We start from the raw sequence: 54,201 nt of genomic DNA, 5'->3' as shown, positions 1-54,201 counted from the left end.
CACGCCGCAATCCCGCCGCCCCAACCGACGCTGCCCCGATGCGAGGGGCTTTTCGGGGCGCCCTGCAAAGGCTATATCGCGCGCCATGAGCACGAACCCTCCGAACCTGCGTCCCGATCTCGCGCCCCGCGCGCGCATCACGGATGCCCCCCGCCCCGGTCAGCCGCTGATCGGGATGGTCTCGCTTGGCTGTCCGAAAGCGCTGGTCGACAGCGAACGCATCCTGACGCGACTGCGCGCCGAGGGCTACGCGATCTCGCCCGATTACGCGGGCGCGGATGCTGTCATCGTGAACACCTGCGGTTTTCTCGACAGCGCCAAGGCGGAAAGCCTCGAGGCCATTGGCGAGGCGTTGAACGAGAACGGTCGGGTCATCGTAACTGGCTGCCTCGGTGCCGAGCCCGAATATATCACCGGCGCGCACCCGTCCGTGCTCGCAGTGACCGGGCCGCATCAATACGAGCAGGTTCTCGACGCGGTCCATGCGGCCGTGCCACCCGATCCCGATCCCTTCGTCGACCTCCTGCCCGCCGCGGGCGTGAAGCTGACGCCGCGCCATTACAGCTACCTCAAGATTTCCGAGGGCTGTAACCACAAGTGCAAGTTCTGCATCATCCCTGACATGCGCGGCCGCCTCGTCAGTCGTCCGGCCCATGCGATCGTCCGCGAGGCCGAGAAGCTGGTCGGTGCGGGCGTGCGCGAATTGCTGGTGATCTCGCAGGACACCTCCGCTTACGGCGTCGATATCAAACATGCCGAAGAGCGGGGCCACCGCGCGCATATCACCGATCTCGCCCGCGATCTGGGGTCGCTCGGCGCATGGGTGCGGCTGCATTACGTCTATCCCTACCCGCATGTGCGCAATCTGATCCCGCTGATGGCGGAAGCACAGGAGAACGGTGGCGGCGTGCTGCCTTACCTCGACATCCCGTTCCAGCACGCCCATCCGGACGTGCTCAAACGGATGGCGCGGCCCGCGGCCTCGGCCAAGACGCTCGACGAGATCGCGGCATGGCGCGCGGCTTGCCCGGATATCACGCTGCGCTCGACCTTCATCGTCGGCTATCCCGGCGAGACCGAGGAGGAGTTCCAGTACCTGCTCGACTGGATGGACGAGGCGAAGCTCGATCGCGTCGGCTGCTTCCAGTACGAGAATGTCGAGGGCGCGCGCTCGAACAGCCTTCCAGATCATGTGCCCGACGAGGTCAAGCAGAATCGCTGGAACCGCTTCATGGAGAAGGCGCAGGCGATTTCCGAGGCGAAGCTGCAGGCCAAGGTGGGCTCCGTGCAGCAGGTGATCGTGGATGCGGTCGATGCGGAAGGCGCGACCTGCCGCACCAAGGCGGATGCTCCCGAGATCGACGGCAACCTCTTCATCGATGAGGATTTCGAGAATCTCAGCCCCGGTGATATCGTGACGGTCGAGGTCGACGAGGCCTCGGAATACGATCTCTGGGGACGACTCGTTTGATCCGCATTTTCGCCCTGTCCGCCTTGCTTCTCGGCCTGCTCCCGCTCGCGGCGCAGGCTGGCGAGTGCGCCATCGATGCCGCGCAGGGGCGAGAGATCGCGCTGGCAACCTCGCAACAGCGACAGGCGCAGGGCCTCAACGCGCTCGCGATGGACCCGCAATTGACACAGGCAGCCGCGGCACAGGGCTGCGACATGGCCCGGCGCGGCTTCTTTGCCCACACGGGCTCCGACGGGTCGACCCCACTCACGCGCGCGGAGCGCGCGGGTTTTCACGCCTGCCTGATCGCCGAGAATGTTGCGATGGGCCAGCGCGATCCGGGCGAGACCTTCGACGCCTGGATGAAGTCGTCCGGCCATCGCCGCAACATCCTGCTACGCGGCGTGACGCGGATCGGCGTGGCGGTCGTCCCCAAGCGCGACGACAAGGGCCCGTGGTACGTGATGGTGCTCGCCAAGCCCTGCTGAGGCACTCAGGTTATCCCTTCGGTGTCGATATGGATGACCTCGCCGCAATGCTTGCAATGGACCGCATCGGCATCGTGCAGTTTCAACCCGCAGGTCGGGCATTCGTGACGCACCTTCGTTGGCCGGAACAGAACCTGAGCGAGCCGCAGGAACAGCGTCACCCCGAAGATCATGATCGCGACCGAGATCATCCGCCCCCATTCGCCCTTGGGGGTGATGTCGCCGAAGCCCGTCGTCGTCAGCGTGGTGACGGTGAAATAGAGCGCGTCGGCGTAATTTTTGATCTCCGGGTTGATCCGCACCTGCGTCGAATAGATCAGCCCGGTCATGACGAAGAGGAAAACCAGAAGGTTGATCGCCGCGACGATGATCTCTTCGTGGTGCCGGAATAGAGAGAAATCCGCCCGCAGCCGCGCGAGCAATTGGTAGGTGTGCAACAGCCGCAGCGTCCGCAGGATTCGCAGAAAGCCCAACCCCTGCCCCGCGATCGGCGCAAGGAAGGAGCCGATCGCGATCAGGTCCGCCCAGGTCGGCGCGCGGGTCCAGAACCGCACCTTCTCGCCCGAGATCGCGTAACGGGCGAGGAAATCCGCCACGATCACGACGCCGATCACGGCATCGATCGCGCCTATGGTGCTGGAATGCGGAAAGAACGAGGTCACGATGACGAAGACGATCGTCAAGAGGTCGAAAATCAGAAGCCCATAGCGGAAGACATGCGCCCGGTGGCTCTCGCCCTCGTAATAATGCCTTAGCGTTTCGAGCATGTTCTCTCCCATAGGTCCCGCTCAGGGATACAGGCTTTGACCGCCCTGTCAAAGCGCATGAAAAAGGCGGCCCCGAAGGACCGCCCCTTTCGTCAAGTCAGGCGATGTCAGGTCAGGAAGCCTTCGGCGCGAAGTGCATCGTCGTGGGTTGCGACGAAGCGCCTTGGGTCACGATGAAATGGGCGTCGCCATAGTTGCCGCGCTGCACGTCATGCTGGATGCGCTGAAGCTGGGCAACGGTGTAGTTGTCGGGGTTGAGCCCAAGCTGCGAAGCCATCTGGGTCTTGCCCGGCGTGGTCCTGCCGAGGCCGGGACCGCCCGGTTGCCGGTCCGCGTGGCTGCGGTAGTAGGCCAGCTTGGCAGTATCGCCCTTGCGCGCTGCGTGGAGCATTTTCTGCAACTCTCCCACCGAATATTGCGTGGGATCGACATTGTTGAGACCGGCGAAGGTTTGCAGCTCTGCGGCAACTTGCGCTCTGCCCTGATTGGTCGCGTTGACGACCATCGATGACCCTTGGGTTTGCGGCGTCATCGAAGGCGCGATGACACCCAGGTCCGAATTATTGTCAGGCCCGTTATAGGTCGCGGCGGCCGAAGCGAGTCCGGCGGAGCCTGCCGTGAGGGCGAGCGCTGCGATAGCAGTAGTCAGAAGATTGCGGGTCATGATGAAATCCTTTCATCAGCAGGTTGATTTTCCGCGGCACCGTCTGGCGCCGATGACCCCGACTTATGAACCCAATCATCGCACAAAAGGCCGTTTCGGCCCGCTCCCATGTTTACTCAAACACATATACACAGGGAACTCTCGCCCGTTCCAGACGCCGTGAAGTATCTGGAATACATGTGAAAACCAATTTTATCGAAAGAAAATGACAGGTTCGCACAAATAGAAACGGCCCCCGCGAGGGAGCCGTTTTCGGTCAGAACACTGCGTCGACCTTACGCGTCACGGCCCATCACGGGCTGCGGCGCCACGTCGACCGGCTGACGGTTGGTGTGGTTGATGACGTATTTCGCCTCGTCGCGATTGCCGTTGCGCAGCGCGTTCTGGATGCGGAACAGCTCGGCGGTGGTGTATTCGGCCGGGTTCAGACCGAGTTGGGCCGCGATCTGGGCCTTGCCGGGGGTCACTTCGCCAACAGCCGAGCCTTTGCTGGCCGACGAGCTTTGCGACATCGAGGGCGCGATGGAGCCGTAGCCGTCACCGCCGGCAGCAGCCAGCGACGTGCTCAGGGCGAGGGCGAGGACGGAAGTCGTGATAAGCGTTTTCATGGTTACTCTCCTATACGAATACGCATGTTGTTCTTCTCACCGAGAGCGAAGCGACAGGGGGAAGCGTCTGTGCCCTCGGCGATGACGCTGATCTAGGATCGTTCGCATTCGCAGGAAACTGGCGATTTCAAACACAGTTCTGCGCATCTGCGCACCTTGAAAATTGACAGTTCCGCGACAGAAGCGGCAGGCTCGCCCGTAGGCTCCCGCCACGCCCCCTTTCCCTATCTCGGCTTTCCGCATAGAAGGCGCCCAAACCCCTTATTCCATACGAGGTCGACTATGGCGTCCTATCAATATGTCTATCACATGGATGGTGTCTCGAAGACCTATCCGGGTGGCAAGAAATGCTTCGAAAACATCCGCCTGAATTTCCTTCCCGGCGTGAAGATCGGCGTCGTGGGCGTAAACGGCGCGGGTAAGTCCACGCTGCTGCGCATCATGGCCGGCATCGACAAGGATTTCTCGGGCGAGGCCTGGGCCGCGAAAGGCGCGAAAGTCGGTTACCTTCCGCAGGAGCCCGATCTGGACCCGGCGCTGAACGTGCGCGGCAACGTCATGGAAGGCGTGGCCGCCAAGAAGGCCAAGCTGGAGCGCTTCAACGAGCTGGCAATGAACTACTCGGACGAGACCGCCGAGGAGATGGCCCAGCTGCAGGACGAGATCGACTCGGAGAACCTGTGGGATCTCGACAGCCAGGTCGACGTCGCGATGGAGGCCCTGCGCTGCCCGCCGGACGACGCCGACGTCGAAACCCTCTCGGGCGGTGAGCGCCGCCGGGTCGCGCTGTGCAAGCTGCTGCTCGAAGCGCCCGACATGCTGCTCTTGGACGAACCGACCAACCACCTCGACGCGGAAACCATCGCGTGGCTGCAAAAGCACCTGATCGAATACAAGGGCACGATCCTCTGCGTCACGCACGACCGTTACTTCCTCGACGACATCACCTCGTGGATCCTCGAACTCGAGCGCGGCCGCGGCATCCCCTATGAGGGCAACTACTCCGCATGGCTGGAGCAGAAAGCCAAGCGCCTCGAGCAGGAAGCCCGCGAGGACAAGGCCAAGCAGAAAGTCCTCGAGAAGGAACTTCAGTGGATCCGCGCCGGCGCGAAAGCCCGTCAGGCGAAGTCCAAAGCGCGTATCTCGGCCTATGAAAAGATGGCGGACCAGTCCGAGCGCGAGCGCGTCGGCAAGGCCCAGATCATCATCCCGAACGGCCCGCGTCTTGGCGGTAAGGTGATCGAAGTCGAGGGCATCTCGAAACACTACGGCGACAAGCAACTGATCGAGGATCTCTCCTTCTCGATCCCGCCGGGCGCCATCGTCGGCGTGATCGGCCCGAACGGCGCCGGTAAATCCACGCTGTTCCGCATGATCACCGGTCAGGACAAGCCCGACACCGGCGAGATCACCCTCGGCGAGACCGTCAAGCTCGCCTATGTCGACCAGTCGCGCGACGCGCTGGATGCGAACAAGACCGTCTGGGAGGAAATCTCCGGCGGGGCCGAACTCATCGAACTGGGCGACGCGCAGGTCAACAGCCGTGCCTATTGCGGCGCGTTCAACTTCAAGGGCGGCGACCAGCAGAAGAAGGTGGGTCTCCTCTCGGGTGGTGAGCGCAACCGCGTCCACATGGCCAAGCTGCTGAAAGAGGGCGGCAACGTGCTGCTGCTCGACGAACCGACCAACGATCTGGACGTCGAAACCCTGCAGGCGCTGGAAGCCGCGATCGAAGACTTCGCCGGCAACGCGATCATCATCTCGCACGACCGCTTCTTCCTCGACCGCCTCTGCACCCACATCCTCGCCTTCGAGGGCGACGCCCATGTGGAATTCTTCGAGGGCAACTTCGAGGATTACGAAGAAGACAAGATCCGTCGCCTCGGCCCCGATGCGGTCGAGCCGAAGCGGGTGAAGTATAAGAAGTTCAGCCGGTAAGTTCCGACACACACTTCGAACGAAAAGCGAAAGCGCAGAGCATAACCATGCTCTGCGCTTTTCTCTGTTGCTTAAACGCAGTGTTTCTAGGCCACGGCACCTCGCCCCTCGCGCGCCACCTTCCCCAGCTCCCTATTGCCATCTATAGTGTCTGGTAAGGGACAAGACACAAGACAAAGCGGGGATGGGACTTGGCGCATATCATCGTGATGGGCAACGAAAAGGGTGGGTCGGGGAAGTCCACCACCTCGATGCATGTGGCGACCGCCTTGTCGCGGATGGGATGGAAAGTCGGGGCGCTCGATCTCGATCTGCGGCAGCGCAGCTTCGGGCGCTATATCGAGAACCGGCTGGCCTATATGGATCGCGAGGGGCTCGACCTGCCCTGCCCCGATTATCGCGAACTGCCCGAGGTGGACGCCTCGACGCTGGGTCCGGGGGAGAACCCCTATGACCATCGTCTGTCTACCGCCGTGGCCGAGATGGAGCCGTCCTGCGACTTCATCCTAATCGACTGCCCCGGCTCGCATACGCGGCTGTCTCAGGTCGCGCATTCCCTGGCCGATACGCTGGTCACGCCGCTCAATGACAGTTTCATCGATTTCGACCTGCTGGCGCGGATCGATCCGGTGACGTCGAAGGTGATCGGCCCCTCGATCTATTCCGAGATGGTCTGGTCGGCGCGGCAGCTGCGCGCGAAGGCGGGTCTGAAGCCGATCGACTGGATCGTGCTGCGCAACCGCGTGGGCGCCCAGCAGATGCACAACAAGCGCAAGGTGGGCGCGGCGCTCGAACAGCTCTCGAAGCGCATCGGGTTCCGCGTCTCGCCCGGCTTCTCCGAACGGGTGATCTTCCGCGAGCTGTTCCCGCGCGGGCTGACGCTTCTGGACCTGAAGGACCTCGGCGTCGAGAGCCTCAACATCTCCAACGTGGCGGCCCGTCAGGAAGTGCGCGACCTGATGAAGGAGCTGGACCTGCCTGGCGTCGCGGTCGACTTCTGAGGCCCGCTCCCGGCGCGAAAAGCGGAAAAAACAAACGCCCGCTGGGAATGACCCTCGGGCGTTTCGTCACTGGCACTGGTCTTGCACTAAGGCGCGCGGCTCTTACTGAGGCTTCGGCATCTCGGCGAAGGGCGAGACGCGGCTGCGGCGGGGCGCGGGCATCGCGCCAAGGGCCTTCATCCTCACTTCGATACGGTCCTCCCGACGCTTGAAGAAGCTGAAAAGGGCAATCAGGCGGCTCATTCCGTGTCTCCTTTGCATCGACGCCGTTCTGGCGTCACCCTTTCAGATTTCCGCTCAATTGAGGCGCTTACGTGGCGGGCTGTGGATATGTCGGTGGCGTTGTCGGGACGCTTTCACGGCCTATTACGCGGCGGCAAAGCTGTCGCAATTTGCGACCGGGTCGCGCGCGCGCCGGCGACCGAGCCAGCCAAGCCCCACGAAAAGCCCCAGCCCAGCCAGCATCATCCAGACCGAGGCGGGCAGCGGCACCGTCGCGGGCGTCTCGACCATCATCGCGATCTCGTCCAGCGAGGCGTTCATATAGTAGTAATTCGTCTCGACATCGAACTGGATTCCCAGCGTCGAGCCCACCCCGGCCTGCAGGTAGCTGGTCAGGTCGTAGCTCAGCGCCGTCGCACCCTGTGTCGTCGCATCGCCCGGCTGCGTCGCGAAAATCTGCGAGATCACCGCCCCCGCGTTGTCGATCAGGCTCACGCGGAACTGCTGGTTCGGGTCATCGTAGCCCAGCAGGTAATGGTTCACGATCTGATAGGTGAAGTTGAAGCTGGCGCTGATCACCTGATCGGGCACCGCGAAGAATTGCGTCAACGTCGATACACCGTAGCCGGTCTGCTCGTTCATCACGTCGTAATTGCCCGAAATCGGATCGACGCGCCGCGTCGGCCCGCGCGGGTTGAACCGCCCGTTATTGATCTGGAAGTCATCGGCGAAGGCGGTGCTCGATGTGCTCCAGCCCGAGAGGTTACCGGTCTCGAAATCACCGTTCGTGATCAGGTCCACGGTCACCGCCTGCGCGGCGGAACTGTACAGAACGCTCGCCACAAAGAGGGCAAGGGCGCGTTTCACGAAACGGGCAATGGTAATCCGGAACATCGTTACACTCGATCTCAATGGTGCCGATCCGTCCTTGCGAATGCGGCTTCTTTAACTTTCTTTAACCATTGAAATCGGAACCTACTTGGGCCGGTCGGGGGCAATTTCGCGATGCACCGCCACGATGTCTCCATAATCGAAGCGCCGCCCCTGAGGGCGGCGCAATGCGTGGCAGCGATCTGAAGGGGCGCTTACTGTGCCCAGTCCCACGGCACGGTAAACTCGCCCAGCTTATGGGCCAGCGCGTCCTGATCGCAGTCGCCAGTGGTCGCGACATGCGCCACCAGACCGCGTTTCTTGTCCTCTGTGACCGAGATCACATGCGCCTTGATGCCGGCGTTTTCCAGCTCGCCATTGAGCACCCGCATGATCGCCTTCTTGCGTAGGTCGGGCTTGAAGATCTTGCCCACCGCCGTCTTCGGCAACTCGTCCATCACCTCCAGGTATTTGGGGATCGCGGCGCGCTCGTGTATATTCGCTTTCGCGTGCTCCATCAGCTCCTCGTTGGTCACTTCGGCATCCGCCACCAACTCGACATAGGCGCAGGGCAGCTCGCCCGCGAAACTGTCCGGCTGGCCGATCGCGCCCGCGAAAGCGACGGCCGGGTGGCTCAGCAGCGCGTCCTCGATCTCTGCCGGGTCGAGATTGTGCCCGCCCCGGATGATCAGATCCTTCGCGCGGCCCGTGATCCAGAGATAGCCGTCCTCGTCGATGCGGCCCAGATCGCCAGTACGCAGGAAACGCTCCTCGGCGAACAGATCGTGGTTCTTGTCCGGCTCGGTATAGGTCGAGCCCTCGAAGACGCCCGGATTGGCGACGCAGATCTCGCCGACCTCGTCACGTCCGCATTCGTCGAACGTGCCGTTGCGCTTCTTGAGGATGCGCACATGGGTGTAGGGCATCGGAATCCCGACGGAGCCCACCTTCTTCATCCCGTCCACCGGATTGACAGACACCAGGCAAGTCGCTTCGGTGAGGCCGTAGCCTTCCGCGATCTCGACCCCGGTCGCCGCCTTGAAGCGGTTATAAAGTTCGATCGGTAGCGGCGCAGAGCCCGAGAGCGCGGTCCGCAGCGAGGAGATATCGGCATCGACCTTGCGCTGCACCATCGCCGAGACCGCAGTGGGCACGGTGATGAGGAAGGTCACCTGCCAGCGCTCGATCAGCTTCCAGAAATTGTCGAACACCCCCTCCCCACGATAGCCCGCAGGGGTCGGGAAAATGACATGCGCGCCCGAGGCGATGGCCGACATCAGGATCGGATAGGCCGCGAAGACATGGAACAGCGGCAGCGGGCACATCATCACGTCGTCCTGCTTGAACAGGAGCCGACCACCGAGCCAGCCATTGTAGATCATGCCGGAATATTTGTGCTGCGCGACCTTGGGCATGCCGGTGGTGCCGCCAGTGTGGAAATAGGCCGCGACGCGATCCTCGTTGGGGTTGTCAAACATCAGCCTGTCACCGGGCATCTTCGCGGCTTCGCCGTTGAAGCTCATCACCTTCGCGTTGTGCTTCACCTCGGTCTTGGGACGCACGAAGGGCACGATCCAGCTTTTCGGCGGCGAGAGGTAGCGGTTGAGATCGACTTCGAGCACAGCCTCGACATTCGGCGCAAGCCGCACGGCTTCAGCCGCCTTCTGCGCCACGTCCGTCTTCGGGAACGCCTTCAGGGTGACGAGAACCTTCGCCTTGGTTTCGCGCAGGATCGCGCCGATCTGCTCGGGCTCGAGAAGTGGGTTGATCGGGTTCACGATCCCGGCCGTGGCCCCCGCAAGCAGCACCGTCGCGGTCTCCAGCGAATTCGGAAGCAGATAGGCCACCGTGTCGGTCGGCCCGACGCCCAGATGGCGCAGCAGGTTCGCGGCCTGCGTGACCTTGCCGTGCAGTTGCGACCATGTCAGCGTCTCCGCCTTGTCGGTCGGGCCGGACATGATCTGGAATGACAGGGCCGGACGATCGCCATGGGCCTTGGCGGTCTCGCTGAGAAAACCGTAAAGCGTTTCGGGGCGGTTGCGCGCCTCCCAGGGTTTCTCGGCCTCGACCGCATCACGGTCGGCAACTGTCGCGAATTTCTGCATTATTCTCCTCCCGGGGCCGCCGCGATCCTCCACTGACGGGCCACGCGCAGGATGCGGCAAAAGCGCCCGCCACGGCAAGAGTTACGCCGCCGCCAAAACGTCACGTCACGCAAAATCTGACGTGGGGAAACAAGCGTCCGGGTTCAAGGTGGAAAGGCGCGAACGCCTCTCACGCTCCTTCGGTGAATTGCAGCTTCGCCAGTTCCGCATAGAGACCACCCTCGGCCACGAGACTGTCATGCGTGCCTTGCGCGACGATCTTGCCTTCCTCGAAGACGACGATCCGATCGGCCTTTTTCACGGTGGCCAGACGGTGCGCCACGATCACCGTGGTGCGCGTCTTGGCCAGCTGATCGACCGCCGCCTGCACTTCGCGTTCCGAGGCTGCATCGAGCGCCGAGGTCGCCTCGTCCAGAAGCAGGATCGGTGCGTCGCGCAGGATCGCGCGAGCAATCGCGATACGCTGCTTCTGCCCGCCCGAAAGCATCACGCCGCGCTCGCCGACATAGGTGTCGAACCCGTCGGGTAGAGCCTCGAGGAAGTCATAGGCATGGGCCGCGCGCGCAGCCTCCTCGACCTCGCGGTCGGTCGCATCGGGACGCCCAAAGCGAATATTGTCGCGCGCCGAAGCCGCGAAGACGACCGGATCCTGCGGCACAAGCGCGATCGCCTGACGGAAATCATGCCGCGCCATGTCGCGCAGGTCATAGCCGTCGATCATGACTTTGCCGGTTTCGGGATCCCAGAACCGCTGGATCAACTGCACGACGGTCGTCTTGCCCGCGCCCGAGGGCCCGACCAGCGCGACCGTCTCGCCCGGCGCGATGTCGAGATCGACATGGTCGAGCGCGGAGGCCTGCGGCCGCGACGGGTAGTGGAAGCTCACATCCTCAAACCGGATCGCACCGGTCGCCGGCATCGGCAGCGGCACCGGATGCTCGGGGTCTTTCACCGAGTCCTCGCTTTGCAGCAGCTCCACCAGACGCTCGGTCGCGCCGGCCGCCCGCTGCAATTCGGACCAGATTTCCGACAGCGCTCCGACGGAACCCGCGACCATCACCGCGTAGATCACGAATTGCACCAGTTCGCCCACGCTCATCTCGCCCGCGCGCACGTCGCGCGCGCCGATCCAGAGCACGCCCACGACGCCGGCGAAGACAAGGAAAATCACGATCACGGTCATCACCGCCCGCGTGCCGATCCGTTTCTTGGCGGAGAGGTAGGCTTTCTCGGTGACGTCGGAGAATTTCTCGCGGGTGATCGCCTCATGGGTGAAGGCCTGCACGGTCTGCGCCGCCAAAAGCGACTCCGAGGCCGAGCCCGAGGAATTCGCGATCCAGTCCTGGTTCTCGCGGCCCAGCACCCGCAGGCGGCGGCCCAGAACCACGATCGGAACAACGACCACCGGCACGACCAGCAGCACCAGCCCGGTCAGCTTGGCCGAGGTGAAGAGCAGCATGATCAACCCGCCGATCAGGATCAGCACGTTGCGCAGCGCGACCGAGACGGACGAGCCGATCACCGAGAGGATCAGCGTGGTGTCGGTGGTGATGCGCGAGATGATTTCGCCGGTCAGGATGCGCTCGAAGAAGGCGGGGCTCATCGAGATCACCCGGTCGAACACCGCCTTGCGGATATCGGCCACGACCCGTTCGCCGAAGCGCGTCACGAGGTAGTAGCGCAGCCCCGTCCCGATCGCGAGCAGACCCGCGATGACCAGCGCGGCGAAGAAATACTGATCCAGCAGCGCCGCGCCCTTCTGGAATCCGTCCACCACGCGGCGCACCGCGAGCGGCAGGATCAGCGAGATCGTGGCGGTGGCGATCAGCGCCAAGAGCGCCCCGAAGGCCAGCCCCTTGTAAGGTGCGATGAAGGGGCCGAGCCCCTTGAGCGCGCCGATCTTCTTCGTCTTGGGCCGGTCATCGGCCGGTCCCGTCGGTCTGCGAGCCATGAATTCCCCCTTGCTTGACGACGGGTTTAGGCGGCGGGGGCATTGCGGGCAAGCCTCGATTGGCAAAGCCTGCGGCACGCGCATGCCCGGACGGCCTCACGATAGCTCACATTTTCGCAGGAAGGCTACGGGCGGCCGGACTCGAACCGGCACGGGCAATGCCCAAGGGATTTTAAGTCCCGTGTGTCTACCATTCCACCACGCCCGCAGCGCGCTCTGGCTAGCGCGGGCGCGGCGGCTTGGCAAGGCCGCTGGGCGCTCAACGCCCCTCGAATTTCGGCGCGCGCTTCTCGAGGAACGCCGTCACGCCTTCGCGGAAATCGTGGCTCTGACCGAGGCTACCCTGCAGCTCCGCTTCCAGTTCCAGCTGGGTCGACAGATCATTGCTGTAACCTTCGCGCAGCGAGCGCTTCACCGCGCGATAGGCCGCCGTCGGACCATTGGCCAGATGCGCCGCCCGGGTGCGCCAGTGGTGGTCGAAATCGACCTCGGGGATGGCCTCCCAGATCATGCCCCAATCGGCCGCCTGCCGCGCCGTGATCTTGTCGGCAAACAGAGCCATGCCCATTGCGCGGGCAAAGCCCACCTGACGCGGCAGCCAATAGGTGCCGCCCGCATCAGGCATCAGCCCGATCCGCGTGAAGGCCTGAATGAAGCTCGCCGCTTCCGAGGCGATCACCACGTCCGCGGCCAGCGCAATATTCGCACCCGCCCCTGCCGCAGGCCCGTTCACCGCGGAGACCACCGGCAGCGGGCTCTCGTAGATCGCCTTGAGCATCGGCTCGTACTCGTCGCGCAGCACCCGCTCCAGATCGAGCCCGGCCGCCGAGACGCCATCGCCCAGATCCTGCCCCGAGCAGAAGGCGCGGCCCGCGCCGGTCAGCACGATCACCCGTGCCTCATCCTCGGCGCGTTTCACCGCCTCGAGGATTTCCGCGCGCATCTGCGCGTTAAGCGCGTTCATCACATCGGGCCGGTTGAGCGTGATCACCGCGACCTGCTCTTCGACCTCGTAACGGATAACCTTGAACACCATCTGGAAAACGCGCCTCCCTCTTTGTCGCGCGCCCACGATAACGCGGGTCACGCGAAGGGAAAGCGGAACGGGGCGTCACACGCGCAACGCCCACACCGATTTATTCAGAAGATCTCGAACAGGCCCGCAGCCCCCTGCCCGCCGCCGATGCACATCGACACGACGCCGTAGCGCGCACCGCGGCGCTTGCCTTCCAGCAGGATATGGCCCGCCATGCGCGCGCCCGACATGCCATAGGGATGGCCGATCGAGATCGCGCCGCCATTGACGTTGAGCTTATCGTCGGGAATGCCCAGCCGGTCGCGGCAATAGAGAAGCTGCGAAGCGAAGGCCTCGTTGATCTCCCACAGGTCGATATCGTCGATGGAGAGCCCCGCACGCTCCAGCAGGCGCGGAATCGCGAAGACCGGACCGATGCCCATCTCGTCAGGCGCACAGCCCGCAACCGCCATGCCCCGGAACGCGCCCAGCGGCTCCAGCCCACGCCGCGCGGCTTCGTCGGCGGACATCACGACGCAGGCAGACGCGCCGTCGGAGAGCTGGCTCGCATTGCCTGCGGTCACGCACTTGTCGGGGCCCAGCACCGGCTTGAGCCCTTGAAGCCCCTCCAGCGTGGTCTGCGGACGGTTGCATTCGTCGCGTTCCAGCCGCACCGACTGCTCCGAGACGTCGCCCGTGGCCTTGTCCTTCACCAGCTTCACCGCCTCGACCGGCACGATCTCGGCGTCGAAGCGACCGGCCTTCTGCGCGGCGGCGGTGCGCGTCTGGCTTTGCAGCGCATAGGCATCCTGCGCCTCGCGGGTTACGCCATAGCGTTCGGCCACGACCTCCGCCGTCTCGATCATCGACATGTAATAGGCGTCGGGCACGCCGGGGCTGCGGTAGCGATAGCCGTTCCAATGCTCGTTCTGCACCAGCGAGATCGAGTCGAGCCCGCCCGCAAGCGCCACGTCCATCTCGCCCGTCATCACGCCATGAGCCGCCGCCGCGATCGCGTTGAGGCCCGAGGCGCATTGCCGGTCCAGCGTGACGCCCGCCACGGAGTCGGGCAGGCCCGACGCCTGCGCGATATGGCGCGCCACGTTGACGCCGGTGGAGCCCTGCGTGAGGGCCGAGCCGAAGATCGCATCGGCGATCTCGCCGCCCTCAAGGCCTGCACGGGAGACGGCCGCGCGCACGGCATGGGCGGCCAGCGCCGGACCTTCGAGATTGTTGAACGCGCCGCGATAGGCCTTGCCGATGGGCGTGCGGGCGGTGGAGACGATGACAGCGTCGCGCATGGGTATCCTCAGATGGTTTCGAGCCCGCACCAGTCCGCGATGAACAGGGCGGTGCTCTGGGTGATGCGACGGATGCTTTCCAGCTCGACGCGCTCGTTGAAGCCGTGGATCGCCTCGGCGCGCGGCCCGTAGACCAGCGCGGGCGTGTCGGCATAGAGCCCGAAGAAACGGGCATCGGTGGTCGCGGTGATCGCCACGCGGTCGAGATCGCTCTCGTTGACGCTGCGATGCGCCCCTTCGAGAGCACCAATCGCAGCCGTCGCCGTGGCGGAGTGGTCGTCGGAAAGCGCATAGCCCTCGGCCATGAAGCCGTGCCAGACGATCTCGGGCAGCGAGTTCTTCAGGAAAGCGTTATTGCGCGCGGCGTCCATGATGGTCTCGGTGATCTCGGCACGCGCGGCGGCGATATCCTGCCCCGGATAGATCGCGATGCGCATGTCGAAGATGCACCAGGCCGGGACGGAGGACGCCCAGTCACCGCCCTGGATCTTGCCGATATTGAGGTTGATCGGATGATGGACGTGGGCGAAATCCCCGTGCCGACACCCCGGCGCGTTCCAGCGCTCCTCCAGCCCGTGCAGCGCCTCGATCAGCGGGATTGCGGCCTCGATCGCATTGGCGCCGGTGCCAGCATAGGCCACATGTGTGGGCAGCCCCTTCAGGTGCACCTGCGCCCAGACCACGCCGAGCTGCGCGTCGACCAGCTTTTCCTCGAACGGTTCGGGGATCAGCGCGGCGTCGGCGCGGTAACCGCGCTCAAGGCAGGCCAGCGCGCCGTTGCCGGTGCACTCCTCTTCCACGACGGATTGGAAGAACACATCCGCCCCGGGGGCGAAACCCGCCTTGCGCAGCGCATCGAGCGCGAAGAGGTTCGACACCAACCCCGCCTTCATGTCCCCCGCGCCGCGCCCATAGAGCCAGCCATCGGCGACATGCGGCTCGAACGGCGGCGCGTCCCACATGTCCAGAGGCCCCGCAGGCACCACGTCGATATGGCCGTTGAGGATCAGCGAGCGCCCCTTCCGCGATTGGCTGCGATGGGTGCCCACCACATTCACCGCGTCCTCGTAATCGCCCATCACCGGCGAGAAACCCGGCATGTCGCGGATTTTCTCGACGTCGATCTGCCAGCGATCCACCTCGTAGCCGCGCTCATCGAGGGCAGCGGCCATGAAGTCCTGCGCGCTCTGCTCCTGCCCACGGGTGGACGGGTGCGCGGTCAGCTCGGAGAGAAACGCGGTCTCGTCATCGAATGCGGCGTCGACCGCCGAGAGGATGCGGGTTTTAAGCTCGGTATCCATGTCATGCCTCAGAATCTGGGAATGTCGCCTTGCGGCAGCGCGAGGGGCGCGCCGGTCGCCTCGCGGATCTCCGCCTCGGAAATGCCCGCGGCCAGTTCGACCAGCGCGAAGCCTTGATCGGTCACGTCCACCACCGCCAAGTCGGTGTAGATCCGCGCCACCCGTCCCTTCGCGGTGAGCGGCAGAGAGCAGGTCTCGAGCAGCTTCGGATTGCCCTTGCGGTCGCAATGCGTGGTCATCACGACGACACGGCGCGCTTTCTGCGCCAGCTCGATCGCGCCGCCCGCGCCGGGGGAGAACTTGCCCGGGATCTTCCAGTTCGCCAGATCGCCGTTCTGCGCGACCTCGAAGGCACCGAGCAGCGTCAGGTCGAGCCGTCCCGAGCGCACCAGCGCGAAGCTCACTGCACTGTCGAAAAAGGCCGAGCCGGGGATCGTCGAGACATAGGCCCCGCCCGCGTCGATCAGGTTCCGGTCGGCGCGTTCCGGCGACAGCGTCGGCCCGATCCCGGTCAGCCCGTTTTCCGAATGCAGGCAGACGGGGAAGTCGGAAGGCAGGTGGTTGACCACCTTGGTGGGCAAGCCGATGCCAAGGTTCACGACCATGCCGGGCGCGATTTCGCGCGCGGCGCGGGCCACCATGCGAGCTCTAGCGTCTGACAATGCCATACTCCTCGGAAATCGCGTCGAGTTTCACGACGTGGTCGACGAAGGCGCCGGGGCTTTCGACCGCGTCCGGATCGAGCCCGCCCAGCGGTAGCAGCTCTTCGGTCTCCGCGATCACGCGGCTCGCGGCCATCGCCATGAGCGGGTTGAAATTGCGGGCGGTCGCGGCATAGGCGAGATTGCCGAAGCAATCGGCGCGCGCGGCATGAACCAGCGCCACGTCGCCCCGCAGAGCGGACTCGACCAGCATCGGACGACCGTTCATCTCGACGATCTGCTTGCCCTGCGCCAATTCCGTATCGATGCCGATATCGGTGAGGATGGCACCGAGTCCGGCACCTCCGGCCCGGATACGTTCGGCGAGGATGCCTTGCGCGCAGAACTCGACCTCCATCCGGCCCTCGTTCATCGCCGCGATGGCGTTGGCGTTAAGGCCGAGATGGGTGACGATCAGCTTGCGCACCTGTCCACCCGCGATCAGGTGGTCGATGCCCATGCCCGCCTCGTTGGCATCGTTCTTGACCAGAACAAGGTCGCGCTGCCCCTGACGCGCCAACTCGCGCAGGAGCGCGAAGGGGGTACCGGGCACACCGAAGCCGCCCACCAGCACCGTGGCGCCGTCGGGGATCTGCGCCACCACCTCTTCCATCGCGATGGATTTGTCGGGCAGCTTCATGCGCTGACCTCCTCGACCACCGGCAGGTCGTGATTGGCGGCAAAGGCTTCGAGCGCGTCGGTGAGGATCGCGATGATCTCGTCGATCTGCGCCTCGGTCACGATCAGCGGCGGGCATACGAGGAAATGGTCGCCCTCATAGCCGCTTCGCGTGCGACGCGAATAGATGATGAGGCCGCGCTCATAGGCCAGCTCGACGAGCTCGACATGCGCGTTCCACTCTTTCGGCAGAACCTTCATCGTCTCGCGGTCCGAGACCAGTTCGAACGCCAGCAGCAGGCCCTTGCCGCGCACGTCGCCGATGAAGGGGTAGCGATCCATGAGCGCGGTCAGCCGCGCCTTGAGAACATCGCCCATCCGCGCGGCGTTGCCGATCAGATCCTGCTCTTCCATCTCGTCAAGCACCGCGAGACCCGCCGCGCAGGCCAGAGGGTTGCCCGCATAGGTGAAGCCGTGCAGGAAGCCGCCCGCGTCGAGGAGCGTCTCGACAATGTCGTGACGTGCGACCACGGCACCCAGAGGCGCGTAGCCCGCGCCGAAGCCTTTCGACATCGCGACGATATCGGGGGTGATCCCCCAATGCTCGGCGGCGAGGAACTTGCCGGTGCGCCCTGCCCCGGTCATCACCTCGTCATAGATCAGCAGGATGCCGTATTCTTCGCAGATCTCGGCCACGCGGGTATAGTAGCTGTCAGGCGCCACCAGCGCGCCGGTCGAAGCCCCGCCCACTGGCTCCATCAAAAAGGCGAGTACCGTCTCGGGGCCCTCGGCCTCGATCTTCTCGCGCAGCATCTCGGCATATTTGATGCCGCGCTCTTCCTCGGTAAGGTTGTCGCGATCGAGATAGCAGGTCGGTGCCGGAACCTTCGGCATCTCCGTGAACATCGGCGCGAACTTCCCGGTGAAGATCGGGCTGCCCGTGACGCCGAGCGAGCCCATCGTCGCGCCGTGGTAGGATGGCAGCCGCGAGATCACCTTGTAGCGGCTCTCCTCGCCCTGCGTGACCGCGTATTGCCGTGCGAGCTTGATCGCGGTTTCGACCGCCTCGGAGCCGCCGGACACGAAGAACACCTTGTCGAGCCCTTCCGGCATCCGCGCGGCGACGCGTGCGGCGAGATCCTCGGACGGGTGCGTGCGGAAATGCAGCCGGTAGCCGAAGGTCGAACGGTCCATCTGCGCCTTCATCTTCTCCAGCACGCGCGGGTTGGAATGGCCGATATTCGAGACCATCGCCCCCGAAGAGCCGTCGATATAGCGTTTTCCGTTCTCGTCGTAGTGGTAGATCCCCTCGGAGCGTTCGAGGAAAGGCCGCGGCTGGCGCGACTGATAGAACAGGTGAGACTTTTCAGTCGTCATTTTGCACCTTCGAGATGTTTGCGCAGGAAATTCCGAGTCCGTTCCTGGGTCGGGTTCTTGAAGACCTGCTCGGGCGGGCCCTCCTCGACCACGACGCCCTTGTCCATGAACAGCACGCGGTCGCAGACGGAGGCGGCGAAATCCATCTCGTGGGTGACGATGATCATGGTCATGTGCTCTTGGGCGAGCTTCTTCATGACCAGGTTCACCTCTTCCACCAGCTCGGGATCGAGCGCCGAGGTGGCTTCGTCGAACAGCATCAGCTTCGGCCGCATCGCCAGCGCGCGGGCGATCGCCACACGCTGCTTCTGACCGCCCGAAAGCTGCGCAGGGTAATAGTCGATCCGCTCCAGCATGCCGACGTGATCGAGCTGCTCCTCGGCGAGCTTGTCGGCCTCCTTGTCGGAGATCTTCTTGAGCAGCTTCGGCGCCATCGTGACGTTGTCCCGAACGCTCAGATGCGGGAACAGGTTGAAGTGCTGGAACACCATGCCGATGTCCTGGCGCATCTTGTTTATGTGCTTCTCGTACTGGTTATGCGGCAGGGACTTGTTCACCTGCACCCCGTCGAGCCAGACCTCGCCGCCGGTCAGCGGATCGAGATCGTTGATGGCGCGCAGCAGCGTGGATTTGCCCGAGCCCGAAGGGCCGATGATCGCGACGATCTGGCCGCGCTCCAGGTTGAGCGAGATATCCTTGAGCACTTCCAGCGAGCCGTAGGATTTCTGGGCGTGGCGGATCTCGACGAAGGATTGCGTCTCGGTCATGTCGATATCTCCCGGATCAGCGATAGAGGCGGTTGCGGTTCTCGAACCAGCGGATCACCGCCTCCATGCCGAGATTGATGATGTAGTAGAGAACGGCCGCAGCCGCGTAGAACTCGAAGGCGCGGTAGGTCTGGCCGATGGCGCGCTGCGCCGAGAGCGTCAGTTCCGACACCCCGATCACCGAGACCAGCGCCGAGTCTTTCAGCAGCGCGATCATGTTGTTGCCGATCGGCGGCAGCACGTCGCGCACCGCCTGCGGCACCACCACCTTGACGAGCGCTTGCCTGCGCGACAGGCCCAGCGTGCGTGCGGCCTCCATCTGGCCCTTGTCCACCGCGACCATCGCAGTCTGGATCAGTTCGGAATTATAGACTGCGAAGTGGAAGCCGAGGCCGATCACGCCCGCCACGAAGGCCGGAAGGTCGATGCCGATCTGCACGAGCCCGAAATAGATCAGGAAGAGTTGAAGCAGCAGCGGCGTGCCCATGAAAAGCCAGGCGATGAAGCGCACCGGCAGGCGGATGATGGCAGGTGCATAGAGCGCGATCACCGCGAGCAGGATGCCCCCGAAGAAACTCAGCAGCGCCGAGGCGGCGGTGATGGCAATGGTCCACAGGACACCCAGCAAGAGCGTGCCGTAGAAAGGCGGGATGACGGAGAAATCGAGACCCATGGCTCACTCCTTCTCGTGCGGGCGGGAAAGGGGGGCGGATGCGCGGATCATTGGATGCGCACCCTGCGGTCGAGGAAGGCGATACCCTTGCCCACCGCCGTGATGATGACGAGGTAGAGTATCCCCGCCAGGAAGAACATCTCGAACGGCTTGTAAGTCGAACCGATGTAGCGCTGCGCGGTGTAGGTCAGCTCCACCACCGAGATCGCGGAGACCAGCGCCGTGCCCTTGATCTGAGCGTTGATGTTGACGCCGAGCGGCCGGATCATCAGGCGCAGCGCCTGCGGCAGCGTCACCTTGCGGAAGGCCTGCGCCTTCGACAGGCCCAGCGTGCGCGCGGCCTCGGTCTGCCCGCGGTCCACCGCGACGATGGCGCCCCGCATCGTCTCGGTCATGTAGGCCCCGATATTGACGCCCAGCCCGATCACACCGGCCTGAAACGCATCGAGCTGGATGCCGACCTGCGGGCCGCCGAAATACAGCAGGAACAGCTGAATCAGCGCGGGCGTGCCGCGAAAGAAGCTGACATAGGCGCCGCCTATGAAGCGCAAGAGGAAGAAGCGCGACAGCCGGAACGCTGCGCCAATTGCGCCGCAAATGAGCCCCAGCACGATGGTCAGGACCGACAGTTCGACCGTGATCACGGCGGCTTTCAGGAAGTACGGATAGACCTTGAGGATTAGTTCGATATCCACGGCATTCCCCTCAATGATGATCGCGGCGTGGTAGGATCGGCAGCGCGCGTATCTCGCGAACGAGCGCTGTCGTCTCCTCGATCGCCGCTTCCAGGAACGCCTTGCCGGTCTCGGCATCGGCGACGGTCGGATCGCCCATGGTTCCATCGGGCGAGACCGAGGACCACCAGCGCATCAGCATCGCCTTGCCGCCACCGGCCGCCAAATCGAGATTGAAGAACTTGGTGTCGGGATCGTGCAGGTTCTGGCTTTCGGCCTTGTCGAGATCGACCAGATCGGGATGCAGATGCTTGTACATCGCAGCTTCGAATTCCCCGGCATGGGCGATGCCGCCCACTTCGGATTTGCGCAGGCCCTGAATACGGTCGCTGCACAGGTTCCAATACGATGCCGAGACGCAGATGATGCCGGTGCGGATGACCGTCTTGCGCGCCGCGAGATCGAGGATCGGGTGGTTCGACCCGTGCGAGTTCAGCAGCAGGATCCGGCGGAAGCCGTGATGCGCGAGCGACTCGGTCACATCGCAGACGAAGTTGATCAGCGTCTCCGGCTGGATCCAGATGACACCCGGAAAGTCCTTGTGATGCTCGTTGAAGCCATAGGGGATCGCGGGCATCACGAATACTTCGTCGGGCGCGGCTTCGGCAACGCCATTGGCCACCGCCATCCCCAGAACCGTGTCCGTATCGAGCGGCATATGCGGCCCGTGATCTTCCGTCGCGGAGACATTCAGGATCACCACACGATCCTTGTCCGCGTCGCGGACCTGCTCCCAGGTCAGCTTTCCATATTCGGCGGTCATCCGTTCCGTGTCCTTTCGGGAATCCATCGAAGATTGCGGGAGGCAGGGCAGCCGTCAGAAGACGGGCTGCCCACCATTCCTTGGGACGCGCCGATCAGCGGATGTCAGCGCCGATCCACTTCATCGCGATCTTCTCGTAGGTGCCGTCTTCCATCATGGAATCGAGCGCCTTCTGCATCGCGTCTTTCAACTCGGGATTGCCCTTGCGGATCGCGATGCCAGCACCGATCGCGTCGGTCTTCAGATCGTCGAGGATGCGGTATTTGTAGTCGTTCTTCTTCATCGCGAGGATCGCCGCGATCGAGTCGTTGATGATCGCGTCGACACGACCGTTCTGAAGCTCGAGGATCAGCTCGGGCAGACCCTTGTAGGTCTTCACGTTATAGCCTTGCTGACGCGCCCACTCTTCGTGCGTTTCACCAAGGGTCACACCGACTGTCACGTCCTTCAGATCGGCAACCGACTTGATCGGGCTGTCGGGCAGGACGAAGATCGCGCGTTTCGTCGTGTAATACGGACCGACGAAATCGACGACCTTCTCGCGCTCGGGGGTGATCGACATCGAGCCGACGATGGCGTCGTACTTGTTGGCCAGCAGACCGCCGATGATCCCGTCCCACGCGGTCGTCACGATCTCGGTCTTCAGGCCCATGCGCTTGGCGATCTCCTCACCGATGGCCGGATCGAAGCCCACGACCTCATTCGAATCGTTGATGAAGTTGAAGGGCGGGTAGGCGCCCGACATGGCGATCCGGATCACGCCCTTTTCCTTGAGGCTTTCGAGCTCGTCAGCCGCGGCGAGGCTGGGCAGCGAAATGCCGGTGGCGGCGAGCGTGCTGGCCCCGAGGAGGGTCTTGAGAACGGTTCTGCGGTTGGTCATGGATCTCTCCTGTTGGTCATGACTGCGGGCGGCCTTGTTTCCGGCGCGTCCCGCCACGGCGAGCGCCCCATCCGGAGCCTCGTTGACGGGAACGCTTGCATGGCGACCGCCATTGCGCAAATAAATAATTGAAATCTTCACTATAGATCTGAGCTATGGTCAAACCCTACGAACAACGTTTCCCCTGGCATCTCGACTGGAACCTGCTGCGGACTTTCATGGTCGTGGTGGAGCAGCGGGGCATCTCGCGTGCGGCCTATCTGCTGGGTCTGAAGCAGCCCACGATCTCGGCCGCGCTCAAGCGGCTGGAGGAACGTACCGGCCATGAGCTGATCATCCGAAAACCGAATGAATTCAAGATCACTAGGGCGGGAAACCTGCTCTATCAGGAATGCGCGCAGATCTTCGGCGCCGTGTCGCAGATCCCCTCCCTGCTGGAGACCGGCGCAGAGGAGTTGCGGGGCCATATCGCGATCACCACGACGTCACATGTCATCTCCGATCACTACGACGCGGTGTTGCATGATTTCGCCACCGAACATCCCAAGGTGACCTTCTCGATGACCGTGGCCGAGAGCGAGGAAGTGGTGAATCGGGTGCAACAGAATCGGGCGAGCCTCGGGATTTGCCTGCTTCACAAGACACCCGAGAACCTGCGCGCACAGGTGCTCTACCGCGAATATTTCGGCCTTTTCTGCGGCAAGCGGCACCCGCTTTTCGAGCGCGAGAACATTTCGCTCGCGGAGATCGAGGGCGAGACCTCGGTGTCGTTCCAGACCGAGACCGAGGACGGCCCGCTTCACCCCGTCTCACTGCTCCGCGCGCGGGCCAAGCTCGCGCCGAGCTGGCGCGGGGTGTCGTCGAACCTTCACGAGCTGCGTCGAATGATCGTGGCAGGTGTCGGGATCGGTGCGCTGCCGCTGCATGTCGCGCATCGCGATGTCGAGGCCGGGCGGCTGCGCCAGTTGCCGCCCTATGACGGGTTGCCGATGGTGAATATCTACCTGCTCACCAACCCGCAGCGGAAGCAGTCGAGCGCGGAAACCGCGTTCCTCGCGGCCTGTGATGCGATGATGGCCGAGAGTGATCTGGAAGAGCGCACCTATTATTGAGCGCGCGTCTCAGAAGGTGGGCGGTGTCGCGGCCGAGACCACCACGCAGCGCGCCTTGGCCACGTTGCGGAAACGGTGCGGCAGGCGGCTGTCGAACAGGTAGGCATCGCCCGCGCGCAGCAGCTCGGTGGTCTCGCCCACCGTCAGCAGCAACTCACCTTCGATGACAAACCCGCCCTCCTCGCCCTCGTGGGCATAGGCCTCCGCCCCGGTATCGGCGCCGGGCTCATAGGTCTCGTAAAGCAGCAGAAGGTTGGTCTGCCCCGACTTGCCCGCGCGTTTCAGCGAAAGCGCATCGAGCGCCGCGCCGCCCGAGCGGTAGATCCGGCCAGGGTTGATCTCGGTCAGCTCGGAGTGCCGGAAGACGAACTTGCCTGGCTCGGACGGCGTGTCGCTGTCGAAGAACTCCGCCAGCGTCATTTCGAGGATTTCGAGGATCTTGCGCAGCGAGGTGATCGAGGGAGAGGTCTTGTTGCGCTCGATCAGCGAGACAAGCCCGTTGGTCACGCCCGACCGCTGTGCCAGCTCGCGCTGCGACAATCCCTTGTCCTCGCGGATCGCCCGAAGCCGTCCGCCCACGTCGAATTCGCTCACCGCAAGCCTCCTGTCCTTTGCCTGTTCTAGAGTGCGGGCGGGCGGATTTCCAGCGCGCGCGCCGTCGCCGTACGTTTAACAAACTAAACATTGAACAGCTATTCGTTAAACACTAGCGTCACATCATTCCGTGATTCTCCAGCACCTGAGGAGTACCCATGTCCAGCAATGCCGACCTCGAAACCCGCCGCGCCGCCGCCCTTGCCCGGGGCGTGGGGGTGCAGACCCAGAACTTCGCCGTCTCCGCCGAGAACGCCACCGTCACCGATGCCGATGGCCGCGAACTAATCGATTTCGCCGCCGGGATCGCGGTGGTGAACACTGGCCACCGCCACCCGAAAGTCATCGAGGCGGTGAAAGCCCAGCTCGATGCCTTCACCCATACCTGCCATCAGGTGATGCCCTACGAACCCTATGTGCGCCTTGCCGAACGCCTCAACGAGAAGGTGCCGGGGGATTTCGACAAGAAGTCGATCTTCGTCACCACCGGGGCCGAGTCGGTCGAGAACGCGATCAAGATCGCCCGCTCCTATACCGGCCGTAACGCGATCATCGCTTTCGGCGGTGGCTTCCACGGCCGGACCTTCATGACGATGACGCTCACCGGCAAGGTCGCGCCTTACAAGGCGGGCTTCGGTGCGATGATGCCCGACGTGTTCCACGTCCCCTTCCCGAACGCGCTGCATGGCGTGTCGACCGATGACAGCTTCGCTGCGATGGAGAGCCTGTTCAAAACCGATCTCGATCCCACGCGCCTCGCTGCGGTGATCTTTGAGCCGGTGCAGGGCGAAGGCGGCTTCAACCCAGCCCCGCATGATTTCGTCAAACGGCTGCGCACCTTCTGCGACAAGCATGGCATCGTAATGATCGCCGACGAGGTGCAGACCGGCTTCGCGCGCACCGGCACGATGTTCGCGATGGACGCCTATGGCGTGGCCGCGGACATCACGACCATGGCGAAGGGTCTGGGCGGCGGCCTTCCGATCGCGGCGGTGACCGGTCGCGCCGAAATCATGGACGCGGCGAACCCGGGCGGGCTGGGCGGCACCTATGGTGGCAACCCGCTGGGCGTCGCAGCCGGGAACGCGGTGCTCGACGTGATCGAGGAGGAAGACCTCTGCGCCCGCGCCAATGAGCTTGGCTCGCGCCTCAAGCAACGACTGGAGGCGATCCGCGCCAACATGCCGGAGATCGCCGAGATCCGTGGCCCCGGCTTCATGGTCGCGGTCGAGCTGATGACGGACGGCAAGCCCGACGCCGCGCTGACCCAGCGCATCCGTGTCGAAGCGCTCAACCGGGGCCTGCTGCTGCTGACCTGCGGCGTCTATGGCAACGTGATCCGCTTCCTCGCGCCGATCACCATCCCCGACGAGCAGATGGCCAAGGCGCTCGACATCCTCGAAGAGGCGATGACCGCCGCGAAGGAGGGCTGACATGCTCAAACTGAACGACCCGAGCCTGCTGGAAACCCGCGCCTATGTGAACGGCGAGTGGATCGAAACGGGCAAGACGTTTGACGTGACCGACCCAGCCACAGGAGAACTGGTGGCCAAGGTCGCCGATCTCGACGTGGACGCCACGCGCGCCGCGATCGAGGCCGCCCATGCCGCGAAACCGGACTGGGCCGCGCTCACCGGCAAGGAGCGCGCGGGCTACCTGCGGCGCTTCCACGACCTGATGATGGAAAATCAGGACGACCTCGCCGCGATCCTGACCGCCGAGATGGGCAAACCGCTCGCCGAGGCCAAGGGGGAAATCGCCTATGGCGCAAGCTTCCTCGAATGGTTCGCCGAAGAGGCCAAGCGCGTCTATGGCGACGTGATACCCGGCCACCAGCGCGACAAGCGCATCCTCGTGATCCGCCAGCCCGTGGGCGTGGTGAGCTCGATCACGCCGTGGAACTTCCCCAACGCAATGATCGCGCGCAAGCTGGCCCCGGCGCTGGCGGCGGGCTGCACCTTCGTTGGGCGCCCCTCCGAGCTGACGCCGCTTTCGGCCCTTGCGATGGCCGTTCTGGCCGAGCGCGCGGGCATCCCGGCGGGTGTCTTCAACATCATCCCCGGCGTCGATGCGGCGGGCATGGGCGAAGAGCTCTGCGCCAATCCCAAGGTCGCCAAGATTACCTTCACGGGCTCGACCCGCGTGGGCAAGATCCTGATGCGCCAAGGGGCGGAGACGGTGAAGAAGATCAGCCTGGAACTGGGCGGCAACGCGCCATTCCTCGTCTTCGACGACGCCGATCTCGATGCGGCGGTCGATGGCGCGATGATCGCGAAGTTCCGCAATAACGGACAGACCTGCGTCTGCGCGAACCGGATCTACGTGCAGGCCGGCGTCTATGACGCCTTCGCCGAGAAGCTGACCGCGCGGCTTGCGACCCTGCGACCGGGCAACGGGTTCGCGCCGGGCGTAACCACCGGGCCGCTCATCAACGCGGACGCGCTCGCCAAAGTCGAGGCGCATATCGCGGACGCGACCGAGAAAGGTGCGCAGGTAGCTGCTGGCGGGCACCGCTCGAACCTGGGGCGCACCTTCTTCGAGCCGACGCTGCTGACCGGCGTGACGCAACAGATGCGGGTCGCGCGCGAGGAGACCTTCGGCCCGCTCGCCCCGCTGATCCGCTTCGAGACCGAGGCCGAGGCGATCGAGATGGCCAACGCGACCGAATTCGGGCTGGCGGGCTATTTCTACGCCCGTGACCTCGCCCGCGTCTGGCGTGTGGCCGAAGCGATGGAGACCGGGATCGTCGGCGTGAATACCGGGCTGATCTCGACCGAGGTAGCCCCGTTCGGCGGCATCAAGCAATCCGGTCTGGGTCGCGAGGGCTCGAAATACGGCATCGAAGATTTCACCGAGCTGAAATACATGTGCCTCGGCGGGATCGAGTGACCGCTGCAAATGAGACATCAGGGTGAGAATAGAGAAGCGGCGGGCTTTCCCGCCGCTTCTTTCATTTTAAAACGCGGACTGAAGAGCGCCTGCGCCCGGAGCGCGCCGAAGGCGCAGGGCGCGCGGCGGCCCGTCCCGACGGGCTGGCGCATTGGTGACCGCGCGCGACGCTCATTCGATGGAGGGGCGTGGCTGGCACAAAGCGCCTGCCGTCCAAGGTCGCGATGCGCCACCCCACGGGCCGCCGCGCGCCCTGCTCCCCTACTCGCCCATCAGCTCCTCAAGGCGCTTGCGCTCTTCATCGGAGAGATCGGGCTGGGCCGGCCCCTCGGACGCCCCGCGGCGCGAGCGGACATAGAAGAACCCGCCAATCAGCGCCACGATCAACGCCGCCGGACCGAGATACCACAGCAGCAGGTTCGCCCCGCGCTTTTCGGGCTCGAACAGCACATACTCGCCATAGCGAGCGGTGATGTAATCGATCACCTGGCTATTCGTGTCGCCCGCCTTGAGCCGCTCGCGCACCAGCAGCCGCAGATCGCGCGATACCTCGGCGTTGGAATCGTCGATATTCTCGCCCTGACAGACCGGGCAGCGCAGCACCTTGGAGATTTCGCGTGCCCGCGCCTCAAGCGCCGGGTCCTTCATGATCTCGTCAGGCTGCACCGCCAGTGCAGGCCCGAGCGAGATCAGCGCCGAGAGAACCAGCGTCACGACAAGAAGGGTTTTCCTGAGCATCGTTCACTCCGCCGGAGAAGCGTGCGCCGAGGTCGCACGCGATTTGCGCGCCCCCGCCGCAACACGGTAACGACGGTCCGACAGGCTCAGAAGCCCGCCCAACGCCATGATGATCGCGCCTGCCCAGATCCAGTCCGCGAAGGGCTTGATATAGGTGCGCACCGCGTAGCCGCCCTGATCCTGCGGATCGCCGATCACGAGGTAGATGTCGCGCAGCGGCGTGGTGTGTATCGCGGCCTCGGTCGTGGGCATCCGCTGCACCGGGTAGATGCGCTTCTCGGGATGCATCGTCGCGATCTTCTTGCCGTCCTTCTCGACCAGCATCGTCGCCATCTGCGAGGTATAGTTCGGCCCCTTCTCCTTATGCACTTCGGTCAGCGTGATCTGGTAGCCGCCGACGGTGAAAGGCTCGTCAATCTTGGCGACACGGATATCCTCGAGCTGGCCGGCGGTCAGCAGGCCGATGCCGATGAAGGTGATGCCAAGGCCGGAATGGGCCGTGGCCTTGCCCCAGTCGGCGCGCGGCAGGCGTTTGAGGCGCCCGAAATTGCGGGCCGAACGCTGCCACAACTCGGTCATGGCGCCGAAGACCAGCCAACTGCCGAGGAACACCGCGACGAGGGCAAGAAGCGAATTGCCGCTCTCGACGGCCCAGGCAAGCCCGCCCAGGGCCAGCGCCAGCACGAAGGCCGGGACCAGGGGTTTCACCACGCGGCCGAGACGCGCGCGTTTCCACGGCATCATCGCGCCGATCGGCAGGATCAGGGCGAGGATCACCATGAAGGGGGTGAAGGCCTGATCGAAGAACGGCGCGCCGACCGAAAGTTTGCGCCCGAAGAACATCTCCGCGACCAGCGGCCAGACCGTGCCAACGAAGACGACGAGGGCTGCGACGGCCAGCAGGATGTTGTTGATCACCAGCGCGGTTTCCCGCGACAGCATGGAGAACACGCCCTTTGCCTGCATCGAACTCGCACGGAACGCATAGAGCGTCAGCGCCCCGCCCACGAAGAGGGCGAGAATGCCGAGGATGAAGATGCCGCGTTGCGGGTCGGAGGCGAAGCTATGCACCGAGGTGATCACGCCCGAACGCACGATGAAGGTGCCGATCAGCGAGAAGCCGAAAGCCATGATCGCCAGAAGGATCGTCCACGATTTCAGCGCTTCGCGCTTCTCGACCACGATGGCCGAGTGCAGCAGCGCGGCGGCCAGAAGCCACGGCATGAACGAGGCGTTCTCCACCGGGTCCCAGAACCAGAAGCCGCCCCAGCCAAGCTCGTAATAAGCCCACCAAGAGCCCAGCGCGATGCCGATGGTCAGGAATATCCACGCCGCCAGCGTCCACGGCCGCACCCAGCGCGCCCAGGTCGCGTCCACCCGGCCTTCGATCAGCGCCGCCACCGCGAAGGAGAACGACATCGAGAGGCCGACATAGCCGAGATAGAGGAACGGCGGATGGAAGGCCAAACCCGGATCCTGCAGCAGCGGGTTCATCCCCTCGCCGTTGAAAGGCGGCTCCGCGAGACGCAGGAACGGGTTGGAGGTGAAGATGATGAAGCCGAGGAACGCGACGCCAATCCACGCCTGAACGCTCAGCACACGCGCCCGCAGCCGCGGTGGCAGAGCGCCACCGAACACGGCCGCCGCCGCCCCGAAGAGCGACAGGATCAACACCCAAAGGAGCATCGAGCCCTCGTGGTTCCCCCAAACGCCGGTGATCTTGTAGAGCATCGGCTTGTCGGTATGGGAATTCGCCCAGACCAGCTTCAGCGAGAAGTCCGACACGACAAACGCATGGGTCAGCGCCGCAAAGCTCACCGCGATGAGCAAAAACTGCGCCGTCGCTGCGGGCTCGCCCACCGCCATCCAGCCGCGCCAGCCTTTCTGCGCGCCGACGATCGGCACGATGGCCTGCACGATGGCCACCGCAAAGGCGAGAATCAGGGCAAAATGCCCGAGTTCGTTGATCATGGGACTCCTCCTGTCGCGGGGCGAGAGCATAGAGATATACGGCCTTCGGGCCAAGGAGGATGCGCGCCGATGTCGCAACTTTCCCACGCGGGATCACGGGGCCGTGAATGGCGCACCCCATCCCCAAGGTCTAAGCAAGGCGGGTGAGAGCAAGAGGGAAGCTAAATATGCGTGCGATCGTGATCGGGCCGCTGCTGGCCTTGGGGCTGGTGACGGGATGCCAGTCGGAGCCGGGCGACCCTCTTGAGGCGATCGCACCGAACGCGATCTGGGAAGTGGTGTCGATTGACGGCAAACCGATCCCCAATGGCGTGGAGGTCACCCTCACCCACCCCGAAAAGGGTTTGGTCGCGGGCAAGGCCGGCTGCAATCACTACAACGGCCGGATCTCGGAGAAGGACGGCCGAGTGCGAGTCGGCGAACTGGCGGGCACGCGGATGATGTGCCCCGAGCCCGCAATGGGTGTCGAGAAGGCCTTCCACTCGGCCATGGCCCGAGTCGATACGGTGAAACTGTCGCAGGACCGGCTGGAGTTGATCGCGCAGGGCGAGACGGTGATCGAAGCCACGCAATAAGCGCCTTGACCGAGGGCCCTGCGCGTGGCCCTCTCGGGCGATGTTCCCGATCCGCGATCACAATCCTTCGTACAATACCCCGTGGGTCACATGGGCCCTGATCGCGATCAATATCGTGGTTTATGTCATGACCGCGCCATGGGGCGGCGATCTGCGGGAACTCTGGCTCGACAACGCGCTCTGGCCTGCCGCCGTGACCCATGGCGTCGCGTGGCACGGGCTCATTACACACATGTTCCTGCATGCCGGCATCCTGCATCTGGCGGGCAACATGCTGTTTCTCTGGGTCTTCGGCGACAACCTCGAAGATCGGATGGGCCGCATCGCCTTCCTGCTGTTCTACTTCGCCTGCGGGTTGGCCGCCGCCTTCGCGCAGATCGCAGCGAACCCCGATGCGACCGTGCCGATGGTGGGCGCCTCGGGCGCGATCGCAGGCGTGATGGGAGGCTATCTGCTGCTCTATCCGAAAGCGCGGATCGACGTGCTGTTCTACTTCCTCGTCTTCTTCAAGATCTGGGCCACGCCCGCTTGGCTGGTTCTGGGTCTCTGGTTCACGCTGCAACTGTTCAACGAGCTGACCTCGAGCGCCTCGGGCGGGGTGGCTCATATGGCCCATATCGGCGGCTTCGTGGCGGGCGTGCTTCTGATCCTGCCGCTATGGCTCCGGCTCGGCGGGCCGCTCTTCTGGCGGCTCACCCATGGCCACCCGCCTTTCCCAGAGGCGCGCGAGAGCCAGACCAATATTCCCACAGTCACACGGAGACGCTGATGCTGCCCGAAATCCAGTCGCCCCACCGCCTGATCTGCCATTGCGGCGCGGTGGAGATGGAAGTGACGCTTTCCGACGGGCTCAACACCAAGCGGCGCTGCGATTGCTCTTTCTGCCGTCGGCGCGGGGCGGTGGCGGTTTCGGCCCCGCTCTCGGGCATCCGCATCTTAAAGGGCGAGGACAACCTGACGCTCTATCAATTCGGCACAATGACCGCGAAGCATTACTTCTGCAAAACCTGCGGCGTCTACACCCATCACCAGCGCCGCTCGAACCCGAACCAATACGGCGTGAATGCCGCCTGTCTGGAAGGGGTGAACCCGCGCGATCTGGGCCCGGTGCCGTGGAACGACGGCGTCAATCACCCGACCGATCGCGCCGACTGATCCCCTCGGATGAACGCGGCCGCGCGCTCGGCGATCATGATCGTCGGCGCGTTGGTATTGCCCGAAATCAGCCGCGGCATCACCGAGGCATCGACAACGCGCAGCCCGTCGATCCCGCGCACCCGCAGCTGAGGATCGACCACCGACATGTCGCCCTGCCCCATCGCGCATGTGCCGACCGGATGGTAGATCGTATCCGCCCGCGCCCGGATATCGGCCATCAGCCCTTCATCCGTTCCGTCATGCGGATAGAACCTGCGCCCCCGCCACGGACGAAGCGGCTCCGCCTCGGCGATCCGGTCCAATAGCCGTGCGCCCTTCAGCAGTAGCTCTGCGTCGCGCGGATCAGAGAGATATTCGGGGTCGATCAAGGGCGCCGCGCGCGGATCGCTCGAGGCCAGCCGCAGCGTGCCGCGCGACTGAGGCCGCAGCGGGCAGATATGAGCCGACCAGCCATCGGCCAGATGCGGCTTGCGCATGTGCTGATCGACGATACCGACGACGAAATGGATTTGCAGATCGGGTCGGGTGAGGCTCGGATCGCTCCGCAGGAACGCTCCGCCCTCGGCCATGGGCGAGGCGAACAGCCCCTCGCCATGCTTGCGCCACGCGCCCGCCGCCCGCGCCAGCCGCAGCAGGCCGCGCGGGTTGAGGCCTACGACATCGCGCCGGGGCGAGGTGTAGCTGATGACGTAATCCAGATGATCCTGAAGGTTTGCCCCCACGCCCGGCAGATCGAGACGCGGCTCGATCCCGACCTCACGCAGATGATCCTCAGGCCCGATCCCCGACAGCATCAGCAGTTGCGGCGAGCCGAACGCCCCTGCCGAGACGATTACCTCGCGCGCCGCCTCGATCTTCATCCGCTTGCGGCCTTGCCGGACGATTGCCCCCGTCGCACGGCCCTCCGCAATCTCAATCTTCTCAGCGCGCGCACGTGTCAGCACGGTCAGGTTCGGCCGATCCATCACCGGATGCAGATAGGCTGCCGCCGCCGAACAGCGTTCGCCCTTGCGCGGACCGTCCCAGAACTGCGTGACCTGATAAAGCCCCGCCCCCTCCTGTCGCGGCCCGTTGAAATCCTCGTTCGGCGGGCATTGCACCGCGCCGCACGCCTCGATGAAAGCGCGGCTGATCGCCCGAGGCCGCCGCTGATCGCCGACCTGCAATGGCCCTGCCGTACCATGCCAGTCCGACGCCCCGCGCGCATTCCGCTCGGAGGCGAGGAACCATGGCTTCACGGTTTCCCAGTCCCAGCCCTCGGCGCCCGCCTCGGCCCAACCGTCGTAATCCTCGGGCTGGCCGCGCGCATAGAGCATCGCGTTGATCGCCGACGACCCGCCAAGCCCCCGGCCCCGCGGCTGGAACCCGCGCCGCCCGTTGAGCCCCGGTTGCGGAGTGGTGCGCAGCGCCCAGTTGTGGATCGGCGGTCGCCCCGCCACCATCGCAGCGACCAACGCAGGCGCGCGCACGAAGATATCGCGCGCCTCGCGCCCTGCCTCGACGAGACAGACGGTCACCGCGGCGTCCTCCGACAGCCGCGCCGCCAGCACTGCGCCTGCCGAGCCGCCGCCCAGAATGAGATAATCGAACCGCAAGGGCTCCTCCTTCCCTCGTTCGCGAAAAGCCTAACGGGTTTCGGAAGATAAGGAAGCGTGACGCAGGGTCGGACGGGTTAGGGACGCGCCCGAGCCTCGGGCGAGAACGACTGGAATTGAATGCCCGGATCAGCCGCGTCAGCGGCCAAGGCAGCGCCCGACCGCCCCCTCGGGCGGGCGCTTTTATGACGGCAGCGCGCGGTTCGAGGTCGCCCGGATGTGACGGGGATAAGGTGCCGACCTCCGAGGGCAATGCGCCCACCCGGCGGTCGGGCCCCGCCCTCCGCTGCACGCAAAAGAAAACGCCCGGTCTCTCCGACCGGGCGCTCCAAACTTTCTCGAGGACAACCTTAGCTGCGCAGCGTGCCGCCGGTAGCCTTGCTCACCTTCTCGACGATCTTCTTGCTCACCGCGTCGATCTCGGCATCGGTCAGCGTCTTGTCGGCGGGCTGCATCCGCACCGTCAGCGCGATCGACTTCTTGCCCGCGCCCATCTGTTCCTCGGCCTTGGCGCCGGTGAACTGGTCGAAGACATTCACGCTCTCGATCAGCTTCTTGTCCGCGCCCATCGCCGCGTTCACCGCCGTCAGCGCCTCGACATCCGCATCCACCACGAAGGCGAAATCGCGCTCGACCGCCTGCAGGTCGGAAATCTGCAGCGCGGGCCGCGTCGCGCCTTTCTTCTTCGGGAAGGGGATGTTCGCCAGACGGATCGTGAAGGCGACCGCCGGGCCTTTCACGCCCAGCTCGCGCAGCACCTTGGGATGCACCTCGCCAAAGGTCGCCAGCAGGTTCGGACCGAGCGCGACATTGCCCGCGCGGCCCGGATGCCACCACGCATCGAGCTTGCGGTTGATCTGCGCGCGCGCCGGCGCGCCGACCGCGGCCAACACGGCCTCGGCATCGGCCTTCGCATCATAGAGGTCCACCGGACGGCGCGAGCCGAAGGGATCGCGCGGCGCGGAGTGACCGACCAGAAGCCCCGTCGCCTGCAGAACCTGCTCCCCCGGCTCGCCGCCGTTGAACGCAGGGCCGACCTCGAACAAGGCCAGATCGGCGATGCCGCGCGCCTGATTGCGGGCGGCCGCCTGCAGCAGACCCGGCAGCAGGTCGGGACGCATATGCGTCATCTCCGAGCTGATCGGGTTCTCCAGCTTGGTCGCATCCGCGCCACCGCCGAACAGCTTGGCGGAGGCCTCGTCGATGAAGCTGTAGGTCACGCACTCGTTGTAACCCAAAGCCGCCGTGGTGCGCCGCGCCATCCGCTCGCGCTGCTGCATCGGGGTGAGGATCGCGCCGGGCACGCCGGTCGTCTCGCGGCCCATCGGCTTGCCTTCGAGCTTGGTCAGAGAAGCGATCCGCGCCACTTCCTCGACCAGATCGGCCGAGCCCAGCACGTCCGGGCGCCAAGTCGGCGGCGTCGCCATGTCACCCTCCAGCGTGAAGCCCAGAGCTTCCAGCGTTTCGCGCTGCGTGGCCTCGGGAATATCCATGCCGACGAGCGAAATCACCCGCGCCGGGTACAGCTTGTAAGCGCGGCTGACATCCGGCACCGCGCCGTCCATCACCAGCTCCGACACTTCGCCACCGCACAGATCGACGACCATCTTCGCTGCCAGATCCAGCCCCGGCAGCGTGAAGGCCGGATCGACGCCGCGCTCGAACCGATACCGCGCATCCGAGTTGATCTTCAGCGCACGGCCCGTGGCCGCGATGGTGATCGGGTCCCAGTAAGCGCTCTCGAGGAACACGTCGACCGTGTCCTCATCCGCGCCGGACTCCTCGCCCCCCATGATCCCGGCAAGGCTCTCGACCCCCTTGTCGTCGCAGATCACCATGTCGCCTGCCCGCACGGTGTAGGTCTTCTCGTCGAGCGCGAGGAATTCCTCGCCGCCCTCGGCCGGCTTGATCACCAGATTGCCCGTCACCTTCTTCATGTCAAAGACGTGGAGCGGCCGGTTCAGGTCATAGGTGAAGTAGTTGGTGATATCGACCAGCGTCGAGATCGGACGCAAACCGATCGCGCGCAGCCGCTTTTGCAGCCAGTCGGGCGACGGCCCGTTCTTCACACCGCGGATCACGCGACCAGCAAACAGCGGGCAGCCCTTGTCCTTCAGCGCCGGGTCGATCGTCACCGAGATCGGCGCATCGAACGCAACCTCGACCTTCGGCACGTCGAGCGGCTTGAGCTTGCCCAGCCCCCGCGCTGCCAGATCGCGCGCAATCCCGCGCACGCCAAGCGCATCGGGGCGGTTGGGCGTGATCGCGATCTCGATCACCGGATCGACCGCCTCGGGACGGTTCTGAGCCAGCCAGTCGGTGAACTTCTGGCCCACCTCGCCCGACGGCAGTTCGATGATACCGCTATGCTCGTCCGACAGTTCCAACTCGCGTTCGGAGGCCATCATGCCGTGGCTTTCCACACCGCGGATATTGCCCACCGACAGCGTCAGGTCGATGCCGGGCACGTAATCGCCGGGCTTGGCCAGCACGACCGTAATCCCGGCCCGCGCATTCGGCGCACCGCAGACGATCTGCTTCACCCCCTCGTTGGTCTCGACCATGCAGACCCGGAGACGATCGGCGTCGGGGTGCTGCTCGGCGGATTGCACCTTGGCCAGCGTGAAGGTCTCGAGCTTCGCCGCCGGATCGACGACCTCCTCGACTTCGAGACCCAGATCGGTGAGCGCCTCGGCGATCTGATCGACGGTGGCCTCGGTCTCGAGATGATCCTTGAGCCAGGACAGGGTGAATTTCATCGGACTTCCCTCAGGATTTTCTGCGCAGAGCGAGGTCCTTGTAATCCCCCATCTCAAGGAGTTTCAACTCCCGCCAGAGCCGGATCGAGGGTTTTGCCGCGAAAAGGATGGACCCGATCAGGAACAACCACGTCCCCGGGACCATCAGGCTGTCGTAGAAGAAGAAGATCGACCCCACGACGAAACAGAAGGCCGCGCCGAAATCCACGACCGTATAGGCGATCTCGGTGATGGCGACGAAGCGGCGCTGCTCGGGGGTCTGTTCATGCTTCGGGGTGTCGAAGAGGCGTTTGTTCTGTGACATTTGAGGCTCCTTGATAGTCCTCTATCAAGCGAAACCGCTCGCAGACCAGTTCCATCTCAGGGTTAAAACCTCCGTTACGCTCGAAATAGGCCTGATGATCGCGCCGCCAGCCCTCGAGCGTCTCGTTCTCCCCCTCGGCCAGCGCGAAGTCTTCATCGACATCGCAAAACCGCCGGATCGTGACCTCGACCGTCTCGATCATCACCGCCGGTTTGCCGTCCCAATCGAGCGCTATATCGCGGCGACCGACCACCGGCATATCCTCGCCCCCTTCGGTGAAATAGGTGAGCGCGCCGCAGGTGGCGGTCTTCTTGCCCTGGCGGATCAGGGCGAGGAGCTGGTCGCAGAGTTCGCGGCTGTCGCCGAAGGTGAAGGTGATGGGGTCGGGCATGGGGGCTTCCTTTTGGGGTTGGGGAAGCAGCACGCGTGCTAGAACGCTAAATGCTTTTGAAGAGATCGTTCTTAACGACTTTGTTGATCGATACAGGGTGTGAGTATGCCAGCAAGGGCTTTCGGTAAAATTGGGCAGTACGCTTGGGGAGAAATATTGTCAGCCATGAAACCCGCGACAAAAGAGAAGGCTGCTATCGCCAAAGCCGCTGCCCCTTTGGTGAGTTTTCCGCCCTTAGCGACTTTTCTCCGTAATCGACCACTAGGGTGATCTAGAAGTTCTAGACCAAACGCGGTCAGGCATACCTCTCCACGACGAAAATCGACGATCCGTTTCGCTTCAAGTTTACGAATTGCGTCTAATATCGCAGCGCCAGAGGTAAAGCCCTTGAGTTCACCCGCAGTCCAGCATCCGTCTGGCTGCTCCGCGAGCTTCTCAAGGATTTTATCCTCCGGCGGCTCGAGGATCACCGGCTCAACCCACCAGCCACCGTCGGCAGATCCAGCGCGCTGAACCCGTAATGCTTCAGCCAGCGCAGGTCGCTCTCGAAGAACGCCCGCAGGTCCGGGATGCCGTATTTCAGCATCGCGAGGCGGTCGATCCCGATGCCGAAGGCGAAGCCCTGCCATTCGCTCGGGTCGATCCCGGCGGATTCGAGCACTTTCGGATGCACCATCCCCGAGCCGAGGATCTCCATCCAGTCGTCGCCCTCACCAATCTTGAGCGAACCGCCCTCCCACGAGCAGCGGATATCGACCTCGGCCGAGGGCTCCGTGAAGGGGAAATGCGAGGCGCGGAAACGCAGCTCGACGCCGTCCACCTCGAAAAAGGCCTTGCAGAACTCTTCCAGCACCCATTTCAGGTTCGCCATCGAGATGTCCTTGCCGATCGCCAGACCTTCGACCTGATGGAACATCGGCGTGTGGGTCTGGTCCATGTCCATGCGGTAGACGCGACCCGGCGCGATCACGCGGATCGGCGCGCCCTGCTCCAGCATCGCGCGAATCTGCACCGGCGAGGTATGGGTGCGCAGCACATGCGGCGGGCGGTCGTCACCCTCGTCGCGATGCATGAAGAACGTGTCATGCTCCTGCCGCGCGGGGTGTTCGGGCGCGATGTTGAGCGCGTCGAAATTGTGCCAGTCGTCTTCGATCTGCGGACCTTCGGCGACCGCAAAGCCCATATCGGCGAAGATCGCGGTGACCTCGTCCATCACCTGAGAGACCGGGTGAATCGTGCCCTGCCGCCGCGGACGGCCCGGCAGCGTCACATCGAGCCATTCCTCGCGCAGCCGCGCATCGAGCGCCGCATCCGCCAGCGCCGCCTTCTTCGCGCGCAGCGCCGCGTCGATCTCGTCCTTCAACACGTTGAGCGCCTTGCCCGTGGTCTGGCGCTCCTCCGGGGTCATCTTGCCCAGCTCACGCATCTTCAGGCTGATCTCGCCCTTCTTGCCCAAGGCGGCCAGACGAATCTCTTCCAGCACGGCCTCGTCGGTCACATCGGCCACGGCGTTCAGGTATTTATCGCGAAGCTCTTGCATATCATTCCCCGGGAATTTGCCTCGGTGACGGGTTAGCCGCGCCGGCGCGCCTTTGCAACCTCGCGCTTGCAGGCAAAGGGCGGATGGGGGCGCTGCCCCCTCTGGCTTCGCCATTCACCCCCGGGATATTTCCATCAAGAGGAAGGTTAGCGGTTCATTAACTGGAATCGCGTTCACTCGGAGATGCGGTACAGGCGGGGACGCCGATGACCGCTCAAGGGGAAGCGCCCGGCCTGCCGCCCGATGATGGGTCCGAGCCGGGCGTTTTTCTTCCTCTTGATCCAAATATCCCGGGGGGCTCCGAAGGAGCGGGGGGCAGAGCCCCTCCCCGACCGGTCATCCACTCGAAACGAAAAAGGCCGCCCCAAACGGAGCGGCCCTTCCCGAACTCTATCGTCAGCCGATTACGCGGCGGCGGCGGCTTTCGCCTGCTCGACGATCGCGCCGAAAGCTTCCGGCTCGTGCACGGCGAGATCGGCGAGAACCTTGCGGTCCACTTCGATCCCGGCCTTGCTCAGACCGAAGATGAACTTCGAGTAGCTCAGATCGGCATCGACGGCGCGCACGGCGGCGTTGATACGCTGGATCCAGAGCGCGCGGAAATTGCGCTTACGGGCTTTACGGTCGCGGGTCGCGTATTGGTTCGCCTTGTCGACCGCCTGGGTCGCAGTGCGGAAGTTGCGCGAGCGCGAGGAATAGTAACCTTTCGCCTTCTTGAGCACTTTCTTGTGCGCGGCGTGGGTGACCTTACCGGATTTGACGCGTGCCATTGTTCAAGTCTCCCGAATTCAGCGGTTGTAGGGCATGTATTTCTTGACGATCTTCGTATCCGGCTCGCTGAGCACCATGGTGCCCGAGGTTTCGCGGATGAATTTCGTCGAGCGTTTGATCATGCCGTGACGCTTGCCGGCCGGACCGACCTTGACCTTGCCGGTCGCGGTGAACTTGAACCGCTTCTTGGCAGCGGATTTCGTCTTCATCTTGGGCATTTACAGCTCCTTTGCAGGGTGTGGAAGCGCGACTCGGCATGCCACATAGGCCGGCCGCGCGGGTTCAGAGAGGGCCTGTTAGACGCCGCAGGGCGGTTTGGCAAGGGAAAAATCCGGATCGGTCGAAGGCACCGGGGACCGTATTAGCGATTGACCACGCGGGCCAATGTACGCGCCACCGCTTCGGGCACCATCCTGAGCGTGTAGCCACCCGGACGGGCGTAGAAGGCGATCACGATCAGCGCGCCCGCCACCACGATTCCGACGGTGGCCGCCCGCGGGGGGCGGCCATCGGAGAAGGCGGAGATCGCGGCCGGGATCGCGAAGATCGCGATCGCCAGCCCGATCGTCAGCAGGAGATCGGTATCGATCGAAGAAAGATCCATCGCCTGTGCCCTTGTAACCACCCCTTTCGGGAAAGGTTACTCAGGGTCGGTGCGGTAAATCAATCGCTCATCACAGGGCGCGACACGCAGGATGTTCGTGGTGCCCTGCACGTTGAAGGGCACACCGGCGGTGACCACGATCTGCTGGGTCTCGTCGGCGAAGCCGAAATCGCGCGCGGCACGGGCCGCGTTGACCACGGCCTGCTTGAACCGCTCCAGCTCGCCACACGGCACGGCATGCACGCCCCAAGTCAGCGAGACCCGGCGCAGCGTCGCCTCGATCGGCGACAGCGCGATGATCGGCACACGCGGACGCTCCCGCGCGATCAGCCCGACGGTCTGGCCCGATTGCGTATAGGCGCAGATCGCGGCGATATCCGTGGTTTCCGCGATCTCGCGGGCGGCGGCCACGATCCCGTCCGCGACGGTCTGGCGGGCCGCATGGCGCGACGCTTCGATCACCTCGCGATAGGTCGGGTCCTTCTCGACCGAGATCGCGACGTTGTTCATCGTCTCGACCGCTTCGACCGGGTAGTTGCCTGCAGCGGATTCCGCGCTGAGCATCACAGCATCCGCGCCCTCGTAGATCGCGGTCGCGACGTCAGAGACCTCCGCGCGGGTCGGCATCGGGCTCTCGATCATCGATTCCAGCATCTGCGTCGCCACGATCACCGGCTTCGCCCAGGTGCGACACTTGCGGATCAGCTGCTTCTGGATCGGCGGAACGGCCTGCACCGGAAGCTCCACGCCCAGATCGCCGCGCGCCACCATGATCCCGTCGGAGACCTTGAGGATATCGTCGAAGCAGCGGACCGCCGAAGGCTTCTCGATCTTCGACAGGATCGCTGCACGGCCCTTGGCCAGTTCGCGCGCTTCTTGCACGTCCTCGGGACGCTGCACGAAGCTCAGCGCGAGCCAGTCGACACCCATCTCGCAAGCGAATTCCAGATCCTTGCGATCCTTCTCCGAGAGCGCGGCCAGCGGCAGCACCACGTCGGGGACGTTCACGCCCTTGCGGTCCGAAATCGTGCCGCCCACGGTGACGGTGCAATTGGCGAAATCATCGCCGCATTCGTCGACCACGAGGCGGATCTTGCCGTCATTCACCAGCAGTTCCGAGCCCGGCTCGAGCGCCTGAAAAATCTCGGGGTGCGGGAGGCAAACGCGGTGCGTCGCGCCAGGCGTCTCGTCGAGATCGAAGCGGAACTTGTCGCCGTCCTCTAGCTCGGCGCCATGCGCGGCGAAAGTGCCGACGCGCAGTTTCGGGCCCTGCAGATCCGCGAGGATCGCGATCGGGCGGCCGAACTCTGCTTCGAGTTGGCGGATGATGGCGTGGCGGGCGCGATGTTCCTCGTGGCTGCCGTGGCTCATGTTCAGGCGGAACACGTCCGCGCCTGCAACGAACAGAGCTTTGATGCTGTCATAATCCGACGAAGAAGGGCCCAGCGTAGCCACGATCTTCACGTTGCGAAGGCGTCTCATGCGTCCTCGTTTTCCGTTCAAATTGATGTCATTTCGTGGGCCAAGTAAGCGTATGGCGCAATTTGCCCCGGGCCGCAACTGGCGTGGCGCAATCTTTCCCGTTATCTGAGCCATATCGAGCAAGCGTGAAGAGAAGATGAACGAAAAACAGCCCTATTCGATCACGGGAGAGGCACGCACTGGACGCTGGCTGGTCACGTGCGATCATGCGCGCAACACCGTGCCCGGCTGGGTGGGCGGTGGCGACCTGGGCATCGACGCCGAGGATATGGCGCGACACATAGCCTATGACGTCGGCGCGCTGGGGCTGTCGGAGGCACTGGCGGAGCGGCTCGACTCGCCGATGATTGCCAGCGACTTCTCGCGGCTGGTGATCGACCCGAACCGCGGCGAAGACGACCCCACGCTGGTGATGAAGCTTTATGACGGCACGATCGTCCCCGCGAACCGCCATGCCGACGCGGCGGAGGTCGAGCGGCGACTGGACTGGCTCTACCGTCCTTATCATGCGGAATATGCCCGGCTCGCGGCGCGGCGCGAGGATACGGTGATCTGTGCCGTCCACTCCTTCACCCCTCGCCTGCGCGGGCGCCCGCCCCGGCCGTGGGATGTCGGCATCCTGCACGCTCCGGCCGATCCGCGCCTCGCCTATGAGATGATCGCGGCCCTCGAGGCCGAGGGTGATCTCTGCGTGGGCGACAACCAGCCCTATCTTGGGCATCTGGAGGGTGACTCGATCGACCGTCACGCGCTGGCGCATCGCCGCCCGAACGTTTTGATCGAGCTGCGCAACGACCTGATCGCGACGCCGGAGCAGCAGGCGGCGTGGGCGGACCGCCTTGCGCCGATTCTGACCCGCGTCCTGGCGCAGAGCGGACTGTAATCGGCGACAGCGACGACTGCGGGCGCACGTCGTTTCCGCCAGACGCATGCGCAGCCACATTCTGATCACATTCCATCGACGCTTTCGTGAGTGCCAGGGCGACGACACGCTGCGCGGCAACCTCGGCGCTGACTACCTCTTCGATGCGGAAGGGGCTAACGCGCTTTATGGCGGCTATGGCGATGACGAACTCTATGCCAGCGATCTGGACGGTGCCCCCGACCTGCTCGATGGCGGCGCCAACAACGACTACCTGAACGGCGATGACGGCGACACGATGACCGGGGGCACCGGGTCGGATTGGTTCGGGGTCGACTGGAACGAGGGCGATGCGCCGGTGACGGTGACCGATTTCGGACAGACCGACCCGATCCCGGCCGCACCCGGCGAGTATCTCGGCATCGAGGTCGACGACCTCGCGCAGATCTCCGACTTCACCGTCTCGCAAAGCGGCACCGATTCCATCGTCTCGATCAACGGCCAGACGGTCGCGACGCTCAAGGATGTCGAATATGCCGCGCTGAAGGCGGCGGGCGGCGCGATCTACGCCACCGACGGGATCAATTACGGCCAGCCGAGCTACGCCTGACCGCCACTCGAATCGTATCGGAGGCCGCCAACCGCACGGCCTCTTTCCGTTTTGGTAAGGCGCCCGAAATCCGACCGTCCCGGGACACGGCACCAATCCGCGCCATGCCGGCCGATGGTTAACGACATCTGAACAATGGAGCGGTTTCGGCGTCACAAAGCTTTTGCGCAAGCGATCAAATATCGCGACGATCAGGGCAAGTTCAGGAGAAACCATGCTCGCCTTGTTCATCGCCACCACCATCGCGTTATGCCTTCTCGGCTGGGCCGAGGGTCTGCCGCGCCAGCGTCAGGTTCGCGTCGCCTCTGCCGCTGCAGCGATCGCCGCTGACCCGTCGCATGGCGCCCGGTCGGACCAGACGCCCGAAGCGTCGGACGCCTCGGAAGACCTCGACGCTGCCGTGATGTCGCGCATTGAAACCCTGCTGGCGCATTCGAACCAACAGGCCGGCACCAACGCAAAAGAAAACCCTGCGCCTGCCGCGGGTCCCGAACCGCTCCCGCGGATCGACGGGTTCGAGCCGGGAGACGCGATCGCCCTCGACTTCACCGGCGCTGCGCCGCGCCACGACGACATCACCTTCCGCACCTGCGCCGAAGGCACGCTGGTCGTGATCGACGGCCGGGCCGAGCTCGTCATCACCGGCGTCGCGCCAGAGCAACTCGCGCCCGACGCCTTCCAATTCCGCGCTCATGCGGCGGCCTGAGAGACACCGCCCGCATGACAGGAAAAGACCCCGGTTGGGCTGGCCGGGGTCTTTTCTTTTTAACTACAGGATGTTGCGCCTCGGCGCGGATCAGATCGCGGCCTTGCGGCTCTCGTCGAGATAGATCTCGCGCAGTCGCACCGCGACCGGACCGACCACGCCCTCGCCCACCGTCTCGCCGTCGATCTCGACCACCGGCATCACGAAGGCCGAAGCCGAGGTGAAGAAGGCTTCGTCCGCCGCCTGCGCTTCCTCGATGGTGAACGGGCGTTCCTCGATCTCCATCTGCGCTTCGGCGGCGTATTTCAGCAGCGAGGCGCGGGTGATCCCGTGCAGGATGTCGTGGCTCAGGTGCCGCGTGATGATCTTGTTGTCCTTGACGATATAGACGTTGTTCGACGAGCCTTCGGTGACGAAGCCATCTTCCACGAACCACGCATCATTCTTGCCCGCCTTCTCGGCCGCCATCTTCGCCATGGAAGGGTAAAGAAGCTGCACCGTCTTGATGTCGCGGCGATGCCAGCGTAGGTCGGGCAGCGAGATCACCTTGATGCCCTCTTTCGCCTTGGGATCGTCGGCGAGGTTCGGCTTCGACTGCGTGTACAGCACCACGGTCGGGGGCGTGCCCTCTGGCGGGTAGTGGAAATCGCGATCGCCCGCATTGCCGCGGCTGACCTGGAGGTAGATCATCCCTTCTTCGAGATCGTTACGCTTGACCAGTTCGCGATGGATCTCGATCCATTCGTCGCGGGTCAGATCGCACGTCATTTCCAGCTCCGCCAACGAGCGGGCGAGCCGGTTCATGTGACCTTCGAATTCGAGGATCTTGCCATCCAGAACGGAGGTCACTTCATAGACCGCATCGCCCATGACGAAGCCACGATCGAAGACCGAAACCTTGGCCTCTTCCTCGGGCAAATACTCTCCGTTGAGATAGACGATCCGGCTCATGTTCTCGCTCCTTGCAAACTCAGCCCCAGAGTTCCGGCTCCGGCGGCTCGACCACGCTGCCCTTGTAACGCAGCGGCACGTCGCGGTCTTCGGCCAGAAGCAGCGGGCCGTCAAGATCGACGTAATCCGCGCCCTGCGCGACCAGCATCGCCGGAGCCATCGCGAGGCTCGACCCGACCATGCAGCCCACCATGACCTTGAACCCCTCGGCGCGGGCCAGCGCCCGCAACCGAAGCGCCTCGGTCAGCCCGCCGGTCTTGTCGAGCTTGATGTTGATGACGTCATACTTACCGCGGAGGTTGAGAAGCCCGTCGCGCGTGTGGCAGCTCTCATCCGCACAGATCGGCACCAGCCGCTCGATTTCCGAGAGCGCCTCGTCCCCCGCCGCGGGCAGAGGTTGCTCCACAAGCGCGACACCCAGCTTTTTCAACTCGCCCTGAATGTCGAGGAAGGTTTCCATCTCCCAGCCCTCGTTCGCGTCGACGATGATCTTCGCCTCCGGGGCGCCCTCGCGTACCGCGCGCAGACGCGGCATATCCTCGGGAGTGCCGAGCTTGATCTTCAACAGCGGACGATGCGCATGTTCGGCCGCCGCCGCGCGCATCTTGTCGGGCGTGTCGAGCGAGAGCGTGTAGGCCGTGACCTGCGGTTCTGGCTTTTCCAGCCCCGCAAGCTCCCAGACCGGCACGCCCTTCTTCTTGGCTTCCCAGTCCCACAGCGCGCAATCCACCGCGTTGCGCGCGGCACCGGCGGGCAGCGCATCCTGCAACTCGGCGCGGCTGATCCCCTCGGGCAGGCTCTCGATCTGCGCCGTCACACTGTCGAGACTTTCGCCGTAGCGCGCATAGGGCACGCATTCGCCGCGCCCGATCTTGCCGTCGCGCTCTATGGTCACGCTCAGTACATGCGCCTCGGTGCGCGAGCCGCGCGCGATAGTGAAGACCTGCGCCAGCTTGAACGTATCATGGCTTACCCGGATCATCCGCGCCCCCTTCGACTTGGTCAGAATATCCCCGCCGGAGGCATCCGACGGGTGTCACAGGCGAGACAATCAGATCGCGGCGAGCGCGTCCACCAGCTTGCCCGCGCCGAAGCGGAACGGGTCGGTCGCGGGCAGGCCCATTTCCTCCTCGACTTTGGCCAGATAGGCCTTGGCCTCGTCTTCCCCCATCTTCTGGGTATTGACCGAGATGCCGACCACCTGACAGGCGGGATTGGCGACCTTCGCCAGCGCGAGCGCCATGTCGCTGAGCTCTTGCAGCGAGGGCAGCTTGTAGCCCGGCAGCCCGCGCATATGGGTGCGCGTCGGCTCGTGGGCGAGGATCAGCGCATCGGGCTGACCGCCATGGATCAGCGCCATCGTCACGCCCGAATAGGAGACGTGGAACAGGCTCCCCTGCCCTTCGATCAAGTCCCAATGGTCGGGATCGTTGTCAGGTGTCAGGTATTCGACCGAGCCAGCCATGAAATCCGCGATCACCGCATCGAGGGGCACCCCGTCGCCGGTGATCAGGATTCCGGTCTGCCCGGTCGCGCGGAAGCTGGCCTTCATGCCGCGGTCGCGCATCTCGCGCTCCATGCAAAGCGCGGTATACATCTTGCCCGCCGAGCAATCGGTGCCCACGGCGAGGCAGCGTTTGCCGGTGCGCTTCTCGCCGTTCGCGATCGGATATTTCACCGCCGGAATGCGCACGTCATGCAACTGACGCCCGCAGGCATCGGCCACGGCGACCAGATCGGGTTCGTCGCGCAGCAGGTTGTGCAGCCCCGACGCGAGGTCGAGCCCTTCCTCCAGCGCCTCGACGAGCACTTTCTTCCAGGCCTGCGAAATCACGCCGCCGCGGTTGGCAACGCCGATCACCAGCGTCTTGCAACCCTTCGCGACCGCCTCTTTGATATCCAGATCGGGGATGCCCATGTCGGCTTGGCATCCCTCCATCCGGTACTGGCCGATGGCGTATTCAGGCCGCCAGTCCTTGATCCCCTGCGCCACCTTCGCGGCCAATGGATCGTGGGCATCGCCCAGAAACAGCAGATAAGGGGTGTCGATCAGCGACATGCGGGTCTCCCTGTGTTTTGTCTTTGTTTGTCGATGATATTAGGACGCGACGCAAAAATTTCTTGGGGATTTCCATGCAATATTCACGCAAAAACGGAAGATCCTTCGGTAAAAGCGCCATCGCGACGCAATTTCGTGCATCACGCGGATTTCGAGGTGCGTCTGATGCTGCAGTGCGGCCTCGATTCTGCGCCTGCAAAATCGCCTTGCATGCGTCCGCGCAACAATATACCCAATCTGCAATAAAAAACGTAACTTCATTGCGAAAGGCCGCTTCATGAGCTTCCGCGTTCAACCTACGCCCCCTGCCCGCCCGAACCGCTGCCAGCTCTTCGGCCCCGGCTCGAACACCAAGCTCTTCCCGAAAATGGCCGGTTCCGCCGCCGATGTGATCAATCTCGATCTCGAGGATTCGGTCGCCCCAGATGACAAGGCGCAGGCGCGGCGCAACATCATTCAGGCCAGCCACGAGATCGACTGGGGCAACAAGTACCTTTCGGTGCGCATCAACGGTCTCGACACCCCCTACTGGTATCGCGACGTGGTCGAATTGCTCGAAGAAGGTTCCGAGCGCATAGACCAGATCATGATCCCGAAAGTCGGCTGTGCGGCGGATGTCTATGCGGTCGATGCGCTGGTCACGGCGATCGAAACCGCGAAGGGCCGCAGCAAGAAAATCTCGCTCGAAGTCATCATCGAAAGCGCCGCCGGTCTCGCGCATGTCGAGGAAATCGCTGCATCTTCTTCGCGTCTGCAGGCGATGAGCCTCGGCGCGGCCGACTTCGCCGCCTCGATGGGCATGCAGACCACCGGCATCGGCGGGACGCAGGAAAACTACTACATGCTGCGCAACGGCGAGAAGCATTGGTCCGACCCGTGGCACTGGGCACAGGCCGCGATTGTCGCCGCCTGCCGCACGCACGGGATTCTGCCCGTCGATGGCCCGTTTGGCGATTTTTCCGACGATGACGGGTTCCGCGCGCAGGCGCTCCGCTCGGCGACTCTGGGCATGGTCGGCAAATGGGCGATCCACCCCAAACAAATTTCCCTTGCAAATGAGGTCTTTACGCCGTCAGATGAGGCGGTCACCGAGGCGCGCGAAATCCTCGCAGCGATGGAAGAAGCCAAGGCACGCGGGGAAGGCGCGACGGTTTACAAAGGCCGTCTCGTTGACATAGCGTCGATCAAACAAGCTGAAGTGATTGTAAGACAAGCTGAAATGATTAAAGATTAAGCCGCGCGCGAACGAATCGCGATATAGTTATCGAATCCCGGAGCGGTTGGGAGGGGAGGCCCGGCCGCATGAGGGAAAAGGAGCGCCCTGGCCCCGTGCCGGGGCGTTTCCGTTTTCTGGAATCGGGCACTCTCGCCGCGTAACCTTTCTTAACAGCCCCGTGCGACCGCCCCGTGACAGACCGCCACCGCTCAGTCCTTGAGCGGCAAACGAATCTCCGTCAGCAGATTTCCGGGCTTCGGCTCGAAGGGATCGTTCAGATAGACCTCGTAACGATCGAGACCGCGCGGCGCTTCGCCCGACGCGGGATACCACTCCTGCGCCAGCCAGCGATACGCCTCGGGCAACTGTTCATAGGGCCCTGCGATCGTCAGGGTCGCATATCTCCCTGCGGGATAGCGGATTTCCTCGAGAGGCGGGAAGATCACGAACCCCTCGCCCACTATGAAACAGGCATGCGAACGCAGATCCTCCGCCGGGACCGTGCGCGGATTGTCATGCCCGATCATCGCCGGATGCTCGACCTCCGCCCGAGACGGTTCGGGAATCAGCGAAACGAGCCTCTGGAACACTGGCGCCACCGCAGGATAGGGCCCGGTATGCGCCAAACCCGCCAACCGCACCGGCGGCAGCCTCCGTATCTCGACCTCGTAGGCCATCGCACCCTCCATTGAAAGCTAACCGAGCCTCGCCCCGAGCAGTTTAGCGCTCCGCGCGGCCCCGCCTATCTAGCAGGCTCCCGCCACCCGCACATCTGCGATAGGCTGCCCATGCGCCACCCAGTTGCAATTCCCGAGCGTTGAAGACATTAAGGGCCCGAGTTTCCGGATGCGGAGTGATCCATGACCTATCTCGAATTCGAAAAGCCGCTGGCAGAAATCGAAGGCAAAGCCGAAGAGCTGCGCGCGCTGGCCCGGCAAAGCGAAGAGATGGATGTCGACAAGGAAGCGTCGGCCCTCGACAAGAAGGCCGAGACGATGCTGCGCGATCTCTACAAGGATCTGTCGCCCTGGCGGAAATGCCAGGTCGCGCGCCATCCCGACCGGCCGCATTGCAAGGACTATATCGACCAGCTCTTCACCGAATACACGCCGCTCGCAGGCGATCGCAACTTCGCCGACGACCATGCGGTGATGGGCGGCCTTGCGCGTCTCGGCGACAAGCCGGTGATGGTGATCGGCCACGAGAAGGGCAACGACACCGCGAGCCGCATCGAGCGCAACTTCGGCATGGCCCGCCCCGAGGGCTACCGCAAGGCGATCCGCCTGATGGACATGGCCGCCCGCTTCGGACTGCCCGTCGTCGCCCTGATTGACACGCCCGGCGCCTATCCCGGCAAGGGCGCGGAAGAGCGCGGCCAGTCCGAAGCCATCGCCCGCTCGACCGAGAAATGCCTGCAGATCGGGGTTCCGCTGATCTCGGTCATCATCGGCGAGGGCGGCTCGGGCGGCGCCGTGGCCTTCGCCACCGGCGACCGTGTCGCGATGCTGGAACATTCCGTCTATTCGGTGATCTCGCCGGAGGGCTGCGCCTCGATCCTCTGGAAGGATGCCGAGAAGATGCGCGAAGCCGCCGAGGCGCTGCGCCTGACCGCGCAAGATCTCAAGAAGCTCGGCGTGATCGACCGCATCATCTCGGAGCCGATGGGCGGCGCACAGCGCGACCCCAAGGCGACCATCGCTTCGGTCGGCTCTGAAATCTCGCTGATGCTGGCCGAGCTGGAGGGCAAGAAGCCCGCCGATCTCATCAAGGCCCGGCGCAAGAAGTTCCTCGACATGGGCGCGAAGGGGCTTTCGGCCTAAACCGAAACTCCTCCCGAAACGCGAAGACCAGCGCCGGCCTCACGCCGGCTCCGCCTGCCTGCGCATCAGCCCCGCCCCGAGCGCGAGCGCGATTATGACCGCGCCATAAATCTCGGTCGTCAGCCGCAGTCCCAGTTCCGGCACCGCCAGCCCTGCGAGCACCGCAGGCACCCCGAAGGCCGAATATGCCAGTGTGAACAGTGCCGCGAACAGGCCGCCACGCTCATCCGGCGCAGCCAGCGGCGCAAGCGAACGTAACACCCCCGCGAAGCAGGTGCCGAAGCCGATCCCCGCGAGAATGACGCTCGCGATATAGAGCGGAAAACTCTCCGTCATCAGCGCCGCCAGCGAAAGCAGCGTGCCCAGCACCAACCCGTCCGTGCCCAGAAGCGCAATCCGGCGTGGCGCCAGATTGCGCGTCGCATAGCACGAGGCCGCTCCGGTCGCCGCCAAAAGCGCCACGATCGCGCCCTGCGCCAGCGCTGTGTGAACCTCGAAGACCCGGGCCACGATGGGCGCGCCCAGCGACAGGAACAGCGAGCCGGTCCCCCACCCCGCCACGACGGCAGGCGCGCCCCGCCGGAACGCTGCGCGAATATGCGGCGGGACCGAGACCTGCGGGCGCAGCGAGGCGAGCGTCCCCGCATGGCGCGGCGCGGTCTCCGGCGGCAGCCAGACCAGCAGCGCCAGCACGGCATAGACCAGAGCAAGTCCAAGGAAGGTCACCAAACGCGGCGCGGGCACATAGGCCAGCAATGCCCCACCCGCGAGCGCGCCGAGTGCCAGCCCCGCCAAGGGCGCAACTGCATTCCAGACCGCCGCCAGTCCGGGCCGCGCCGGCGGCTCGTGATCGGTCGAACTCGCGCTCAGCGTCGAGATCAGCAGACCGCTCGCCAATCCTTGCAACACCCGCGCCATTAGCAGCGTCGTGGCCGTATCGGCTCGGAGGAATTCGAGCATCCCGACCGCCAACAGAACGAACCCCACTGAAAGGACGGGCCGCCGCCCGAGGTGGTCGGAGAGCCGCCCGAAGACCAGCAAGGTCACCAGAAGAGCCCCGGCATAGATCGCGAAGATTCCCGTCATCATCGCCGAGGAAAAGCCGATCTGCGCCTGCAGCACCGGGTAGAAGGGCGACGGCGCACTGGCCCCGGCCAGCATCAGCACGAGCCCTGCAAGGGCCAGAACGAAGCCCGCGCGGCTCCGCGTTGGCGGATTTGGAGAGGTGGGGCGCGGGCCGGGACGGGTCTCATCGGTCATCGCTGTCTCCTGATGCGATAGGTTCGAAAATTGTTGAACCTCCACATACTCGACACAGCCGATGGTTCAAGTATTGTCGAACCATGAGCACGCCCCCCGAACTTCCTCACCCGCCCGCAGACTCGCTGTCGCTGTCGCAAGTGCTCTTCGCGCTCAGTGATCCGGCGCGGCGCGAAATCGCCCGCAACCTGCGCGAGGGCCCGCTTGAAGCCGCCGCCTGCAGCTCTGCGGGCGCGGGCGTTCCGAAATCTACGAAATCCCATATTCTCAAGGTCTTGCGGGAATCCGGCGTAATACGGAACGAGCCGAATCCGAACGGCCGCGGCCGCCTTCTCACCCTGCGCCGGGACGATCTCGAAGCGCGCTTCCCCGGCCTGATCGACCCGATCCTCGACGCTGATCTACGCGAGGGATGATCACGCCAACGTGTTCCGCGCCGCGCTTCGCGGCGCCGCCGCACCTCTTCCTCTTGGCTAAAATATCCCCGCCGGAGGCTCCCTCCCCCGCCATCCACTCAGGGCTTCGGCAGCTCGAACCCGGCCTCCGCCATGAGCGCATCGGAGCGCGGCTCCACCACCGCTTCGACCGCCGCCAACGTCTGTGGTGCCGAGCCAGCCGCGTCGATCACCGGCAGGAACTCGGTCACCGCCACGCCCGAGCGAATCGGCCAGCCTCGCTTGTTCCAGAACAGCCCGGCATTGGTCGCGGCGGGCACGACCGGCAGTTTCGTGGCCTCCGCCACCACCCCCACGCCCTGCTTGTAACGGCGTTTCTCGCCCGGCGGCACGCGCGTGCCCTCGGGATAGATGATCAGTTGGCCCAGCCCATGCGTCGCACGCGCCTCTTCGACCGCCCCAAGCATCACCTTCATCGCCTCCGACCCCTTGGAGCGATCGATCGGAATGCACCCCGCCTTGTGCGCGAACCAGCCCATCACCGGCACGTTCAACAGCGCCTTCTTCATCACGAAAGCCCGGCGCGGCAGGTGATTGGCGAGGATAAGAATGTCGAAAAAGCTCTGATGCTTGGCCGCGATGATGCAGTCGCCCTGCGGCGGCGTGCCGCGCAACTCGTAGCGCAAACCCAGATAGACGCGCGCCATCGTCAACAGATGCTGCGTCCAGATCCCGGCCACGCGATGCACCCCGTCCCGCCCCTTTGGCAGCACCTGAAACACAAGGCCCCACGCCCCGATCAGCACCGTCGCGAGCGCAATGTGGACGTAGTAAATTCCGGTCATCACATGGGTCAGCGGCGTGACCTTTCCGGGTCGGTGCGAAGGATCGGACATCAGCGAAGTCTCCTGAGCATACGCAGCGCGGCGAAACGCGTGGCGGCAAAGGCCACGATCGCGGCGATCGGCGGAATGATCAATGGCCAGAGCCATGCGGCCCCGGAAAAGCCCAGGCCGGTGAGGAAACCGCCCGCGGCCTCGGTCGAGGGGAGCAGCGCCACCGCGAGCATCCCCAGCACCGTGCCCGCCACCGCACCGATCAGCCCGCGCGTGGTGAACCGGCGCACGAAGGCCCGCGCGATGAAGGCGTCGCGCGCGCCCACAAGCCGGAGCGTCGCGATCACCTGACCATTCGCGGCCAGCGCGGCCTGCGCGGCCAGCGTGATCATCCCCGCCATCGCGCCGAAGATCAGCAGCAGCGAGAGCAGCCCCAGCGTCCGAATCCGCTGCGCGGCGGCCACCAGCGGGCGCCGCCAGCGGGTATGGTCGTCGAAGATCGCGCCGGGCGCTTCAGCCTGCAGCCGCAGCCGCAGCCCCTCGGCATCGACGCCCGCGCCGGTCTCGGTCACCGCGATCAGCTTCGGCAACGGCAACGCATCCACCGGCAGATCGGGACCGAACCACGGCTTCAGCAGCCCCTTCATCTCGTCATCGCCCAACACCCGCGACGAGGCGACACCCGGCGTCGTCTTCAGCACCTCCTGCACGGCGGCGACCTGCGCATCCATCTGCTCGGGCGGGGCGGAGATGCGGATCGTGGCGGACCGCGCGAGGCTATCCGCCCAGCGATCGGCAAGCCGCCCGGTCGCCAGCGACAGAGCGAGCGCAAAAACCGCCAGAAACGCCATCGCGGCGGCCGTGAACAGGGTCAGCCGCACGGTAAACCCGGTCGGCGGCACGACACGATCCGGCCCCGTGGTCTCGGATGCGAATGTCAGCATGGTCAGCTTCACAGATCGGCCCCCGCCGTATGCAGATGGCGCTTCGCGATCCGCAGCACCCGCGCCGAGACCTGCGGCTTCGCCTGCCGGATCAGGTTCAGATCGTGGGTCGCGATCACCACCGTCTTGCCCATCTTGTTCAGCTCGACCAGCAAAGACAGCAGCCGCAGCGACATCTCCCAATCGAGGTTCCCCGTCGGCTCGTCCGCAAGGATCACGTCGGGCGACATGATGACGGCCCGCGCCAATGCGACCCGTTGGCGCTCCCCGCCCGACAGCTGCGGCGGCAGCGCATTCGCCTGCCGCTTCAGCCCGACCCACGCCAGCAATTCGCGCAGCTGGGTCATGTCGGGGGTGCGGCGATTGACCGTCATCGGCAGCGCCACGTTTTCCTCCACCGAGAGGTGATCGAGGAACTGGCAGTCCTGGTGCACGACACCGATACGCTGGCGCAGCCCCGCGATTTCGTCGCGGCTCATCGTGCGCACATCCTTGCCGAACAGAGACAAATGACCCGCCGTCGGCAGCAGCTCCGCGTAGCACAATTTGAGAAATGTGGTCTTCCCCGCGCCCGACGGCCCGGTGAGAAAATGAAATGACCCTGGGGCAAGCGTCAGGGACATATCGCTCAATAGCTCCGCCCCGCTATAGCTCATCGCCACATTTTGCAGCTCGATCACTGCCAGCCCCTCTATTTGGTGCGCGTTTCGCGAATTAAGCGGCCCAAATCATTTGGACATTCCGCCCGCGCTTGCTACAACATAAGACAGTGGTTGGCCAGAACGGCAAAACGCCAACACGGGCAGGGATGGGACAATATGCGGTTGGTTTGCCCCAATTGCGGTGCGCAATACGAAGTGGATGACGCCGTCATCCCAGACGGCGGACGGGATGTGCAATGCTCCAATTGCGGGCATGGCTGGTTCCAGCCGAGCAAGGATATGCTCTCTGCCGACAGCGACCCGACAGGCCCTGCGGCCCCGCCGGCAGGCTGGGATCCGGATCCCGACACCGAAACGGCCTCAGAACCTGAAACCTCCCGAGCCGAGACAGAGGCGCCCGTTGCCTCAAAGGCGACCGAGGAGCCGTCCGCGCCCGCGCCGATGCCGGAGCCCGAACAGCAACCCAGCCACGACACGGCGACCCATCTGCCCGAGCCCGAGCCGGTGGTGACGCAGCAAAGCGACGATGATACCGATGCAGCCGTCGCGGCGATGGTCGCGGCGCCGGAGGCCGAGGAAGATGACGAGGACGAGCCGGGCCTAGGCCCCGCCCCGCGCGTCGGGGCCAAACCGCGCAAACCACTCGATGACGGGCTCCTGTCGATCCTGCGCGAAGAGGCCGAGCGCGAAGCCGCGCAGCGCCGCGCCGAAGGCTCGAGCGAATTGCAGACGCAAGAGGAGCTGAACCTCGAAGAACGCGAAACCAGCGAAGATGCTGAACGCGCCGCAGAGGCCGCCGCCGCCGATCTGGCGCGCCGTCGCAAACGCGCACAGGATTTTTCCGACCTCCGCGATCCCGACGCCGAGCGCGAAGAAGATCGCGTGGCCGACCTGCTCGGCGAGGACGATGAGGACCTGCAGACGATCCGCGGGCGCGAACGCCTGCCCGATATCGACGAGATCAATTCGACCCTCACCGCGACCTCCGATCGCGAAGGCGACAGCGTCGCCGAATTCTCGCCGGAGATGGCGCGCCGCCGTCGCTCTGGCTTCAGCCGGGGCTTCATCTTCGTGATGGCCGTGACTGCGGTCTTGGCGCTGCTCTATGCTTTCGCGCCGGACATCGCAGCGAAGGTCCCGGCGCTGAAATCGCCGCTGACGCAATATGTCGTCGCGGTGGACGAGGGGCGCATCTGGCTCGAC

General features: G+C 64.4%; 56 protein-coding genes and 1 tRNA gene (1 of these 57 running past the window's edge). 17 read left to right on the top strand and 40 right to left on the bottom strand.

What is annotated here, in order from left to right; genetic code table 11:
- Window positions 1–85: 85 nt before the first annotated feature.
- Both rimO and B6V75_RS09855 read left to right on the top strand, forming a co-directional pair.
- Window positions 86–1,471 (top strand): 30S ribosomal protein S12 methylthiotransferase RimO, encoded by a 1,386-nt coding sequence (rimO, locus tag B6V75_RS09860; RefSeq protein WP_088719576.1) that lies wholly within the window; start codon window positions 86–88, stop codon window positions 1,469–1,471.
- Window positions 1,468–1,938 (top strand): CAP domain-containing protein, encoded by a 471-nt coding sequence (locus B6V75_RS09855; protein ID WP_088719575.1) that lies wholly within the window; start codon window positions 1,468–1,470, stop codon window positions 1,936–1,938. Before rimO ends, B6V75_RS09855 begins: the two co-directional genes overlap by 4 nt.
- 5 nt (window positions 1,939–1,943) lie before the next feature.
- Here the strand turns inward: B6V75_RS09855 and B6V75_RS09850 are convergent, their stop codons facing one another.
- The 3 genes from B6V75_RS09850 to B6V75_RS09840 form a co-directional block, all read right to left on the bottom strand.
- Complete coding sequence (locus B6V75_RS09850) at window positions 1,944–2,705, bottom strand: ion channel (protein ID WP_075774027.1); 762 nt, start codon at window positions 2,703–2,705, stop codon at window positions 1,944–1,946.
- A 112-nt stretch (window positions 2,706–2,817) separates the two neighbouring features.
- Window positions 2,818–3,369, bottom strand: coding sequence for a hypothetical protein (locus B6V75_RS09845; RefSeq protein ID WP_088719574.1), 552 nt, complete (start codon window positions 3,367–3,369; stop codon window positions 2,818–2,820).
- A 275-nt stretch (window positions 3,370–3,644) separates the two neighbouring features.
- Complete coding sequence (locus B6V75_RS09840) at window positions 3,645–3,977, bottom strand: hypothetical protein (protein ID WP_075774025.1); 333 nt, start codon at window positions 3,975–3,977, stop codon at window positions 3,645–3,647.
- Window positions 3,978–4,259: 282 nt separating this feature from the next.
- On the opposite strand from B6V75_RS09840, the gene ettA reads away from it, so the two are divergent.
- Complete coding sequence (ettA, locus tag B6V75_RS09835; protein WP_075774024.1) at window positions 4,260–5,915, top strand: energy-dependent translational throttle protein EttA; 1,656 nt, start codon at window positions 4,260–4,262, stop codon at window positions 5,913–5,915.
- A gap of 191 nt (window positions 5,916–6,106) precedes the next feature.
- A complete protein-coding gene (locus tag B6V75_RS09830) occupies window positions 6,107–6,916 on the top strand; it encodes a division plane positioning ATPase MipZ (protein WP_088719573.1) in 810 nt (269 codons plus the stop codon).
- 102 nt (window positions 6,917–7,018) lie between these two features.
- Here B6V75_RS09830 and B6V75_RS18660 read toward each other — a convergent pair whose 3' ends face one another.
- From B6V75_RS18660 to B6V75_RS09755, 16 genes are all read right to left on the bottom strand, one after another.
- Window positions 7,019–7,159: a hypothetical protein gene (locus B6V75_RS18660; protein ID WP_157771605.1), complete on the bottom strand. Its 141-nt coding sequence runs from the start codon at window positions 7,157–7,159 to the stop codon at window positions 7,019–7,021.
- Window positions 7,160–7,282: 123 nt separating this feature from the next.
- A complete protein-coding gene (locus B6V75_RS09825) occupies window positions 7,283–8,032 on the bottom strand; it encodes a VPLPA-CTERM sorting domain-containing protein (RefSeq protein ID WP_075774022.1) in 750 nt (249 codons plus the stop codon).
- A 191-nt stretch (window positions 8,033–8,223) separates the two neighbouring features.
- Entirely contained in the window at window positions 8,224–10,113 is a 1,890-nt protein-coding gene (locus B6V75_RS09820; RefSeq protein WP_088719572.1) for an acyl-CoA synthetase, read from the bottom strand.
- 169 nt (window positions 10,114–10,282) lie between these two features.
- Window positions 10,283–12,064 (bottom strand): ABC transporter transmembrane domain-containing protein, encoded by a 1,782-nt coding sequence (locus B6V75_RS09815; protein ID WP_075774020.1) that lies wholly within the window; start codon window positions 12,062–12,064, stop codon window positions 10,283–10,285.
- A 126-nt stretch (window positions 12,065–12,190) separates the two neighbouring features.
- A tRNA-Leu gene (locus B6V75_RS09810) sits at window positions 12,191–12,272 on the bottom strand.
- A 51-nt stretch (window positions 12,273–12,323) separates the two neighbouring features.
- Entirely contained in the window at window positions 12,324–13,100 is a 777-nt protein-coding gene (locus B6V75_RS09805; RefSeq protein ID WP_088719571.1) for an enoyl-CoA hydratase-related protein, read from the bottom strand.
- A 104-nt stretch (window positions 13,101–13,204) separates the two neighbouring features.
- Window positions 13,205–14,380, bottom strand: a complete 1,176-nt coding sequence (locus B6V75_RS09800; RefSeq protein WP_088719570.1) for an acetyl-CoA C-acyltransferase — start codon at window positions 14,378–14,380, stop codon at window positions 13,205–13,207.
- Window positions 14,381–14,388: 8 nt separating this feature from the next.
- Window positions 14,389–15,681, bottom strand: a complete 1,293-nt coding sequence (locus B6V75_RS09795; protein ID WP_088719569.1) for an ArgE/DapE family deacylase — start codon at window positions 15,679–15,681, stop codon at window positions 14,389–14,391.
- 8 nt (window positions 15,682–15,689) lie between these two features.
- The gene (locus B6V75_RS09790; protein ID WP_233242990.1) at window positions 15,690–16,343 is read right to left on the bottom strand and encodes a 3-oxoacid CoA-transferase subunit B; all 654 of its coding nucleotides are present in this window, start codon (window positions 16,341–16,343) and stop codon (window positions 15,690–15,692) included.
- Window positions 16,330–17,022, bottom strand: coding sequence for a CoA transferase subunit A (locus tag B6V75_RS09785; RefSeq protein WP_088719567.1), 693 nt, complete (start codon window positions 17,020–17,022; stop codon window positions 16,330–16,332). Before B6V75_RS09785 ends, B6V75_RS09790 begins: the two co-directional genes overlap by 14 nt.
- Window positions 17,019–18,377: an aspartate aminotransferase family protein gene (locus B6V75_RS09780; protein WP_088719566.1), complete on the bottom strand. Its 1,359-nt coding sequence runs from the start codon at window positions 18,375–18,377 to the stop codon at window positions 17,019–17,021. The genes B6V75_RS09785 and B6V75_RS09780 overlap by 4 nt, the downstream gene beginning before the upstream one ends.
- The gene (locus B6V75_RS09775) at window positions 18,374–19,144 is read right to left on the bottom strand and encodes an amino acid ABC transporter ATP-binding protein (protein WP_088719565.1); all 771 of its coding nucleotides are present in this window, start codon (window positions 19,142–19,144) and stop codon (window positions 18,374–18,376) included. Before B6V75_RS09775 ends, B6V75_RS09780 begins: the two co-directional genes overlap by 4 nt.
- A 16-nt stretch (window positions 19,145–19,160) precedes the next feature.
- On the bottom strand, window positions 19,161–19,817 hold the full coding sequence (locus B6V75_RS09770; RefSeq protein ID WP_075774012.1) for an amino acid ABC transporter permease: 657 nt from the start codon (window positions 19,815–19,817) through the stop codon (window positions 19,161–19,163).
- Window positions 19,818–19,864: 47 nt separating this feature from the next.
- Window positions 19,865–20,512, bottom strand: coding sequence for an amino acid ABC transporter permease (locus tag B6V75_RS09765; protein WP_075774011.1), 648 nt, complete (start codon window positions 20,510–20,512; stop codon window positions 19,865–19,867).
- Window positions 20,513–20,522: 10 nt separating this feature from the next.
- Complete coding sequence (locus B6V75_RS09760; RefSeq protein ID WP_075774010.1) at window positions 20,523–21,314, bottom strand: creatininase family protein; 792 nt, start codon at window positions 21,312–21,314, stop codon at window positions 20,523–20,525.
- Window positions 21,315–21,408: 94 nt separating this feature from the next.
- Window positions 21,409–22,194, bottom strand: a complete 786-nt coding sequence (locus B6V75_RS09755; RefSeq protein WP_075774009.1) for an ABC transporter substrate-binding protein — start codon at window positions 22,192–22,194, stop codon at window positions 21,409–21,411.
- Between the two features lie 155 nt (window positions 22,195–22,349).
- On the opposite strand from B6V75_RS09755, the gene B6V75_RS09750 reads away from it, so the two are divergent.
- Window positions 22,350–23,306 carry a LysR family transcriptional regulator gene (locus B6V75_RS09750; protein ID WP_088719564.1) on the top strand — a complete coding sequence of 319 codons (957 nt, stop codon included), beginning with the start codon at window positions 22,350–22,352 and terminating at the stop codon, window positions 23,304–23,306.
- Window positions 23,307–23,315: 9 nt separating this feature from the next.
- Here B6V75_RS09750 and B6V75_RS09745 read toward each other — a convergent pair whose 3' ends face one another.
- Window positions 23,316–23,900 (bottom strand): cupin domain-containing protein, encoded by a 585-nt coding sequence (locus tag B6V75_RS09745; protein WP_075774007.1) that lies wholly within the window; start codon window positions 23,898–23,900, stop codon window positions 23,316–23,318.
- Window positions 23,901–24,058: 158 nt separating this feature from the next.
- Here B6V75_RS09745 and B6V75_RS09740 point away from each other — a divergent pair, with 158 nt between their 5' ends.
- Together B6V75_RS09740 and B6V75_RS09735 are read left to right on the top strand one after the other, a co-directional pair.
- Window positions 24,059–25,333, top strand: a complete 1,275-nt coding sequence (locus B6V75_RS09740) for a 4-aminobutyrate--2-oxoglutarate transaminase (RefSeq protein ID WP_088719563.1) — start codon at window positions 24,059–24,061, stop codon at window positions 25,331–25,333.
- Between the two features lies 1 nt (window position 25,334).
- Window positions 25,335–26,789: an NAD-dependent succinate-semialdehyde dehydrogenase gene (locus tag B6V75_RS09735; RefSeq protein ID WP_088719562.1), complete on the top strand. Its 1,455-nt coding sequence runs from the start codon at window positions 25,335–25,337 to the stop codon at window positions 26,787–26,789.
- Between the two features lie 261 nt (window positions 26,790–27,050).
- Here B6V75_RS09735 and B6V75_RS09730 read toward each other — a convergent pair whose 3' ends face one another.
- A complete protein-coding gene (locus B6V75_RS09730) occupies window positions 27,051–27,527 on the bottom strand; it encodes a cytochrome c-type biogenesis protein (RefSeq protein ID WP_088719561.1) in 477 nt (158 codons plus the stop codon).
- Between the two features lie 3 nt (window positions 27,528–27,530).
- Window positions 27,531–29,498 (bottom strand): heme lyase CcmF/NrfE family subunit, encoded by a 1,968-nt coding sequence (locus tag B6V75_RS09725; protein ID WP_088719560.1) that lies wholly within the window; start codon window positions 29,496–29,498, stop codon window positions 27,531–27,533.
- 167 nt (window positions 29,499–29,665) lie between these two features.
- Here B6V75_RS09725 and B6V75_RS09720 point away from each other — a divergent pair, with 167 nt between their 5' ends.
- Genes B6V75_RS09720 through B6V75_RS09710 form a run of 3 tightly spaced genes read left to right on the top strand, consistent with a single transcriptional unit; the run spans window position 29,666 to window position 31,228 of the window.
- Window positions 29,666–30,073 (top strand): META domain-containing protein, encoded by a 408-nt coding sequence (locus B6V75_RS09720; RefSeq protein WP_075774002.1) that lies wholly within the window; start codon window positions 29,666–29,668, stop codon window positions 30,071–30,073.
- Between the two features lie 40 nt (window positions 30,074–30,113).
- Entirely contained in the window at window positions 30,114–30,842 is a 729-nt protein-coding gene (locus tag B6V75_RS09715; protein ID WP_088719559.1) for a rhomboid family intramembrane serine protease, read from the top strand.
- Window positions 30,842–31,228, top strand: coding sequence for a GFA family protein (locus B6V75_RS09710; protein ID WP_088719558.1), 387 nt, complete (start codon window positions 30,842–30,844; stop codon window positions 31,226–31,228). The genes B6V75_RS09715 and B6V75_RS09710 overlap by 1 nt, the downstream gene beginning before the upstream one ends.
- Here B6V75_RS09710 and B6V75_RS09705 read toward each other — a convergent pair.
- From B6V75_RS09705 to pyk, 10 genes are all read right to left on the bottom strand, one after another.
- Window positions 31,204–32,826 (bottom strand): GMC family oxidoreductase N-terminal domain-containing protein, encoded by a 1,623-nt coding sequence (locus tag B6V75_RS09705; protein WP_088719557.1) that lies wholly within the window; start codon window positions 32,824–32,826, stop codon window positions 31,204–31,206. The two genes, B6V75_RS09710 and B6V75_RS09705, sit on opposite strands and share 25 nt — an antisense overlap.
- 350 nt (window positions 32,827–33,176) lie before the next feature.
- Window positions 33,177–35,585 (bottom strand): phenylalanine--tRNA ligase subunit beta, encoded by a 2,409-nt coding sequence (gene pheT / locus B6V75_RS09700; RefSeq protein ID WP_088719556.1) that lies wholly within the window; start codon window positions 35,583–35,585, stop codon window positions 33,177–33,179.
- A 10-nt stretch (window positions 35,586–35,595) separates the two neighbouring features.
- Window positions 35,596–35,889 (bottom strand): YrhK family protein, encoded by a 294-nt coding sequence (locus B6V75_RS09695; RefSeq protein WP_075773997.1) that lies wholly within the window; start codon window positions 35,887–35,889, stop codon window positions 35,596–35,598.
- Window positions 35,849–36,280 (bottom strand): ASCH domain-containing protein, encoded by a 432-nt coding sequence (locus B6V75_RS09690; protein ID WP_088719555.1) that lies wholly within the window; start codon window positions 36,278–36,280, stop codon window positions 35,849–35,851. The genes B6V75_RS09695 and B6V75_RS09690 overlap by 41 nt, the downstream gene beginning before the upstream one ends.
- A 71-nt stretch (window positions 36,281–36,351) precedes the next feature.
- Window positions 36,352–36,750: a hypothetical protein gene (locus B6V75_RS18460; RefSeq protein WP_146735126.1), complete on the bottom strand. Its 399-nt coding sequence runs from the start codon at window positions 36,748–36,750 to the stop codon at window positions 36,352–36,354.
- Entirely contained in the window at window positions 36,747–37,820 is a 1,074-nt protein-coding gene (gene pheS / locus B6V75_RS09685; RefSeq protein WP_088719554.1) for a phenylalanine--tRNA ligase subunit alpha, read from the bottom strand. Before pheS ends, B6V75_RS18460 begins: the two co-directional genes overlap by 4 nt.
- Before the next feature lie 404 nt (window positions 37,821–38,224).
- Window positions 38,225–38,590, bottom strand: a complete 366-nt coding sequence (rplT, locus tag B6V75_RS09680; RefSeq protein ID WP_075773984.1) for a 50S ribosomal protein L20 — start codon at window positions 38,588–38,590, stop codon at window positions 38,225–38,227.
- A gap of 18 nt (window positions 38,591–38,608) precedes the next feature.
- Window positions 38,609–38,809, bottom strand: coding sequence for a 50S ribosomal protein L35 (gene rpmI, locus B6V75_RS09675; protein ID WP_075773983.1), 201 nt, complete (start codon window positions 38,807–38,809; stop codon window positions 38,609–38,611).
- 143 nt (window positions 38,810–38,952) lie between these two features.
- On the bottom strand, window positions 38,953–39,195 hold the full coding sequence (locus tag B6V75_RS09670) for a hypothetical protein (RefSeq protein ID WP_233242991.1): 243 nt from the start codon (window positions 39,193–39,195) through the stop codon (window positions 38,953–38,955).
- A 36-nt stretch (window positions 39,196–39,231) separates the two neighbouring features.
- Window positions 39,232–40,677 carry a pyruvate kinase gene (gene pyk, locus B6V75_RS09665; RefSeq protein WP_075773982.1) on the bottom strand — a complete coding sequence of 482 codons (1,446 nt, stop codon included), beginning with the start codon at window positions 40,675–40,677 and terminating at the stop codon, window positions 39,232–39,234.
- 136 nt (window positions 40,678–40,813) lie between these two features.
- Between pyk and B6V75_RS09660 the strand changes: the two genes are divergently transcribed.
- The 3 genes from B6V75_RS09660 to B6V75_RS09650 all read left to right on the top strand — a co-directional run bounded on the left by B6V75_RS09660 (window position 40,814) and on the right by B6V75_RS09650 (window position 42,855).
- Complete coding sequence (locus B6V75_RS09660) at window positions 40,814–41,560, top strand: N-formylglutamate amidohydrolase (RefSeq protein WP_088719553.1); 747 nt, start codon at window positions 40,814–40,816, stop codon at window positions 41,558–41,560.
- 46 nt (window positions 41,561–41,606) lie between these two features.
- Window positions 41,607–42,149: a hypothetical protein gene (locus B6V75_RS09655; RefSeq protein WP_088719552.1), complete on the top strand. Its 543-nt coding sequence runs from the start codon at window positions 41,607–41,609 to the stop codon at window positions 42,147–42,149.
- A gap of 214 nt (window positions 42,150–42,363) precedes the next feature.
- A complete protein-coding gene (locus B6V75_RS09650; RefSeq protein WP_088719551.1) occupies window positions 42,364–42,855 on the top strand; it encodes a hypothetical protein in 492 nt (163 codons plus the stop codon).
- A gap of 90 nt (window positions 42,856–42,945) precedes the next feature.
- Here B6V75_RS09650 and B6V75_RS09645 read toward each other — a convergent pair whose 3' ends face one another.
- From B6V75_RS09645 to dgcN, 3 genes are all read right to left on the bottom strand, one after another.
- Window positions 42,946–43,806 (bottom strand): D-amino-acid transaminase, encoded by an 861-nt coding sequence (locus B6V75_RS09645; protein WP_088719550.1) that lies wholly within the window; start codon window positions 43,804–43,806, stop codon window positions 42,946–42,948.
- A gap of 19 nt (window positions 43,807–43,825) precedes the next feature.
- Window positions 43,826–44,788, bottom strand: coding sequence for an N-acetyl-D-Glu racemase DgcA (gene dgcA / locus B6V75_RS09640; RefSeq protein ID WP_075773976.1), 963 nt, complete (start codon window positions 44,786–44,788; stop codon window positions 43,826–43,828).
- Between the two features lie 69 nt (window positions 44,789–44,857).
- Complete coding sequence (gene dgcN, locus B6V75_RS09635; protein WP_088719763.1) at window positions 44,858–45,859, bottom strand: N-acetyltransferase DgcN; 1,002 nt, start codon at window positions 45,857–45,859, stop codon at window positions 44,858–44,860.
- A gap of 283 nt (window positions 45,860–46,142) precedes the next feature.
- On the opposite strand from dgcN, the gene B6V75_RS09630 reads away from it, so the two are divergent.
- Window positions 46,143–47,099, top strand: a complete 957-nt coding sequence (locus B6V75_RS09630; RefSeq protein WP_088719549.1) for an L-malyl-CoA/beta-methylmalyl-CoA lyase — start codon at window positions 46,143–46,145, stop codon at window positions 47,097–47,099.
- A gap of 191 nt (window positions 47,100–47,290) precedes the next feature.
- On the opposite strand, the gene B6V75_RS09625 is transcribed toward B6V75_RS09630, so the two are convergent.
- Entirely contained in the window at window positions 47,291–47,758 is a 468-nt protein-coding gene (locus B6V75_RS09625) for a GyrI-like domain-containing protein (protein WP_168174464.1), read from the bottom strand.
- A 183-nt stretch (window positions 47,759–47,941) separates the two neighbouring features.
- Here B6V75_RS09625 and B6V75_RS09620 point away from each other — a divergent pair, with 183 nt between their 5' ends.
- Window positions 47,942–48,901 (top strand): acetyl-CoA carboxylase carboxyltransferase subunit alpha, encoded by a 960-nt coding sequence (locus tag B6V75_RS09620; RefSeq protein WP_088719547.1) that lies wholly within the window; start codon window positions 47,942–47,944, stop codon window positions 48,899–48,901.
- A gap of 39 nt (window positions 48,902–48,940) precedes the next feature.
- Here B6V75_RS09620 and B6V75_RS09615 read toward each other — a convergent pair whose 3' ends face one another.
- Window positions 48,941–50,161, bottom strand: a complete 1,221-nt coding sequence (locus B6V75_RS09615) for an MFS transporter (RefSeq protein WP_088719546.1) — start codon at window positions 50,159–50,161, stop codon at window positions 48,941–48,943.
- A gap of 83 nt (window positions 50,162–50,244) precedes the next feature.
- On the opposite strand from B6V75_RS09615, the gene B6V75_RS09610 reads away from it, so the two are divergent.
- Window positions 50,245–50,577: a helix-turn-helix transcriptional regulator gene (locus B6V75_RS09610; RefSeq protein ID WP_075773971.1), complete on the top strand. Its 333-nt coding sequence runs from the start codon at window positions 50,245–50,247 to the stop codon at window positions 50,575–50,577.
- A gap of 98 nt (window positions 50,578–50,675) precedes the next feature.
- On the opposite strand, the gene B6V75_RS09605 is transcribed toward B6V75_RS09610, so the two are convergent.
- Genes B6V75_RS09605 through B6V75_RS09595 form a run of 3 tightly spaced genes read right to left on the bottom strand, consistent with a single transcriptional unit; the run spans window position 50,676 to window position 53,016 of the window.
- A complete protein-coding gene (locus B6V75_RS09605; protein WP_240496944.1) occupies window positions 50,676–51,452 on the bottom strand; it encodes a lysophospholipid acyltransferase family protein in 777 nt (258 codons plus the stop codon).
- Window positions 51,452–52,336 carry an FtsX-like permease family protein gene (locus B6V75_RS09600; protein ID WP_088719761.1) on the bottom strand — a complete coding sequence of 295 codons (885 nt, stop codon included), beginning with the start codon at window positions 52,334–52,336 and terminating at the stop codon, window positions 51,452–51,454. The genes B6V75_RS09605 and B6V75_RS09600 overlap by 1 nt, the downstream gene beginning before the upstream one ends.
- 8 nt (window positions 52,337–52,344) lie before the next feature.
- Window positions 52,345–53,016, bottom strand: a complete 672-nt coding sequence (locus B6V75_RS09595) for an ATP-binding cassette domain-containing protein (protein ID WP_075773969.1) — start codon at window positions 53,014–53,016, stop codon at window positions 52,345–52,347.
- Window positions 53,017–53,154: 138 nt separating this feature from the next.
- Between B6V75_RS09595 and B6V75_RS09590 the strand changes: the two genes are divergently transcribed.
- Window positions 53,155–54,201, top strand: the 5' portion of a protein-coding gene (locus tag B6V75_RS09590) for a zinc-ribbon domain-containing protein (protein WP_088719545.1). The gene runs 66 nt beyond the window's last position; only the first 1,047 of its 1,113 coding nucleotides appear in the window; its start codon is at window positions 53,155–53,157; its stop codon lies beyond the right edge, outside the window.

It is taken from the genome of Thioclava sp. F1Mire-8 (assembly GCF_002213165.1).
Classification (GTDB): domain Bacteria; phylum Pseudomonadota; class Alphaproteobacteria; order Rhodobacterales; family Rhodobacteraceae; genus Thioclava; species Thioclava nitratireducens.
The sequence above is the reverse complement of the archived record's forward strand: the minus strand, read 5'-3'. Positions and strand labels throughout refer to the sequence as shown.

What these genes read in the sequence shown, in the direction of transcription:
- rimO (WP_088719576.1), top strand. Translation starts at nt 86, where the DNA reads ATGAGCACGAACCCTCCGAACCTGCGTCCCGATCTCGCGCCCCGCGCG.
- B6V75_RS09850 (WP_075774027.1), bottom strand. Translation starts at nt 2,705, where the DNA reads ATGCTCGAAACGCTAAGGCATTATTACGAGGGCGAGAGCCACCGGGCG.
- B6V75_RS09845 (WP_088719574.1), bottom strand. Translation starts at nt 3,369, where the DNA reads ATGACCCGCAATCTTCTGACTACTGCTATCGCAGCGCTCGCCCTCACG.
- B6V75_RS09840 (WP_075774025.1), bottom strand. Translation starts at nt 3,977, where the DNA reads ATGAAAACGCTTATCACGACTTCCGTCCTCGCCCTCGCCCTGAGCACG.
- ettA (WP_075774024.1), top strand. Translation starts at nt 4,260, where the DNA reads ATGGCGTCCTATCAATATGTCTATCACATGGATGGTGTCTCGAAGACC.
- B6V75_RS18660 (WP_157771605.1), bottom strand. Translation starts at nt 7,159, where the DNA reads ATGAGCCGCCTGATTGCCCTTTTCAGCTTCTTCAAGCGTCGGGAGGAC.
- B6V75_RS09825 (WP_075774022.1), bottom strand. Translation starts at nt 8,032, where the DNA reads ATGTTCCGGATTACCATTGCCCGTTTCGTGAAACGCGCCCTTGCCCTC.
- B6V75_RS09820 (WP_088719572.1), bottom strand. Translation starts at nt 10,113, where the DNA reads ATGCAGAAATTCGCGACAGTTGCCGACCGTGATGCGGTCGAGGCCGAG.
- B6V75_RS09815 (WP_075774020.1), bottom strand. Translation starts at nt 12,064, where the DNA reads ATGGCTCGCAGACCGACGGGACCGGCCGATGACCGGCCCAAGACGAAG.
- B6V75_RS09805 (WP_088719571.1), bottom strand. Translation starts at nt 13,100, where the DNA reads ATGGTGTTCAAGGTTATCCGTTACGAGGTCGAAGAGCAGGTCGCGGTG.
- B6V75_RS09800 (WP_088719570.1), bottom strand. Translation starts at nt 14,380, where the DNA reads ATGCGCGACGCTGTCATCGTCTCCACCGCCCGCACGCCCATCGGCAAG.
- B6V75_RS09795 (WP_088719569.1), bottom strand. Translation starts at nt 15,681, where the DNA reads ATGGATACCGAGCTTAAAACCCGCATCCTCTCGGCGGTCGACGCCGCA.
- B6V75_RS09785 (WP_088719567.1), bottom strand. Translation starts at nt 17,022, where the DNA reads ATGAAGCTGCCCGACAAATCCATCGCGATGGAAGAGGTGGTGGCGCAG.
- B6V75_RS09780 (WP_088719566.1), bottom strand. Translation starts at nt 18,377, where the DNA reads ATGACGACTGAAAAGTCTCACCTGTTCTATCAGTCGCGCCAGCCGCGG.
- B6V75_RS09775 (WP_088719565.1), bottom strand. Translation starts at nt 19,144, where the DNA reads ATGACCGAGACGCAATCCTTCGTCGAGATCCGCCACGCCCAGAAATCC.
- B6V75_RS09770 (WP_075774012.1), bottom strand. Translation starts at nt 19,817, where the DNA reads ATGGGTCTCGATTTCTCCGTCATCCCGCCTTTCTACGGCACGCTCTTG.
- B6V75_RS09760 (WP_075774010.1), bottom strand. Translation starts at nt 21,314, where the DNA reads ATGACCGCCGAATATGGAAAGCTGACCTGGGAGCAGGTCCGCGACGCG.
- B6V75_RS09755 (WP_075774009.1), bottom strand. Translation starts at nt 22,194, where the DNA reads ATGACCAACCGCAGAACCGTTCTCAAGACCCTCCTCGGGGCCAGCACG.
- B6V75_RS09750 (WP_088719564.1), top strand. Translation starts at nt 22,350, where the DNA reads ATGGTCAAACCCTACGAACAACGTTTCCCCTGGCATCTCGACTGGAAC.
- B6V75_RS09740 (WP_088719563.1), top strand. Translation starts at nt 24,059, where the DNA reads ATGTCCAGCAATGCCGACCTCGAAACCCGCCGCGCCGCCGCCCTTGCC.
- B6V75_RS09735 (WP_088719562.1), top strand. Translation starts at nt 25,335, where the DNA reads ATGCTCAAACTGAACGACCCGAGCCTGCTGGAAACCCGCGCCTATGTG.
- B6V75_RS09730 (WP_088719561.1), bottom strand. Translation starts at nt 27,527, where the DNA reads ATGCTCAGGAAAACCCTTCTTGTCGTGACGCTGGTTCTCTCGGCGCTG.
- B6V75_RS09725 (WP_088719560.1), bottom strand. Translation starts at nt 29,498, where the DNA reads ATGATCAACGAACTCGGGCATTTTGCCCTGATTCTCGCCTTTGCGGTG.
- B6V75_RS09720 (WP_075774002.1), top strand. Translation starts at nt 29,666, where the DNA reads ATGCGTGCGATCGTGATCGGGCCGCTGCTGGCCTTGGGGCTGGTGACG.
- B6V75_RS09715 (WP_088719559.1), top strand. Translation starts at nt 30,114, where the DNA reads ATGTTCCCGATCCGCGATCACAATCCTTCGTACAATACCCCGTGGGTC.
- B6V75_RS09710 (WP_088719558.1), top strand. Translation starts at nt 30,842, where the DNA reads ATGCTGCCCGAAATCCAGTCGCCCCACCGCCTGATCTGCCATTGCGGC.
- pheT (WP_088719556.1), bottom strand. Translation starts at nt 35,585, where the DNA reads ATGAAATTCACCCTGTCCTGGCTCAAGGATCATCTCGAGACCGAGGCC.
- B6V75_RS09695 (WP_075773997.1), bottom strand. Translation starts at nt 35,889, where the DNA reads ATGTCACAGAACAAACGCCTCTTCGACACCCCGAAGCATGAACAGACC.
- B6V75_RS09690 (WP_088719555.1), bottom strand. Translation starts at nt 36,280, where the DNA reads ATGCCCGACCCCATCACCTTCACCTTCGGCGACAGCCGCGAACTCTGC.
- pheS (WP_088719554.1), bottom strand. Translation starts at nt 37,820, where the DNA reads ATGCAAGAGCTTCGCGATAAATACCTGAACGCCGTGGCCGATGTGACC.
- rplT (WP_075773984.1), bottom strand. Translation starts at nt 38,590, where the DNA reads ATGGCACGCGTCAAATCCGGTAAGGTCACCCACGCCGCGCACAAGAAA.
- rpmI (WP_075773983.1), bottom strand. Translation starts at nt 38,809, where the DNA reads ATGCCCAAGATGAAGACGAAATCCGCTGCCAAGAAGCGGTTCAAGTTC.
- B6V75_RS09670 (WP_233242991.1), bottom strand. Translation starts at nt 39,195, where the DNA reads ATGGATCTTTCTTCGATCGATACCGATCTCCTGCTGACGATCGGGCTG.
- pyk (WP_075773982.1), bottom strand. Translation starts at nt 40,677, where the DNA reads ATGAGACGCCTTCGCAACGTGAAGATCGTGGCTACGCTGGGCCCTTCT.
- B6V75_RS09660 (WP_088719553.1), top strand. Translation starts at nt 40,814, where the DNA reads ATGAACGAAAAACAGCCCTATTCGATCACGGGAGAGGCACGCACTGGA.
- B6V75_RS09655 (WP_088719552.1), top strand. Translation starts at nt 41,607, where the DNA reads ATGCGCAGCCACATTCTGATCACATTCCATCGACGCTTTCGTGAGTGC.
- B6V75_RS09650 (WP_088719551.1), top strand. Translation starts at nt 42,364, where the DNA reads ATGCTCGCCTTGTTCATCGCCACCACCATCGCGTTATGCCTTCTCGGC.
- B6V75_RS09645 (WP_088719550.1), bottom strand. Translation starts at nt 43,806, where the DNA reads ATGAGCCGGATCGTCTATCTCAACGGAGAGTATTTGCCCGAGGAAGAG.
- dgcA (WP_075773976.1), bottom strand. Translation starts at nt 44,788, where the DNA reads ATGATCCGGGTAAGCCATGATACGTTCAAGCTGGCGCAGGTCTTCACT.
- B6V75_RS09630 (WP_088719549.1), top strand. Translation starts at nt 46,143, where the DNA reads ATGAGCTTCCGCGTTCAACCTACGCCCCCTGCCCGCCCGAACCGCTGC.
- B6V75_RS09625 (WP_168174464.1), bottom strand. Translation starts at nt 47,758, where the DNA reads ATGGCCTACGAGGTCGAGATACGGAGGCTGCCGCCGGTGCGGTTGGCG.
- B6V75_RS09620 (WP_088719547.1), top strand. Translation starts at nt 47,942, where the DNA reads ATGACCTATCTCGAATTCGAAAAGCCGCTGGCAGAAATCGAAGGCAAA.
- B6V75_RS09615 (WP_088719546.1), bottom strand. Translation starts at nt 50,161, where the DNA reads ATGACCGATGAGACCCGTCCCGGCCCGCGCCCCACCTCTCCAAATCCG.
- B6V75_RS09610 (WP_075773971.1), top strand. Translation starts at nt 50,245, where the DNA reads ATGAGCACGCCCCCCGAACTTCCTCACCCGCCCGCAGACTCGCTGTCG.
- B6V75_RS09605 (WP_240496944.1), bottom strand. Translation starts at nt 51,452, where the DNA reads ATGTCCGATCCTTCGCACCGACCCGGAAAGGTCACGCCGCTGACCCAT.
- B6V75_RS09600 (WP_088719761.1), bottom strand. Translation starts at nt 52,336, where the DNA reads ATGCTGACATTCGCATCCGAGACCACGGGGCCGGATCGTGTCGTGCCG.